The sequence below is a fragment of the Streptomyces sp. NPDC044984 genome (assembly GCF_040646935.1).
Lineage (GTDB): Bacteria > Actinomycetota > Actinomycetes > Streptomycetales > Streptomycetaceae > Streptomyces.
Window position 1 is genome coordinate 1 of record NZ_JBEZBE010000020.1, and the last position, 57,467, is coordinate 57,467.

A 57,467-nucleotide genomic window follows, 5' to 3' on the forward strand; every position below is an offset into this window, starting at 1 on the left:
GGTTCCCGCTTCCGCGTTTCCCTTTCCGGCGGTTCCGACTCTATCAGATCCTTTCGGGCCTGATTCCCGGTCAGAGCGGGTTGTCTTCGCGGCCGCTGGGCCGTTCCGACGTCTCAAACCTTAGCGGACTCTCTCCGCGTTTCTCAAATCGAGAGATGGAATTGAATTCGGGCACGCCGAAATCATTCCCACCGGGAGGTTGTGCTGAGGTTTTGAGTGCCGCAGTCGCGGCGGAAGACGCTGCCGAAGAACCGTTACGGCCCCGTGGCAACCCGAAGAACCTTACGGACCGGCAAGGGGGCTGTCAAGCCTCCCTGGTCGAGATCTTTCAGTCCAGATCGCTGAGGCGTCCGCCGGCGTCCGGCTGGGCGTGTTCCACCCGGCGCAGGAGGCGGGTGAGGACCTCACCCAGCGTCGCCCGCTCGTCCGGGTCGAGGTCCTGGAGGAGGTCCTCCTCGAAGACGGTGGCGAGGCGCATCGCCTCGAGCCACTTCTCCCGGCCGGCGGAGGTCAGCTCCACGATCACGCGGACCCGGTTGGTCTCGTCCCGCTCCCGGTCGACCAGCCCTTCGGCGACCATGCGGTCGATCCGGTGGGTCATGGCGGCCGGGGTCAGGCCGAGGCGCTTGGCGAGGTCGCTGGGACCCATGCGGTAGGGGGCGCCGGAGAGGACGAGGGCCTTGAGGACCTCCCAGTCGGCGTTGGTGATGCCGAGCTCGGCGGTCTGGCGGCCGTAGGCGACGTTCATGCGGCGGTTCAGGCGGGACAGCGCGTTGACGATCTTCTCGACCTGGGGGTCGAGGTCCTGGAACTCGCGCTGGTAGGCGGCGATCTGCTCTTCGAGTGTCGGCTCGCCGAGGCCGCCGGAGGTGTCGCCCATGGCCGCAGTATGGCACGCCCCTCCTTTGCCTCGAAGTCCTTCTCTATGTACTCTTCAGCATCGAACTTTAGCTTCTAAGTCTTCACTCCTAACTACTTGAGAGAGGTGAACGTGACCAGGGCGATGGGCGCGGCGATGCGCCGGATCCACGTGGGCAACGCACTCAGCGCGTTCGGGCTGGGCTTCACGGTCCCGTACCTGTACGTCTATGTGGCGCAGGTGCGAGGGCTGGGAGCCATGACGGCGGGTCTCGTACTCGCCGTCTTCGCCGTGGCCGCGCTGATCGTGCTGCCGTTCGCCGGACGGGCGATCGTCCGGCGCGGCCCGCTGCCGGTACTGCTCGTCGCCCTGGTCACGGCCGCGATCGGGGCGCTGAGCCTGGGTCTGTCGGGTGGTGCGGCGAGCGTGCTGCTGTCGGCGGCGGCGCTGGGCGCCGGGCAGGCGGTGATGCAGCCGGCGCTCGCGACGATGATCGTGGACTGCTCGACCATGGAGAACCGGTCGCGGGCGTTCGCCATGCAGTTCTTCCTGCAGAACCTCGGGCTCGGCGTCGGCGGTCTCATCGGCGGTCACCTCGTGGATCCCACGGAAGCGAGCTCTTTCGTCCTCCTCTTCGCGCTCGAGGCGGCGATGTTCCTGCTGCTGGTCGTGGTGATGGCGACGGCGCGGATGCCGCACGCGCCGCGAGTCGGGGGCGCTCCGGCGCAGTCGGCCAAGGCCGGCTGGAAGCAGTTGCTGGGCAACCGGGCCATGATGCAGCTGTGTGTGCTGGGCTTCGTGCTGTTCTTCGCCTGCTACGGGCAGTTCGAGTCGGGGCTGAGCGCGTACGGCGTCGAGGCCGCCGGCATCTCCACCTCCGCGCTGGGGACCGCCCTGGCCGCGAACACCCTGGTGATCGTGGTGGCGCAGTTCGCGGTGCTGCGGTTCGTCGAGCGGCGCAAGCGCTCGCGCGTGATCGCGTCCGTGGGGCTGATCTGGGCCGTGGCGTGGGCCGTGGCCGGGTACGCGGGGCTGGGGAACGGGAGCCAGACGATGGCGACCGCCGCGTTCATCTCGACGTACGCGCTGTTCGGGCTCGGTGAGGCGATGCTGTCGCCGACGCTCGCGCCGCTGGTCGCCGATCTCGCGCCGACCGGGATGGCGGGGCAGTACAACTCGGCGTTCGCCCTGGTGAAGCAGCTCGCGCTGGCCGTGGGACCGGCGGTGGGCGGGCCGCTGGGTGCCTCGCTGCACGCTCCGTACGTCGTGATCTTCCTGCTGTTCTCGCTGGGCATCACGGTGCTGGCGGTACGGCTCGGGCGGCAGCTCACGGATGTGCAGAACCAGCCGTCGGTGGCGCGGAGCCGTGTGGTGGTGCAGGGGGGCGCGACAGCGGGGCAGGCTCCGGCGCACGTCTGAGTCACGCGCTCCGGCCTCACTCCCGTAGGCCCCGCCTCGTACGCCCGGCTCGGTTACGAGCCGGGCGTCTTCGGCAGGAGGAACTCGCACCAGACCGCCTTGCCGCCGCCCGGGGTGCGTCTGCTGCCCCAGCCGGAGGCGATCGTCGCGACGATCGCGATGCCCCGGCCGGACTCGTCGCCGGGTTCCGCGCGACGGCGCCTCGGCAGGTGGTCGTCGCCGTCGGTGACCTCGATGATCAGACGGCGGTCGGTGCGGCGCAGCCGCAGCCGCATGGGCGGGGTGCCGTGCTGGAGGGAGTTGGCGACCAGTTCACTGGCGGCCAGGACGCCCAGGTCGTGCAGCTCGACGGGGAAGCGCCAGCTGGTCAGCACGCCGGAGGCGAAGGCACGCGCGCGGGGGGCCGCCTCGACACCGCCGAGGAGCTCCAGCGCGGCGTTGCGGAAGAGCTCGCTCTCCGCGCCCTTGCGGGCGGGGTGCTGGAGGACCAGCACGGCGACGTCGTCGTCGTGGTCCGGGGTCACGCCGGCCGAGCGGACCAGGCGGTCGCAGACGACCTGGGGGCTGCCGGTGGCTCCGGCGAGGGCGCGCTCCAGGGCGGCGATGCCCTCGTCCAGGTCCTCGTTCCTCCGCTCGACCAGGCCGTCCGTGTAGAGGACGGCGGTGGAGCCGGGGCCGAGGGGGACGGAGCCGGACGCGTGCATCCAGCCGCCGGTGCCGAGCGGGGGGCCGGTCGGTTCGTCGGCCCGCCGGACGGTGCCGTTCTCGTCGCGGACCAGGATGGGCAGGTGGCCGGCGGAGGCGTACACCAGGCGGCCCTCGTTGGGGTCGTGGACGGCGTACGCGCAGGTGGCGATCTGGTTGGCGTCGATCTCCATGGCGAGGCCGTCGAGCAGCTGGAGCACCTCGTGCGGGGGGAGGTCGAGCCGCGCGTAGGCCCGTACGGCCGTACGGAGCTGCCCCATGACCGCCGCCGCGCGCACTCCTCGTCCCATGACGTCGCCGATGACGAGGGCGGTGCGACCGCCGCCCAGGGTGATCACGTCGTACCAGTCGCCGCCGACGGCGGCCTCGGTGCCGCCGGGGTGGTAGGTGGCGGCGACGCGCAGGTCGTCGGGCTCCTCCAGTTCCTGGGGGAGGAGGGAGCGCTGGAGGGTGACGGCGGTCTCGCGCTGGCGGCGTTCGCTGGCGCGCAGGCGTTCGGCGGCCTCGGCGTGGTCGGTGACGTCGGTGGCGAAGACCAGCACGCCACGGCCCTCGACCTCGGTGACCGGGGTGCAGGTGAAGGTGTAGGAGCGGCCGTCGGGGGCCTTGCGGGACTTCACCGTGCGGGGTTTTCCGCTGCGCAGGACCTGGTCGAGGAGGGGCAGCAGGCCGAGTGTCTCGAGTTCGGGGAGGGCCCCGCGCGCGGGGGCGCCGATCGGGCGGGCGCCGAAGGCCGCCGTGTAGGCGTCGTTGACGTAGGCGATGCGGTGGTCGGGACCGTGGACCAGGGCGACGAGGGAGGGGACGTGGTCCAGGACCTCGCGCACCTTGAGCTCGTCGACGGCGGGTACGGGCCGTACGTCGTCGGTGAGCTGTTCGGCGCGGGCCCCGGGCACGGAGCCCTCTCCCCGCCGGTCCGGGGAGACCGCCTGCTCGTTCCGCGCTGCGGCGCGGCGCTGCGTTCCGGGGAGCCGGGCGCTCCAGCGCGTGAAGTTCACGAATCCTTGCCTCGTGTAGTTGTCGGCGGCCGGAAACCGGGACCGGCCGGGGCCCCGGGGGCCGCACCGGGGTGGGCGGGGGCCCGCCCGCGGTGGTGGACCAGTCTGGCAGGGTGCCGACCGGGTCGACATCCGTCAGACGCCGGGCCGGCCGGTGGAGTTCCTGGGTCCGGTCAGGACGACCCCTTCGGGTTGTGCGGGGGGTCCTGGGAAGGCTTTCCACCGGCCGCCAGTTCGAACTCCGCTCGGGGGTGTTCGAGTGATCCCAGGGAGACGATCTCCCGTTTGAAGAGCCCGGCGAGCGTCCACTCGGCAGCGACCCGGGCCTTCCGGTTGAAGGTCGGGACGCGGCTGAGGTGGTAGGTCCGGTGCATGAGCCAGGCGGGATAACCCTTGAGCTTGCGCCCGTACACCTGGGCGACGCCCTTGTGCAGGCCGAGGGAGGCGACGGAACCGGCGTACTTGTGGGCGTACGTCTCCAGTGGTTCCCCCCGCAGGGAGTGGACGACGTTGTCCCCGAGGACCCGCGCCTGGCGGAGCGCGTGTTGCGCGTTGGGGGCGCACTCCCGCCCCGGCTCCCGCGCGGTGACGTCGGGGACGGCGGCGGCGTCCCCCGCGGCCCACGCGTGCGCGGCCCCGTCCACGGCCAGCTCGGCGGTGCACTTCAGCCGGCCCCGGCCGTTCAGCGGCAGATCGGTGGCCGCGAGGACGGGGTGCGGTTTGACCCCGGCGGTCCACACGACCGTACGCGTGGGGAAGCGCGACCCGTCGCTGAGCACGGCGATCCGGTCGGCGCAGGACTCCAGACGGGTCTCGAGACGTACGTCGATGTTGCGGCGGCGCAGCTCGGTGACGGTGTACCGCCCCATCTCCTCCCCGACCTCGGGCAGGATCCGCCCGGACGCCTCGACGAGGATCCACTTCATGTCCTCGGGCCGGATGTTGTGGTAGTACCGCGCGGCGTAACGGGCCATGTCCTCCAGCTCACCGAGCGCCTCGACGCCCGCGTAGCCGCCTCCGACGAAGACGAAGGTCAGGGCGGCGTCCCGGAGGGCGGGGTCACGCGTGGAGGAGGCGATGTCCATCTGCTCCAGCACGTGGTTGCGCAGGCCGATGGCCTCTTCGACGGTCTTGAAGCCGATGCCGTGGTCGGCGAGGCCGGGGATCGGGAGGGTGCGCGACACGGAACCGGGCGCGAGCACCAGTTCGTCGTAAGCGACCTGCCGTCCTCCCGTGCCCTCCTCGCCGGTGGCGAGCGTGCTGACGGTGGCGGTGCGTGCGGCGTGGTCGATGCCGGTGACCTCGCCGATGACGACGTGGCACCGGTCGAGGACACGACGCAGCGGTACGACGACGTGCCGAGGGGAGATGGCACCGGCGGCCGCTTCGGGGAGGAAGGGCTGGTACGTCATGTACGGATCCGGGGTGACGACCGTGATCTCGGCCTCGTCCCGCCCGAGTTCCCGTTTCAGTCTCCGCTGGAGGCGCAGGGCCGTGTACATCCCGACGTAGCCGCCGCCGACAACGAGAATGCGCGCACGTTCCTTCACCATCCCATGACGCACCCGTCGCTTGCGTTTGTCCACAGCCCCGACGAATTGTGTGACCGGAAGGCCCGCACACCCCTGGTTGGCCGATTCACCGCCCTTACCGGAATCCTCACAGGTCAGCAGCGGTGAGCCTGCCCCCGCCCAGGGGTACATTCGGGACGTACACGACCCGTACTCCGATCGAGGGGCGCTCCGTGCGGAACCTGCCCCTTCTGAATTGACTCCCTCTCAACTATGTTCGTCTGTCGACGGGGTGTAGGGGAATGCGCTCATCGGGCTCGCGACGGGCGGGACCGACGAGCCGGACCCGTTCCACACGCCCCGGCCATCAATGGCGGGGAGAAGTCTCCGGGGGGAGACGTCATTACCGGGGGAACACATATGCATGTTCAGGACTCTCATTGGTCTTCCGCTCTCGCGGCCGGCGCGACGATGGGCGCGCCCACGGGCGGCGGACGTCCGGACGGAGCGCGCACGACACCGCTGCGCGTGGACGCCCAGCGCAATCTGGAGCACGTACTGCGTGCCGCGCGGGAGGTCTTCGGCGAGCTGGGTTACGGCGCGCCGATGGAGGACGTGGCACGCCGGGCACGGGTCGGCGTGGGCACGGTGTACCGGCGCTTCCCGAGCAAGGACGTCCTGGTGCGGCGGATCGCCGAGGAGGAGACCTCCCGGCTGACCGACCAGGCACGGGCGGCGCTCGGCCAGGAGGACGAGCCGTGGTCGGCGCTGTCCCGTTTCCTGCGCACGTCGGTCGCGTCCGGCGCGGGGCGGCTGCTGCCGCCGCAGGTGCTGCGGGTGGGCGTGGCGGAGGAGCACGGTCTGCCGGACCAGGCGCGGTTGCCGCAGCAGCGGACGCAGGCGGCGGGTGAGCTGCGGCTGGTGCCGGAGGCACCGGTGGCGCCGGTGGCCGTGGCGGGGGCGGACGACGCGGGGGCGGCGCAACTGCTGGACGTCGTGGGGCAGTTGGTGGACCGGGCGCGGGCCTCGGGTGAACTCCGGCCGGATGTGTCGGTGTCGGACGTCCTGCTGGTGATCGCGACGGCGGCGCCGTCCCTGCCGGATGCGGCGCAGCAGGCCGCGGCGTCGGCGCGGCTGCTGGACATCCTGCTGGAGGGGTTGCGCTCACGCCCGGCGTAGGGGGTGGCTCAGGAGCACCGGTGTGTGCGGGCGGCCGCCCGGTGCTTGCAGGGTGCCCCGCGTGAGCGTGTGCCGGGGGTCGGTCTGCGCGGCCGGGGTCTTGCGGGGGGCTCCGCGTCGACTGGTCGCGGGGGCCGCGGTCCCGGTGCTTTGCGGGTGCGCCGCGTTGGAGCGGGCCGGCGTTTTGCGAATGCGCCGCGTTGGGGTGGGCCGGGGGGGTGTTCGCGCGGCCCGGCGCTCGCGGGGTGCCTCCCCCACTCTCGGCTTCACTCGAGCGGGAGGGACCCCCATGAGCGGGAGGTACCCCCACCGCCCACCCTCCCCCACCCTCGGCTGCGCTCGGGCGGGGGGCCCCCCATCGCCCTGGGGACACCTCCCAGGCCCTTCAAGGCACTGGGGGAGGCACGACTGCCCGCGGAAGCGGCGGGAACCGCGTACGGCGGGAAGGGGACCCGGCGCCGCGCCGCAGGCAAGTCTCAGCGTGAGCCGGCCGCGCCGGCGCCGAGTGCGCCGCGCTGGGGGGCGATTCCGCCCGGTACCGCACGCTGGCGGGCCGGGGTGCCCGTCCAGCAGGTCCCCCTGCGGGCCAGCAGACGGCGCAGCCACACCTCCAGGGCGACCAGATCCGCCAGCCCGTCCAGCGGCAGCGGCTCACCCTCCGCCGCGCTCCGCAGCGCCTTGCGCACCACCCGTGCCTCGACCAGCCCCGCCTCCGCCAGCAGCGGCGTGTCGAACAGCGCCACCAGCGAGTCCGCCGCCACCCGCAGCCCCGTCCGTGCCGACGCCGCCGCCGAGCCGACGGCCCCGGGAGCCCCCCACCCCGCCGGTAGCTCCCGCACCCCCGCCCCCTCCAGCACCGACCGCAGGATCGACGCCCGCGCCCCCGGCTGCACCCGCAGCGCCTCCGGCAGCGCCCGGCACGCCCGCACGACCTGGTTGTCGAGGAACGGCGCGTGCAGCCGCTGGGACCGGATCTCGGCCGCCTGCTCCAGTACCCGTAGGTCCGCCGCGTGCCGGGCCAGCGCCGCCCGCGCCCGGAAGTCACCGGGCCGCTGCCCCGGCCCCACCTCGGACCGCCGCGTCGACGCCTGCAGACGAACCGATACTTCAGCCAGCGCCTCACCCGTCAGCCAGCGCGCCGCCGGCCCGGGTCTCCCCCAGGTCAGCGCGGCCAGCGAGGCATCCGCCGCGCCCCCGGGCCCGTCATCGTCCAGCCGCCGCTGCAGCAGCCGCTCCGCGAGCGCCTCCAGCCCCACCCGGTACGGCGTACGCGCCAGTCGCCGAGCGGCGGCGTACACGCGCGCGGGAACCATCACGGAACCGTCCGCCTTGGCCAGTGCGGCGACCGGCCGCACCAGATGCCGCCGCTTGCGGTCCATCAGCAGATCGGCCAGCCGCGCCGGATGCGCGTCCAGCACCTGCTTCGCCCCGTACCCGGTGAAGTGGTCCGCGCTGCCCGCCGCCAGCCGCGCCCGGTGCCGCGCGGCCGACACCAGCGAGGGCCCGGGCTCGTCCGTCAGCGGCCCGTCCAGATCGACGTACGGCAGGGTCGACTCCGCACCGGCCACCACCACGTGGTGCAACCGCGGATTGGCGGCCAGCGCCCCCGCCCGTTCCAGCTCGGCGTCGTCCCGCCCGCCGCCGGACCCGCCCGCGAGGTCGTTGAAGGTGACGGCCAGCAGCCGCTCCCCCGCCCCCGTCCCGTGCCCCAGCACGGTCCCCGGCATCCCGGGCAGCCCCGCGGCCAGCAGCGCCAGCGCCCCGGACGCCGGTCCGCCGGACAGGTCGGCCCCGATGCCCGGCACGGGCGTGCCCCGGGCCGCCCGCCGCTCGGCGGGCCCCATCCCGGGCACGGGCCCGGGATCGATACCGGCGCCGGGAACGTGCCGGGGCGCGGACAGCCGCGTCCGTACCGCCTCGACCAGCGCGTCCCGTACGGCGTCCACCGCGTGGCCGGGGTCGGCCGGCGGCGCGGCGACGGCGAGCGAGGCGACGGGTTCGTACCCGGCGATCTCGCGCGCCCCGGCGCGCAGGATCAGCGCATGCCCCGGCGGAATGCGCTTCACGCCGTCGTACGGGGTGGAGTCGTGGAGCGCGGCCGGCACGTCGGGGGCGGCGAGCAGCGCGGCGAGGTGTCCGAAGTCGAGGTTGGCCTCGATGAGGTCGGCGAGCGGCAGCGCGGCGGTCGCGTACGCCGTACCGCCCGCCCACGGGGTGTGGAAGACCGGCCGGGCGCCGGCGAGGTCACCGCACACCGTGACCCGGCGCCCCACCTGCACCACCGCCGTGTAACTTCCCGGCCAGGCGGTCAGGTGCCGCAGCGCCCCGCCCCGTGCGGCGAACAGGGCGACGCGCAGTTGCTCGTCGGAGGCCCCGCACGTGCCGAGGACGGCGATCCGGGTCTGCTCGTCGGCCTCGACCACCCGTACCTCGTCGGGGCGCCAGTCGCCGACCGCCCAGAGCGGGTCGGGGTCACCCCACAGCAGCTGGGATCCCACGGGGTGCACGGTCTCGCCGTCCACCCCGGTGGCGCCGGCGGATCCTGTGGGGCCGAAACCCACGGCTCCCGCGGCGGTGCTGCTCCATCCCACCAACCACCGCATCGCCGCCTCCACGAACTGTGGACCACCAGTGCACCGTACGAACCGGTCCCCATGCTGCCATGAAGGAGGCGCCCAGGAGGGGTGCCGGAGCCGTATGCGCTCCGTCGAACGCGCCCCGGCGGAGACACACGCCCCGCCCCGGACAGGCGCCCGCCGCAGAGGAGTCACCGCACCGGCGCCACGCGGCCGGCGATGCCGCCACGACGCGAATGCGCCCCCGTCACGCGCCCCCTCGACCCCCAACGCGCCGTCAACTACCAGGGTAGAAGCGGTGATACACCCGAAAGAGCGAGGTCGATTTTCAGCCAAATCGAAGCGGTGAGATCCGTCTCGAACACGCTCCGTACAGGCTCTGCGCACCGCTGGGCGGTCGTGCGGTCCGGGAGACGGAGCACGCCTCCCGGACCGTTCCGCCGCCCGCGGGGATGAAGGCGGCGGTGTCCCCCAGCCCACTGGATCCAGTACAGCGGGCCGACCCACGCACCACCCATGGAACCGCTCCCGCGATGGCCGGAGAAGAGCGCACGTACAGGCGCACGGCCACACACCGGGAGCGCGCCGCAACTGCGCGTATCGGACCCGCACTTCAGTACGGACCACAATCCCGCCATCCGGAAGAATGCCCCTTAACGCTTGGGATGCGGCGAACTACGCTGGGTTTACGAATGCCGCGTGGTTATGCCAGCGCGGCAGCCGTCTGTGTCGAGGGGTGGCTCATGTCCAGGGAGCAACGCGGGCCGAACGAAAAGCTCGGCGCCGTTCTCGCCCTCGCGGGAATCTCCAACGCGGGCCTCGCGCGACGCGTCAACGACCTCGGCGCCCAGCGGGGACTGACGCTTCGCTACGACAAGACGTCGGTGGCGCGCTGGGTGTCGAAGGGCATGGTGCCGCAGGGTGCGGCCCCGCACCTGATCGCCGCCGCCATCGGCCAGAAGCTGGGCCGGCCCGTGCCGCTCCACGAGATCGGCCTGGCGGACGCGGATCCCGCACCCGAGGTGGGCCTCGCCTTCCCCCGTGACGTCGGACAGGCGGTGCGCTCCGCCACGGAGCTGTACCGGCTGGACCTCGCCGGCCGCAGAGCCGGCTCCGGCGGCATCTGGCAGTCGCTCGCCGGATCGTTCGCGGTGAGCGCGTACGCGACGCCCGCTTCACGCTGGCTGATAACCCCGGCCGACAGTTCGGTGGCGCGTGAGGCGAACCCCGCCGACGGCTCCGGCGCACCGGCCAAAGTCGGCCACAGCGATGTGCGCAAACTGCGGGAGGCCGCCGAGGACGCCCGGCGCTGGGACTCCAAGTACGGCGGAGGGGACTGGCGTTCGTCGATGGTCCCCGAATGCCTGAGGGTCGAGGCGGCCCCGCTGCTGCTCGGCTCCTACTCCGACGACGTCGGCCGCTCCCTCTTCGGCGCGGCGGCCGAACTCACCCGCCTGGCCGGCTGGATGGCCTTCGACACCGGCCAGCAGGAGGCCGCCCAGCGCTACTACATCCAGGCCCTGCGCCTGGCTCGCGCGGCGGCCGACGTCCCGCTGGGCGGCTACGTGCTCGCCTCAATGTCGCTGCAGGCGACCTACCGGGGCTTCGGCGACGAGGGCGTCGACCTCGCCCAGGCCGCGCTGGAGCGCAACCGGGGCCTGGCCACCGCCCGCACCCTGAGCTTCTTCCGCCTCGTCGAGGCACGCGCGCACGCCCGCGCGGGGGACGCCCAGGCGGCCGGGGCCGCCCTGAAGTCGGCGGAGAGCTGGCTGGAGCGTTCCCGCCCCGGCGACAGCGACCCGACCTGGCTCGGCTTCTACTCCTACGACCGTTTCGCCGCCGACGCCGCCGAGTGCTACCGCGACCTGAAGGCGCCCCGCCAGGTCCGCCGCTTCACCGAGCAGGCGCTGTCCAGCCCGACGGAGGAGTTCGTGCGCTCGCACGGACTGCGGCTCGTCGTCTCGGCGGTCGCCGAACTGGAGTCGGGCAACCTGGACGCGGCCTGCGAGCAGGGCGTCCGCGCGGTGGAGGTCGCGGGCCGCATCTCGTCCGCCCGCACCACCGAGTACGTCAAGGACCTCCTGCACCGTCTGGAGCCCTACGGCGACGAACCCCGCGTGGTCGAACTGCGCGAACGCGCCCGCCCGCTGCTGATGACGACGGCCTGACCCGCCCCGCACCACGCACCGCGGCCTGTCCCGAATCGCACCACGCACCACGGCCCGACCCGAATCGCATCCCGAGGCGCCTCCCGGGTTTGAAGGCGTCGTCAGTGGCGCAGTGCACTATCGGACGCGGGAGGTGGTGCGGGTGATGACCGGGCGGTCGTACGACTGCGACGTGCTGGTGATCGGCGGCGGGATCGTCGGCCTGTCGACGGCGTACGCGCTCACGCGTGCGGCGCCGGGCACCCGGGTCACGGTGCTGGAGAAGGAGCCCGGCCCCGCCCGGCACCAGACGGGCCGCAACAGCGGCGTCATCCACAGCGGCGTCTACTACCGCCCCGGCTCGCTGAAGGCCCGGTACGCGGTGTCGGGCGCCGCGGAGATGGTCGAGTTCTGCGCGGAGCACGACATCCCGCACGCCGTGACGGGCAAGCTGATCGTCGCCACGGCCCGCGAGGAGCTGCCCCGGCTGCACGCCCTGGTCCAGCGCGGCCGGGAGAACGGCATCGCGGTCCGCGAGCTGTGCGGCGCGCAGATCGCGGAGTACGAGCCGGAGGTCGACGGACTGGCCGCCATCCACGTCGGCACCACCGGCGTCTGCGACTTCACCGCGGTCACCCGCAGGCTCGCTCAGGTCGCGCGGGAGGCGGGTGCGGAGATCCGCTACGGAGCCCGGGTGACACGCGTCGACCGCCGCCCCGACCGGGGAGTCGCCGTCCTGACGGCCGGCGGCGACGTCGTACGCGGCCGGGTGCTGGTGAACTGCGCGGGTCTGCACTGCGACGAGATCGCCCGCCGCACCGGCGACGAGCCCGGCGCCCGCATCGTGCCGTTCCGCGGCGAGTACTACGAGCTGACCCGGCCGGAGCTGGTGCGCGGCCTGGTCTACCCGGTGCCCGACCCGGCGTTCCCCTTCCTCGGCGTCCACCTCACCCGGGGCGTCGACGGCGGCGTCCACGTCGGCCCCAACGCGGTACCGGCGCTGGCCCGCGAGGGCTACGACTGGCGCACGGTGCGTCCGCGCGAGCTGGGGGCGACCCTGTCCTGGCCGGGCTCCTGGCACCTGGCCCGCCGCCACTGGCGGTACGGCACCGGCGAACTGCACCGCTCGCTGTCCAAGGAGGCCTTCACCCGCGCCGTACGCCGCCTCCTGCCCGCCGTGCGGGAGGACGACCTGGTGCCTGCGGCGGCCGGGGTGCGGGCCCAGGCGGTGCTGCGGGACGGCACCCTGGCCGACGACTTCCTGATCCAGGAGACCGCCCGCGCGGTCCATGTGCTGAACGCCCCCTCACCGGCGGCGACGGCGTCCCTGCCGATCGGCCGCGAGGTCGCGCGGCGGGCCCTGGCGGCACTGGAGAGGGCGGGACGCTGAGGGCGCGGCGGCCGTTTTCCGTGCCCCCGTAAAATCGACAGCACTGTGTCTGACTCCGTGAACGTTTCCGAAGCCCCGCACCCGGCGCACACCCCCGGTGTGCCGACCCGCCCCGCCCGGGCCAAGGGGGAGCCCCGGTTCCCGGACGGGCCGAAGGCCGATCCCGCCGGATCGCACTTCGAGCGGCGGATCCGGAGCTTCCAGCCGCGGCGCAGCCGGGTGACCACCGGGCAGGCGGACGCCCTGCAGCGGCTGTGGCCCGCCTGGGGCTTCGACATCGACGGCAGCCGGCGGCTCGACCTCGCGGAGTTCTTCGGCGACGACCACCCCGTCGTCCTGGAGATCGGCTTCGGCATGGGCGAGGCGACCGCGCGGATGGCCGCCGCCGACCCGGCCACCAACATCCTCGCCGTGGACGTCCACACCCCCGGCCAGGGCAATCTGCTCAACCTCGCCGACCGGCTCGGGCTGACCAACGTACGGGTCGGCAACGGCGACGCGATCATCCTGCTGCGCGAGATGCTCGCCCCCGGCTCCCTCGGCGGGCTGCGCGTCTACTTCCCCGACCCCTGGCCGAAGAAGCGGCACCACAAGCGGCGGCTGATCCAGCCGGAGTTCCTCACCCTCGCCGCGAGCCGCCTCGCGCCGGGGGCGGTGCTGCACTGTGCCACCGACTGGGAGCCGTACGCGGAGCAGATGCTCCAGGTGCTCACCGCGCACCCCGGCTTCGAGAACACGCGGCCGGACGGCGGTTTCGCGCCGCGTCCCGCCTTCCGGCCGCTCACCCGTTTCGAGGCGCAGGGACTGGAGAAGGGTCATGTCGTGAACGACGTGCTCTTCCGCCGCGTACCGCAGGACGAGCAGGCAGCAGACCGAGCCTGATACAGCCCCGCCTCGTGAGGGTCGATCCCGTGGCCACCAGTCCCCCGTACCCGACGCCTCCCGGCGCAGCCCCCGGCGGAGCGCCGCGGCACGCGCACTGGTGGCAGCGGCCCTGGGTGCGGTACGGCGCGCTGATCACGCTGCTCGCGCTGTCCGGGCTGGTCATCCTGGCGCTGGTGCGCGAGCAGACCGGGACGCGGGGGTTCCTGGTCGGGCTCGGCCTCGCCGTCCTGCCCGTACCGCTGCTCGTCGCCGCCTTCCGGTGGCTGGACCGGGTCGAGCCGGGCCCCTGGCGGAACCTGCTGTTCTCCTTCGCCTGGGGTGCCTGTGCGGCGGCGCTGATGGCGATCGTCGCGAACAGCTTCGCCACCCGGTGGATAGCGACGGCGACCGCCGACCCGACCGGCGCCGACACCCTGGGCTCGACCGTCATAGCGCCGGTGGTGGAGGAGTCCGCGAAGGCCGCGGCCGTCCTGCTGGTGTTCCTGTTCCGCAGACGCGACTTCACCGGGATCCTCGACGGCGTGGTGATAGCCGGGGTCACCGCCACCGGCTTCGCGTTCACCGAGAACATCCTCTACCTCGGCACCGCCTTCGGCACCGACCAGCTCACCGGCGAGAGCGGCATCGCCTCGGTCACCGCGGCGACCTTCTTCGTCCGCATCGTGATGTCGCCGTTCGCGCACCCCCTGTTCACCGTGCTCACCGGGATCGGCTTCGGCGTCGCCGCGCTGTCCGCGGACCGGCAGCGGGTCCGGCGCGTGCTGCTGCCGCTCGGCGGGCTGCTCCTCGCGATGGGCGTGCACGCGCTGTGGAACGGCTCCTCGACGCTCGGCCAGTACGGCTTCCTCGCGGTGTACGCGGTGTTCATGGTGCCGGTGTTCGGGCTGCTGACCTGGCTGGTGGTGTGGACGCGGCAGCGGGAGCTGCGGACCGTGCGGGAGGAGCTGCCCGCGTACGTGGCCGCCGGGTGGCTCGACGCGGCGGAGCCGTTCGCGCTGGGTTCGATGCGGGCGCGGCGCGTCGCCCTGCGGTACGCGCGCCGCTGCGGCGGGCGGGCGGCGGCGCGGTCGGTCGCCGCGTACGAGGCGTACGCGACGTCGCTGGCGTTCCTGCGGCACCGGGGGCGGCTCGGGCGGGCGGGGCCGGACTTCGTCACCCGGGAACGTGAGCTGCTGCTGGAGCTGTGGCACCGGCGGGCAGCGGCCCGGCCGGCCCTGGAGCACGCGGCCCGCGCCACCGCGCCCCGGGTTCCGGTCACCGCGGCGCCGTGGGCGGTGTACGGCGGGTATAGCGGGTACGGCGGCTACGGGCAGCCGCCGTACGGAGAGCCGCCGTACGGGTACCCGTACGGCGCGTACGACCCGAACGCCCACCGGCCCTGACGGGTCCGCACCGCCCCGGAGAGCACCTGACCGGCGGCCCTGACGTCGAGAGGTCGTCGTCGGGACTGCCGGGGTTCAGGGCGTGGGAAGCCGGGTCGCTCAGACCGTGAGGCCCTTGCTCTGCAGCCAGGCCATCGGGTCGATGCCCGAGGCGGAGCCGCCGGTGTGGACCTCCAGGTGGAGGTGGGCCCCGGTGGAGTTGCCGGTGGAGCCGACACGGCCGATCACATCGCCGGTGTTGACCTTCTGGCCGACGCTGACGCTGATGGAGGACTGGTGTGCGTACCAGATCTCAGTGCCGTCGTCGAGCGTGAGCACGGTCTTGTAGCCGTAGGAGCCGTCCCAGCCGGCGGAGGTGATCGTGCCGGTGTGGACCGCCTTGATCAGCGTGCCCGTGGGGGCGGCGAAGTCGAGGCCGGTGTGCTGACCGGAGGACCAGTAGGCGCCGGCCTGGCCGAAGGTGGAGGTGACGGTGTACGAGGAGGTCGGCAGCGCGTACTGCTTGGCCAGCTTGGCGAGGCGCTCGGCCTCGGCCTTCTTCTCGGCCTCCTCCTCCGCCTTCTTCTTGGCGGCCTCGGCCTTGGCCTCGGCCTCCTTCTCCGCCTTGGCGGCGGCCTCGGCGGCCGCCTTCTCGGCGGCGGCGACGGCCTCCGCCTCGGCCTTGCTCTCGGCCTGCGCCTGCTGCTGCTCGACCTGCGCCATGATCCTGGTGCGCAGCGCCTCACCGGCGTCGGCGGAGCCCTGCTCGGTGTCGGCGGCGGTCATGCCGAGGGTGCTGAGGGGGGTGGCCGATCCCTCGGGGGTTTCCTCGTCGGAGATGAGGGAACCCACGTTGGGGAGGTCGGGCATGGAGATCGAAACCGGCGGCTTGCCGGTCTGGGCGCTGGCCATGCCGCCGGCGCCGACGGCGGCGATGACGCCGACGCCCAGGACGGTGGAGCTGCGGGCGAGTCCTCCGCCGCGCTGCTTGGAGACGCGATGCCGGCCGCGTACGGGGCGAACGGACTCCGCGGTGGGGTTCCACTCCTCGAAGGGCCCCTCGTCGGCGCGGCCGGCGCCGTAGGCGAAGGTGTCGCTCGGCTTGAACGGGGCCTCGGGGGCAGGCGGGTTGGACGCCACGTGGGCGCGCTCCTTTCCTTCCGTCTTCGCCTACCGGGTTAGCTGACGGGTTCGGAGCGGGAAGGTCTCCTACGCGCGTATACGAGCCGTGTCTCCACGGTGGTATCCACGCGATTCACCCCATGGTGGTGGTTCCCCGGTTCCCTCGCGGGATTCGGCGCGTGCGCACGGAGCCGACTTCTGTGACGGCTGGGACGACCGCGCTGCGTTATCGAACGTTAATAGACGCGAGGGCCTGATTCCAAGCCGTTCCTCTTGATCATTAACGATTTCCGGGTGGACTTACTTCCCACGGGCGGTCAAAAACGGGCGAGTTGACCGTGCTTCAGGCCGTCTCGCGCGACGGACGGTTTCTGACCGTACGTCAGTTGTTATGCGCTGCGGGACGGACCGCTCACGCTGAGTGAGAGCGGGAAGCGGAGGAGGAACGGAAAACACCGAGGGCCGGAATCCTTGGATTCCGGCCCTCGGCCTTCAGTAGCGGGGACAGGATTTGAACCTGCGACCTCTGGGTTATGAGCCCAGCGAGCTACCGAGCTGCTCCACCCCGCGTCGGTGAAACCAGTGTACGCCATCCGCAGGACCCGGCGCACATCCATTGCCGGCGGCCCGGTTTCAGCGGTCGAGCAGATGTCCGTTCGGCGCCTTGGCGCGGTCCTCGTGCTCCGGCAGGACGACGACGGTGGCGCCCCCGGCCGCCAGTACCGCGCTGCCGTCGGCGCCCGCCACGAACGTGTCCGGCTCGCGCCAGGCCGTGACCACCCGCCGCACCCCCGCGTCCAGGACCAGCCGGGCACAGGGCGCGGGCCGGGACGCGCGGCGGGCACAGGGCTCCAGGCTGGAGTACACGGTGGCGCCGGCGAGCCGGGGGTCCGCGGGGTCGGTCTTGGCGAGCGCGGCCTCCTCCGCGTGCACCACCGGATCGGCGCCCTCCCGGGAGTGGCCGCGCGCCAGCTCCGTACCGTCGGCGGCCACCACGACCGCGCCCACGCTGAACGCCGTCTCCGAGGGCGGGCACTCGGCGGCCAGCTCGCAGGCGAGGGCCAGCCAGTGGTGGTCGGCGGCGGAGGGCAGCGGGCCGGTGCCGGGGGCGGTGGGCTCGTAGCGCATCAGGACGACGTCGCCGATCGGGCGGCTCTCGACCAGCCGCAGCCGGCCGCCCTGGTAGGAGCCGGGGCCGAAGAGGCGGGGGGCCTCGGGGTCGCCGACGAACAGCGGGGCGAGGACCAGCTGGAGCTCGTCGGCCAGCCCTTCGGTGAGGAGCTGGGTGTGGATCGTGCCGCCGCCCTCGACCATGAGCCGCCGGACCCCGCGCTCGGCGTGCAGGTGCTCAAGGAGCAGCCGCCAGTCGAGCTCGGCGCCGAGCGGGACGACGTCGGCGGCGAGGCCGAGGGCGTGGGCGCGCCCGGCACCCTCGTCGGTCGTGTAGAGGACCTTCTCACCGCCGATGTGCCAGAACCGGGCCGCCGGGTCCAGGTCGCCGGAGCCGCTGACGGTGACCTTGAGCGGGTACTCGGCCCGGCCCCCGGCGACGCGGGCGGCGCGCCGCTCGGGCGAGTTGACCAGCAGCCGGGGGTTGTCGGCGCGGATCGTGCCGGCGCCGACCAGGATGGCGTCCACGGACGCCCGTACCTCGTCGACCCGGTCGAAGTCGGCCGGACCGGACAGCAGCAGCCGCTCGGGGCCGGTGTCGTCCAGGTAGCCGTCGAGGGAGACGGCGGCGGACAGCAGGACGTACGGGTGGGGCATCGGTTCCTACTCCCGGGAGGGCGGGCGGGCCTGTGGGGGTCCAGTCTGACAACAGGCGCGGGCGCTGCTCGTGGCGCGCTCGCCCTCCCGCCGGTCCGGCACGGTGGGGAACGGGGTGATCAGCCGGGCGCTCTCGCCGCGCCCGCCGGCCGCCGGACGGTGTCCGGGGCGGACAGGTCCGGCGTCGTGACCGCGCGCACCGGGTGCCGCGGCGGGGCGGGGCCCGCGCGGAGCAGCAGCGCGCCGGCGACGAGCACGACGGCGTTCAGCAGGAGGATCCCCGCCAGGACGGAGGCGCCTCGTACCGGCTCCCCGCCGTCGGCCGCTCGCCACGGCTCCCGGTGCGGGGGAGCCGACGGCCCGCGGTCCGGGGGCGCGGCGCGGGCCGTCATCCCGGCCTGCGCGCCGGGCGCGCCCCGCGCCATCGGTGACAGCCCCCATTTTCCCCCGCAACCACGGCCGGCCGGGCGACCCGGGTACGCACCGGAACCCGGGCGGGATGGGGCCCTCGACGGATGGCCGCGGCCGGTGGCGGTGGGCGACGCTGGAGTCTGCCGTACCGGGCGGGTGACGGCGTCGGCGGAAGGGCAAACTCCTTTGTACCGAGCCGAGTTCGCGGCAGGCCGAGGGTTCGCCCGCTTACGCCCCGGTGTCACGGGGCGATGGCCGTCGGCGGTGTCGCCGGACGGCCGCCCCCTGGGAAGGAGGAGCCGTGTCCCAGTCCGACGACGAGCGCCTGGTCGACCTCGCGGCCCGTCTCGAACACGAGGACCCCCGTTTCGTCCGCTCGCTCTCCGAAGGCCGCCCGGCCCGCCCCCGCGAGTACCGGCGCACGGGCGCCTGGTGCGCGCTGGCCGTCGGGGTGACCATGCTCGCCGCGGGCATCGTCGTCCCCGACGGCCTCCTCATCGCGGCGGGCCTGGTCCTCACCGGGGTCGCCGTGCAGCTCCTCGACCCGAACCGGGACGGGCGCCCCGTGAAATGACGCGGCGCCCGAGCCGGCCGAAGCCGATCCGAGCGCCGCGCAGCAGGTCAGAGGCGGTGTGCCGCTGCCTGCGAGAGGTAGGCCCTGTGGGACTCGAACCCACAACCAATGGATTAAAAGTCCACTGCTCTGCCAATTGAGCTAAGGGCCCCTGGCGATGTTGCCTACCCGAGCATAGCCGGACGTGGCCGGGACTCCGATCGGGTATCGCCGAGGCGGGTCCGGACGTGTCCCGCGCGGAACGCGGGAGGGCCCGCACGACGGGTGTCGTGCGGGCCCTCCCGGTCGGCCGGATGAGGCCGTGTCAGCCGTTGCGCTTCCAGCGCGGCTTGTCGTCGCGGCGGCCGAAGGAGCCGCCGCCGCGGTGGTCGTCACGACGGCCGTACGGGCGGTCGTGGGAGCCGGAGTGGAAACCGGGGCGGTCGCCCTGGCGGTCGCGGTTGAACGGGCGGTCGCTGCCGCGGTGGCCGCCGCGGTCGTCACGGCGGAAGCCGCCGCGCTCACCGCGGTCACGGTCGCGGTTGAAGCCGCCGCGGTCGTCGCGACGCTCGAAGGGACGCCCGCCACGGTCGTCACGACGCTCGTCACGGCGGAAGCCGCCACGGTCGTCACGGCGGTCACCACGGTCACGGTTGAAGCCGCCGCGGTCGTCACGACGCTCGAAGGGACGCCCGCCACGGTCGTCACGACGCTCGTCACGGCGGAAGCCACCACGGTCGTCACGGCGGTCGTCGCGACGGAAGCCGCCACGGTCGTCACGGCGGTCACCACGGTCACGGTTGAAGCCACCGCGGTCGTCACGACGCTCGAAGGGACGCCCGCCACGGTCGTCACGACGCTCGTCACGGCGGAAGCCACCACGGTCGTCACGGCGGTCGTCCCGGCGCTCGCGCCGCTCGTACGGCGCCGGTGCCTCCGCACGCTCCACGCGCTCGGTCCGCTCGACGTCCCGCGCGGTCGGCTGCTCCGGCAGCGTGACCTCGGCCTCGGCCGCCTCGGCGACCACCGTCTCGACGTCCTCGCCGCGCTCCCGCGCGACCCGGGCCAGCAGCCGGTCGGACTCCTCGCGCAGCTCGGAGGCGCGGCGCTGGGCCCGCTCCAGCTCCTTGGTGAGCTGGGCGACCTCACGCTCGGCCTGCTGCGCCGCGTTGCCCGCCGACTCGGCCTGCACCTCGGTCATCGACCGGGCGCCGGTGATCTCGGCGACCTCCGGCTCGAAGGCCGCGCCGCCCTGGATGATGTGGCGCGTGGCGTCGACGCCCGCGTCCTCCATCAGCCGGAAGATCTGGCGGCGCTGGTGCGGCAGGGACAGGGAGACGACGGTGCCGGTGCGGCCGGCGCGCGCCGTGCGGCCCGCGCGGTGCAGGTAGTCCTTGTGGTCGCCGGCCGGGTCCACGTTGAGGACCAGGTCGATGCCGTCGACGTGGATGCCGCGCGCGGCGACGTCGGTGGCGACCAGGACGTTGACGTAGCCGTCCTTGAAGTCGGCCAGGGTGCGCGTGCGCGCGCCCTGCGTCATGCCGCCGTGCAGCGCGTCCGCCTTCACACCGGCGTCACGCAGCTGCTCGGCGACGCGGTCGGCGCCCAGCTGGGTGCGGACGAAGATGATGGTGCGGCCCTTGCGGGAGGCGATGGCCGCGGTGACCGGCGCCTTGTCCTTCGGCTTCACCACGAGGATGTGGTGCGACATGGTCGTCACCGCGCCCTGCGCCGCGTCGACCTCGTGGCTGACCGGGTCCTTCAGGTACCGGTCGACCAGGGTCTTGATCTCGTTCTCCATGGTCGCGGAGAACAGCATCCGCTGGCCGCCCGGCGGAACCTGGTCCAGCAGCTCGGTGACCTCGGGCATGAAGCCCAGGTCGGACATCTGGTCGGCCTCGTCGAGGACCGCGATCCGCACGTCCTCCAGGGAGCAGGCGCCGCGGTTGATGATGTCGCGGAGACGGCCGGGGGTGGCGACGAGGACGTCGACGCCGCGCTCGAGGGCGTAGATCTGGTTGCCCATCGAGGTGCCGCCGCAGACGACCTTCATCTTCAGCCCGAGGACGTCCCCGTACGGCTGGAGCGCGTCGGCGACCTGCATGGCCAGCTCACGCGTCGGCGTCAGGATGACGGCGCGCGGCTTGTGCTTCTCGGTCCGGCCGCCGGCCAGCGTGGCCAGGGTCGGCAGGCCGAAGGAGAGGGTCTTGCCGGAGCCGGTGCGGCCCCGGCCGAGGATGTCCTTGCCGGCCAGGGCGTCCGGGATGGTCGCGGCCTGGATCGGGAAGGGGGTGGTCACGCCGTTCTGCGCGAGCTTGCGCACGACGCCCTCGGGCAGGCCGAGGTCGGCGAAGGTGATCTCGGGGGCCGCCTCGGGGGCGGGGGTGATGTCGGTGTCCTCGGTGTTCTCGGGCACGACGACGTGATCAGTACTGGCGATGGGCATACGAATGCGAAACCTTCCGGAGTCTCTTCGGCACGCGCCCGTCAACTCCGTGATTCGCAGTTCGCAATTACGACCGCCTCGATGCGGTCCACCACGGCAAGGGAGAGAGTACGCGCCACACGGCGCGCTCTGCAGTGGCGCCGGGCAAATAGGATCAAACGATCTGCCACCATACGCACCCAGGACCCCCGAAAGCAAATCGGCAGGTGAGCGCGGTGTCCGACGGGCGGGGAAGCGCTGGAGAAGGGGCAAGGGACTTAGACCGGCTCCCCCGCTTCCGGCGCCGGCTCCCGCTGCTCCAGCTGCGTCTCGGGCGGCTGGTGCGCCGACGAGGACGGCTCTGCCTGCGTCGGCTGGGGTGTGACCGACGGCTCGGGCTGCGTCGGGGAGGGCTGCGGATCCGGTGTCCGCGAGGGCTCCGGGGGAACGGGCCGGTCGTCCGGGGTCGGTCCCGCGGGCCCGCCCGGCCCGCCGTCGGCCGGCGCGGACCGGCTCGCCCCCGCGGACGGCGAGGCCTCGGCGGACGCCGCCTTCCCCGCCCCGCCCTTCTTCCCCTTGCCCTTGCGCCCCTCGCCCCTGCCCTTGCCGTCGCCGCGCGGCCCGTCGGCCGACGCGGCGCCGTACCCGGCACCGTCGCCCGACACCGCGGCGCCCCCGTCCGGCGCCTCACCGCCCGGCCTCCCCGCGGAGTGCGACGGTCCGGCGTTCCCGCCCGCACCGTCCTCACCCACACTCATGCAGCCGGTGGCGGCGGCGACGGCCACGACCGTGGCGGCCAGGCGGACGGGTACGTACAAGCGGCGCACGGGGCCACCTCCGGTTGGAGTACAGGGTCAACAACCCCAACTCCCACCACCCTCGAGAAGACACGCGTACGGCCTATCCGTAGCCGAGCGCGTGCAGCCGGGCGTCGTCGATCCCGAAGTGGTGCGCGATCTCGTGCACCACGGTGATCTCCGTCTCGGCGACGACGTCCTCCCGGGACTCGCACATCCGCAGCGTCGGCCCCCGGTAGATGGTGATCCGGTCCGGCAGCACCCCCGCGTACCACTCGCCCCGCTCCGTCAGCGGAGTCCCCTCGTACAGCCCGAGCAGCTCCGGATCGTCCGCCGGCGGCTCGTCCTCGACGAACACCGCGACGTTGTCCATCAGCCGCGTCAGCTCCGGCGGAATCCGGTCCAGCGCCTCGGAGACCAGCTCCTCGAACATCTCGCGCGTCATCTCCAGCACGAAGCCATTGTCGGGTACGAGCCGTCCGTACGAGTTGCGCGCGGGCCCGGCATATCCGGCCACCGACTTGGGCATACGGGACCAATGGCCCGCGTCCCCTCCGCCGTCCTGAACGCCCTCCACCGCCTCCCCCGGGCCCCGCGGGCCCTCACCCGCCGCCGGCGTTCCCCCCGGCCCACCACCGCGACGCTCGCCCTCACCCCGCAGCCGCGGCCCTGGGCGCGCGCGGCCGGCCTCGTCGCCGTGGTCGTCCTCGGCGCCTGGCTCGGCCTGCTGATCGTCGGCAACGTCCGGGTCCCCGTGGGCCCCATGAACACCACCATGACCCTGCGCCCCTCCGTCACCGGCGGCACGAAGATCAACATCTCTCCCCTGGGCGCCCTCCAGCTCGACAGCCACATCGCCCCCGTCCGCCTGGACGTCAACGTCGACCAGCTCGACCCCGAGCGCTCCCAGGCCCTCGTCGACCACCCCGAACGCCTCTCCGGCCTCCAGGACGAGGTCACCCGGGACATCACCCACGGCACCGCCGACCTCGCCGTACGCTCCTGCGTCGCCGTCGTCACCGGCGCCACCGCCCTCGGCCTCGCCGTCTACCGCCGCCCCCGCCGCGCCCTCGCCGCCGGCGGCCTCGCCCTCGGCCTGCTGGCCGCGTCCGGCGGCACCGCGTACGCCACCTGGAACCCCGACTCCGTCCTGGAACCCAGGTTCTCCGGCCTGCTCTCCTCCGCCCCGTCCCTGGTCGGCGACGCGCGCAGCATCGTCACGGAGTTCGACGTCTACCAGAAGGAGCTGGCGCGCCTGGTCACCAACGTGACCAAGCTCTACGACGCCACCTCCACCCTCCCCGCCTACCAGCCGGACCCGACCACCCTGCGCGTCCTGCACGTCTCCGACATCCACCTCAACCCGGCCAGCTGGAAGATCATCGCCTCGCTGGTGGAGCAGTACCGGGTGGACGTGATCGTCGACTCGGGCGACACGATGGACCACGGCACCGCCGCCGAGAACGGCTTCCTGGACCCCGTCGAGGACCTGGGCGCCCCCTACGTCTGGGTCCGCGGCAACCACGACTCGCTGGTCACCCAGCGCTATCTCGAAGGCCTGAAGAACGTCCACGTCCTCGACGACGGCAGGGCGAAGACCGTCGCCGGGCTGCGCTTCGCCGGCATCGGGGACCCGCAGTTCACCCCCGACCGCTCGCAGCGGACCGGGGCCGAGCAGTCCCAGGAACTGGCGGGCGCCCGGCTCGCCTCCGCCCTGCGCGACCAGCGGACCGCCGGCACCCCGGTGGACGTGGCGGTCGTCCACGAGCCGTCGGCGGCACGCGAGGTCGACGGCACCGTGCCGCTGGTGCTGTCCGGCCACATCCACCGCGAGGAGACGGAGGTCATGCGGTACGGCACCCGGCTGCGCGTCGAGGGCTCCACCGGCGGCAGCGGCCTGCGCGCCATCGAGGGGAAGTACCCGGACCCGATCGAGACGTCGATCCTCTACTTCGACCGCGACACCCGCCGCCTCCAGGCCTGGGACTCCATCGAACTGGGCGGCCTCGGCCTCACCACGGCGGAGGTCAGCCGCCACCTCCCGAAGGAGAACCAGCCGGGCGCGACCACCTCGCCGTCCCCCTCCTCCGGGACCTCCTCGGCCACCCCCTCGACGCCCGCTCCATAAACCGTTTTGGCGATCCCTCCCGCCATCCCATATGCTTCTCACGTCCCCGACGCGCTGAGAAGCGCCCAGGCGGGCCGATAGCCCTCATCGTCTAGCGGCCTAGGACGCCGCCCTTTCAAGGCGGTAGCACGGGTTCGAATCCCGTTGGGGGCACGCACCACCCTGTGCGACACTGTCGTACGACACGCTTGGTCCTGTGGAGCAGTTTGGAGTGCTCGCCACCCTGTCAAGGTGGAGGCCGCGGGTTCAAATCCCGTCAGGACCGCTGGTGTTTCACGTGAAACACCTCGGCTGGGTAGCTCAGTTGGTACGAGCGATCGCCTGAAAAGCGATAGGTCGCCGGTTCGACCCCGGCCCCAGCCACAGCAAAGGCCCCGATCATTGATCGGGGCCTTGTTGTGTGCCCCCGCACATGTGCCCCGGCAAAATCATTGGCCGCGAATTTTCGCGGGATGAGACCCTGGAGTCCGTATGTCTACGCACTCTGCCCCCGCTCTCGGTTCCCTCGCCTCCCGCCTCACCGAGCTGTCGCTGCGCGACGCGCACCGGCTCGGGCGCAGGCTCGAGGGCGCACGCAAGATCCGCAAGCCGGAGGCCCGTGCCGCCGTGCTCGCCGAGATCGAGGCGGAGGTCGCCGCGTCCGAGGAGCGGATGGCGGGGCGGCGCGCCCGGGTGCCGGCGGTCACGTATCCCGAGCAGCTGCCCGTCAGCCAGAAGAAGGACGCGATCGCCGAGGCGATCCGTGATCACCAGGTGGTGATCGTCGCGGGTGAGACCGGGTCCGGCAAGACCACGCAGATCCCGAAGATCTGCGTGGAGCTGGGCCGGGGTGTCCGGGGCATGATCGGGCACACGCAGCCCCGCCGGATCGCCGCGCGTACGGTCGCGGAGCGGGTGGCGGAGGAGCTGGACACGCCGCTGGGCGAGGCCGTCGGCTGGAAGGTCCGCTTCACCGACCAGGTGAACCCGGACGCCACGTTCATCAAGCTGATGACCGACGGCATCCTGCTCGCGGAGATCCAGACCGACCGTGAGCTGCGCGCCTACGACACGATCATCATCGACGAGGCGCACGAGCGGTCGCTCAACATCGACTTCCTGCTCGGTTACCTCGCCCAGCTGCTGCCGAAGCGCCCGGACCTCAAGGTCGTCATCACGTCGGCGACCATCGACCCGGAGCGTTTCTCCCGGCACTTCGGGGACGCGCCGATCATCGAGGTCAGCGGGCGCACGTATCCGGTGGAGGTGCGGTACCGGCCGCTCCTTGAGGAGGACTCGGAGGACGCCGACCGGGACCAGATCACCGCGATCACGGACGCCGTCGAGGAGCTGATGGCGGAGGGACCCGGCGACATCCTGGTGTTCCTCTCCGGTGAGCGGGAGATCCGGGACACGGCGGACGCGCTCACGAAGAAGCGGTACCGGTCGACCGAGGTGCTGCCGCTGTACGCCCGGCTGTCCCACGCCGAGCAGCACCGGGTGTTCCAGCAGCACAGCGGCCGCCGGATCGTCCTGGCGACGAACGTGGCCGAGACGTCCCTGACCGTGCCGGGCATCAAGTACGTCATCGACCCCGGGTTCGCCCGCATCTCCCGCTACAGCCACCGCACCAAGGTGCAGCGGCTGCCGATCGAGCCGGTCTCGCAGGCCAGCGCCAACCAGCGCAAGGGCCGCTGCGGCCGTACGTCGGACGGTGTCTGCATCCGGCTGTACAGCGAGGACGACTTCCTGGCCCGTCCGGAGTTCACGGACGCGGAGATCCTGCGCACCAACCTCGCCTCGGTCATCCTGCAGATGACGGCGGCCGGCCTGGGCGAGATCGAGAAGTTCCCGTTCATCGACCCGCCGGACCACCGCAACATCCGCGACGGCGTGCAGCTGCTCCAGGAGCTGGGCGCGCTGGACGCGGCGCAGAAGGATCCCCGCAAGCGGCTGACGCAGACGGGGCGGAAGCTGGCGCAGCTGCCGGTGGACCCGCGGCTGGCCCGCATGGTGCTGGAGGCGGACAAGAACGGCTGTGTCCGCGAGGTGATGGTCATCGCCGCCGCGCTGTCCATCCAGGATCCGCGGGAGCGGCCCGCCGACAAGCAGACGCAGGCCGATCAGCAGCACGCCCGGTTCCGGGACGAGTCCAGCGACTTCCTCGCCTACCTCAACCTGTGGCGGTACGTCCGCGAGCAGCAGAAGGAGCGCGGTTCGTCGTCGTTCCGCCGGATGTGCAAGCAGGAGTACCTGAACTTCCTGCGGATCCGCGAGTGGCAGGACATCTACACGCAGCTGCGCACGGTCGCCAAGCAGATGGGCATCCACCTCAACGAGGAGGACGCCCCCGACGACCGCGTCCACGTCTCCCTGCTGGCCGGTCTGCTGTCGCACATCGGCATGAAGGACGTGAAGGAGTCCAAGGACTCCGGTCCGGGCACCGGCCGCAAGGACGGCGGGCGCAACGAGTACCTGGGCGCGCGGAACGCCAAGTTCGCGATCTTCCCGGGCTCGGCGCTGTTCAAGAAGCCGCCGCGGTTCGTGATGTCGGCCGAACTGGTGGAGACGTCCCGGCTGTGGGCGCGGGTCAACGCGAAGATCGAGCCGGAGTGGGTGGAGCCGCTCGCGGAGCACCTGCTCAAGCGCACGTACAGCGAGCCGCACTGGGAGAAGGACCATGCGGCCGTGATGGCGTACGAGAAGGTGACGCTGTACGGCGTGCCGATCGTGGCGCAGCGCAAGGTGAACTACGGCCGGATCGACCCGGAGGTCTCCCGGGAGCTGTTCATCCGCAACGCGCTGGTCGAGGGCGACTGGCGGACGCACCACAAGTTCTACGCCGACAACCGGAAGCTGCTGACCGAGGTCGAGGAGCTGGAGCACCGCGCCCGGCGCCGGGACATCATGGTCGACGACGAGACCCTGTTCGACTTCTACGACCAGCGGATCCCCGAACACGTGGTGTCGGGGGCGCACTTCGACTCGTGGTGGAAGCACAAGCGGCACGAGCAGCCGGACTTCCTCGACTTCGAGCGGGAGATGCTGATCCGTGAGTCGGCGGAGGCGGTCACCAAGGCGGACTACCCCGACTCGTGGCGGCAGGGCCCGCTCAAGTTCCGGGTCACGTACCAGTTCGAGCCGGGTGCGGACGCCGACGGTGTGACGGTCCACGTACCGCTCCAGGTCCTGAACCAGGTGACGGACGAGGGGTTCGACTGGCAGATCCCGGGGCTGCGCGAGGAGGTCGTCACGGAGCTGATCCGTTCGCTCCCCAAGCCGATCCGGCGGAACTACGTGCCGGCGCCGAACTACGCGAAGGCGTTCCTGGAGCGTGCGGTCCCCCTGCAGGAGCCGCTGACCGTGACGATGGCCCGTGAGCTGAAGCGGATGGTCGGGGTGCCCTTCGAGGCGGAGGACTTCGACTGGTCCCGCGTTCCGGACCACTTGAAGGTGACGTTCCGGATCGTTGACGAGCGGCGTCGCAAGATCGCCGAGGACAAGGACCTGGAGGCGCTCAGGCTCAGGCTGCGGCCGAAGGCCCGCCAGGCGCTGTCGCAGGCGGCCGCCGCCACGGCGCAGCGTGAGGGCGGCGAGTCCCTGGAGCGCAAGGGGCTGACGGACTGGACGATCGGTTCGCTCACCCGCGTGTTCGAGACCCGGCGGGCCGGTCAGCCGGTGAAGGCGTACCCGGCGCTGGTCGACGACGGTGACACGGTGTCGGTCCGGCTGTTCGACACGGAGGCCGAGCAGGCGGAGGCGATGTGGAAGGGCACGCGCCGGCTGATCCTGCTGGGGATCCCGGTGAACCCCGCGAAGTTCGCGTCCGAGAAGCTGACGAACGCGCAGAAGCTGGCGCTGTCCGCCAATCCGCACGGTTCGGTGCAGGCCCTGTTCGACGACTGCGCGACGGCCGCGGCGGACAAGCTGATCGCCGACTTCGGCGGGCCGGTGTGGGACGAGGAGTCCTACCGGAAGCTGTACGACAAGGTCCGCGCGGAGATCGTCGACACGACGGTCCGCGCGGTGGGCCAGGTGCAGCAGGTGCTGGCGGCGTGGCAGGCCTGCGAGCGCCGTCTGAAGGGCGTACGGAGCCCCGCGCTGCTGCCGAACCTCCAGGACGTACGGGGGCAGCTGGACGGGCTCGTGCGGCCCGGTTTCGTGACGGAGGCAGGGCTGCGGCGGCTGCCGGACCTGATGCGCTATCTGGTGGCCGCGGACCGGCGCCTGCAGCAGATGCCGGCGAACGTGCAGCGGGACACCACGCGCATGGAGAAGGTCCATGAGATGCGGGACGAGTACGCGTGGCTGCTGGAGCAGCTGCCGCAGGGGCGGCCGGTGCCGCAGCAGGTGCGGGACATCCGCTGGATGATCGAGGAGCTGCGGGTCAGCTACTTCGCCCACGCGCTCGGTACGGCGTACCCCGTGTCGGACAAGCGGATCGTGAAGGCGATCGACGCGGCGGTGCCGTGACGGAACCCGCACACAGGGTGAGTTCGACCAGGAGGCTCCACCTCCTGTACAGTCCTTCTCGCAGCGCAACGAAGGCGGAATCCAATATGCGACTCCGTCGCGTGAGCGCCGCGAAACCTGGTCCTGTGGAGCAGTTTGGAGTGCTCGCCACCCTGTCAAGGTGGAGGCCGCGGGTTCAAATCCCGTCAGGACCGCAGTTACCGGAAGGCCCGTATCCCGCGAGGGGTGCGGGCCTTCCGCATGAGATCCCGCCCCGCGAGAGACCGCGGGCCGTTCTCATGACAGGGGCCCGGGTCCTCGGACCCGGGCCCCTGCGCTCGTGCGGGGCGCTGTGCGGCCCTCTGCCGTCTTGACGGGCCCGCCGTCCCTCGGTACTCCAGGAAGCAGGGCACCGCTCCGTGTGCCCACCTGGAGGTGGCGTATGGCGGCATCGGCTGGGCACGAGACACGGGCGCTGCTCCGTGCGCACCTGTCGGCCGCGTCGTCGTACCGGCACCTCACCCGCCACTGCCCGATCTGCCACCGCCTCCTGCGGCTGGCGATGGACTCCGCGCCCCGCCCCTCGGACACCTCCCGGGACGCCTCCCGACCCGCCGGGGAACAACCCGGCCCCAACGCCCGTTCCCTTTAGCGCATATGCCACGGACTCAACAAGCCGACTGGTATGTGACGGGTGTCACCGCATGAGTTTTGGGAAGTGCTGTACTTACACCTCTCCTACAACAGGTCAATTTAATATGTGCAATTGCACCACTCGGAGAGGTGCTCGCCGGCCGGCGCACAGGTGATCCCCCAGCCGTCCCCAGAGTCCGACAAGCCCGCGCACAGGGCGTCCTCCGGACCCCCGCCCGAGCCGGCCCGACCCCCATGAGCGCACAAAAAAGATCGCGCTGGACCCGGCGGGGTCCAGCGCGATCGACGACGCACCCTTGTTCAGTTGCCTGGAAAGCTCTGATCAGCTTGGGCGAGGGGCCTGTTGGGGCAGTCCCCGCGTCGCTTGGAGCCAGGGTTCCCGGGCGTCTCGGCCGGTGGGGGACCAGCCGGTTGTGCCCGGTTCATACGGTTGTTCAGGCTTCGCTGCGCTGCTGCGGAATGCCCGCGAGCAGTGCGCGGACCTCGGCTTCGCGGTAGCGGCGGTGCCCGCCGAGCGTGCGGATCGACGTGAGCTTGCCTGCCTTCGCCCAGCGCGTGACCGTCTTCGGGTCGACGCGGAACATGGTGGCGACCTCAGCCGGGGTCAGCAGCGGCTCGGCATCAGGGGTGCGAGCGGTCATGAGCGGCCTCCTCGGGAGAACCGAACCTTCTCGGTTCTTTCCTCTAAATTCTGCACCTTGACCCGCGTTGCCCGAAATGGCGGACGCGAGTCGAGTCGGTTATAGGACGAACGGCTTGTCCTCGGCACTACAACTACACCATCTGTCCAGCCACGTCGGCCAAACCGATGGAATTGCCCTCCCAGGTGTTCATCAGCCGCGGAAGCCGATGGACCGTGCCATAGCGGACAGTCACGCCACTGTGACGATCAGTCACAGCAGCGATCAGGAGTCACCAGACCCCCCAAAGCATGCATTGCCGAGATTCCGCCCATAGTCGAGCACATCAGGACGGAGGAGCCCTCGCCGGACTCCTTGTCCTATTTTGGCATGAGGGCGGGCAAGGGGCGCAAGGGCCACGTAAGTGCGGTCCGTCACGCTTGGCGCGCTTGGGACATACGCCCGGATCGACGCCTACGTCCGTTCTCGGGCCCGCGCTGACGGAACCTCAGACACCCCAGGGCGAAGACGAAACCCCAAGAACGGCGTTTGGTCAAACGTCAGTTCGCCGAACGCAGGTCGCGAACCGAACGCCAGCGCTCCACGAGGCGCCCGTAGGCCTCCCCCGCGCCCTCCTCGTCGCCCCGGCGCAGCGCGGCGATCCCCTCGGCCACGTCCGCCGCCGAGTGGTCGCCCTCGAGCGTGCCGGCCGGCAGGGCGTGCACCAGTCCGCCGTAGTCGAGTTCGACCAGTGAGCGCGGATGGAACTCCTCCAGCCACCGCCCGACGTCCACGAGACCGTCGATCAGCAGGCTCTCGTCCACGGCGTCCCGCAGCGCCCGCAGCCCCCGCGCCACCCGTCGGCGGGCCTGGACCATCGGGGTCCGGTAGCGCAGGATGGGCGCCTCGTCGGCGGAGCCCTTGCCGTACTCCCGCTCGTCGTCCGCGAACAGCACGAACCAGTTGATCGGCACCTGCCAGGTCGCGGTGCGGATCCACGGCCGGGCGTCGGGGTGGTCGGCCAGCCAGCGCTCGTAGTCCCGGGTCGCCTGGTGGCGCACGACCGGGGGCAGGAGGGCGTCCAGGACCGGCGGCGGGAAGTCCTCGGCGAGCTCGCCCAGGGCCTGCCAGCCGCGCAACCGGGTGCGCCAGGGGCAGACGCAGACCACGCCGCCGACCTCGAGGACGAACGCGTCGTCGCTCTCGTGCACCGGCACCGGCACCGGCGGGGTGGGCGCGAGGTCGGCCAGCGCCCGGCGGAGTTCCTCCTGGTAGGAGGGGCGGTCGGGGCGGCGGGCGTAACGGGCCCAGTGGCCGCGTTCCGGTTCCGGGAAGGCGGCCAGCGGTTCGTACACGCGCAAGTAGGTCGCGTAGGGGACGATCACCGAGGACACCTTGGGCACGCCTGCTCCCTCCCCCGAGGACCGTCGCGAAAACCTGTCCGGCCCCCGCCCGGACGGGTGGGAAACCGCGCAAATCGACGCACGGCGGTACTCCGGACGGAGGTGATCCGGGACACGGTGCCGCCGGTGGGCGCACGAGGATCTAATCTCGTGCCACGGTCCCCGCCACCTCTACGGGGGCCGACCCCACCCGCCGCTACTTACTCAGGAGTCACCACAGTGACCGACGTATCTGACGGCGTCCTGCACACCCTGTTCCGCTCGGACCAGGGGGGCCACGAGCAAGTCGTGCTCTGTCAGGACCGCGCCACCGGCCTCAAGGCCGTCATCGCCATCCACTCCACCGCGCTGGGCCCCGCCCTCGGCGGTACGCGCTTCTACCCGTACGCCTCCGAGGAGGAGGCCGTCGCCGACGCGCTGAACCTCGCGCGCGGGATGTCGTACAAGAACGCCATGGCCGGGCTCGACCACGGCGGCGGCAAGGCCGTGATCATCGGCGACCCGGAGCGGATCAAGTCCGAGGAGCTGCTGCTGGCCTACGGCCGGTTCGTCGCCTCGCTCGGCGGCCGGTACGTCACCGCCTGCGACGTCGGCACCTACGTCGCCGACATGGACATCGTGGCCCGCGAGTGCCGCTGGACCACCGGCCGCTCCCCGGAGAACGGCGGCGCGGGCGACTCGTCCGTGCTCACCTCCTTCGGCGTCTACCAGGGCATGCGGGCCGCCGCCCAGCACCTGTGGGGCGACCCCTCGCTGCGCGACCGCAAGGTCGGTGTCGCGGGCGTCGGCAAGGTCGGCCACCACCTGGTGGAGCACCTGCGCGCCGAGGGCGCCGAGGTCGTGATCACCGACGTGCGCGAGGACGCCGTGCGGCGGATCCTCGACCGGCACCCCCAGGGCGTGTCCGCCGTCGCCGACACCGAGGCGCTGATCCGCACCGAGGGCCTGGACATCTACGCCCCGTGCGCGCTCGGCGGGGCGCTGAACGACGACAGCGTGCCGGTGCTGACCGCCAAGGTGGTCTGCGGCGCCGCCAACAACCAGCTCGCCCACCCGGGCGTGGAGAAGGACCTCGCCGACCGCGGGATCCTCTACGCGCCGGACTACGTGGTGAACGCCGGCGGTGTCATCCAGGTCGCCGACGAGCTGCACGGGTTCGACTTCGACCGGTGCAAGGCGAAGGCGTCCAAGATCTTCGACACCACGCTCGCCATATTCGCACGTGCGAAGGAAGACGGGATTCCGCCGGCCGCCGCGGCCGACCGGATCGCCGAGCAGCGGATGGCGGAGGCGCGCCCGGCGCGATGAGGCGTGCGCGAGCGGCCCGGCCCGGGGCGTCTTTCGCACAGGTGAGCGGTACCCGCCGGAGGGCACTTGGAGAGAACTCTCACTTCTCCCGGCGGGTCGACCGTCGATAAGTGGTTAAAATCGCGGTTGACCAGCGAGGACGGGGCGCCTCGAAGGTTCTGGGCGCGGGCACGTCATGCGGGCGACGTACCGTATGGGCGCGGGCTCAGGTACCGTGGAAGCCCTACGGACCGGACTCTCCGCGGAGAGTCCGTTCTGGACCATGAACGCGTGTCAAGACTCTGGGGCCGTCGAGCCCCGTCGTTGAGGGGGTCGAGCCATGGGGCGCGGCCGGGCCAAGGCCAAGCAGACGAAGGTCGCCCGCCAGCTGAAGTACAACAGCGGTGGGACTGATCTCTCCCGCCTGGCCGAGGAGCTGGGCGCATCGCCTTCGAACCAGCCACCGAATGGTGAGCATTTCGAGGACGATGAGCAAGACGACGACCTGTACGCACGGTACGCCGACCTCTATGAGGACGACGACGAGGACGAGGACGGCCCGTCCTCGCAACAGCGTCGCGGCGCTTGACCTTGCGCTGAACACCAGCCCGGTCGGCGACTCCGGTCACCGACCGGGTTTAGTGCTGCCTCGGCAGCCCTCACGGTTCGGTGTGCCGTCCGCGCGTCCACCGCGCGGACGGCACACCGTCGCTCACTTCGCGTAGTCACCGACGAGGGCCGCGCCCGTGGCGTGCTCGCCGCGGTCGGTGATCTCACCGGCCACCCAGGCGTCCACCCCGCGGTCGGCCAGCGTCGCCAGCGCCACGTCGACGGACTCCTGCGGCACGATCGCGATCATGCCCACGCCCATGTTCAGCGTCTTCTCCAGCTCCAGCCGCTCGACCGAACCGGTCCGGCCGACCAGGTCGAACACCGGCGCGGGGGTCCAGGTGGAGCGGTCGACGACCGCGTGCAGCCCGTCGGGGATCACACGGGCCAGGTTGGCCGCGAGGCCGCCGCCGGTGACGTGGCTGAACGCGTGCACCTCGGTGGTGCGGATCAGCGCCAGGCAGTCCAGCGAGTAGATCTTGGTGGGCTCCAGGAGCTCCTCGCCGAGGGTGCGGCCCAGCTCGTCGATCCGGGCGTCCAGGGCGAGCCCGGCGCGCTCCAGCAGGACGTGCCGGACGAGGGAGTAGCCGTTGGAGTGAAGCCCGGAGGACGCCATGGCGATCACCGCGTCACCCGTACGGATGCGGTCCGCGCCGAGCAGCCGGTCGGCCTCCACGACGCCCGTACCGGCCCCGGCGACGTCGAAGTCGTCCGGACCCAGCAGACCGGGGTGTTCGGCCGTCTCACCGCCGACCAGGGCGCATCCGGCCAGCACACAGCCCTCCGCGATGCCCTTGACGATCGCGGCGACCCGCTCGGGGTGGACCTTGCCGACGCAGATGTAGTCGGTCATGAACAGCGGCTCGGCGCCGCACACCACGATGTCGTCCATGACCATGGCGACCAGGTCGTGGCCGATGGTGTCGTACACGCCCAGCTGCCGCGCGATGTCGACCTTGGTGCCGACGCCGTCCGTGGCGGAGGCGAGCAGGGGCCGCTCGTAGTTCTTCAGGGCGGAGGCGTCGAAGAGGCCGGCGAAGCCGCCGAGGCCGCCGAGGACCTCGGGGCGCCGCGTCTTCCTCACCCACTCCTTCATGAGCTCGACGGCGCGGTCGCCCGCCTCGATGTCGACGCCCGCCGCTGCGTAGCTGGCACCAGTGTTCTGGGACATGACTGTGAGAGCTTTCGTGTCGTCCGTCAGGGCTTACGGGCGGCGGATCGCGTCGACCGCGGCCGGGGCGGCGGTGCCGGCGGCCAGCTCGGTCTCCAGGAGCTGCTTGCCGAGGAGCTCGGGGTCGGGCAGCTCCATCGGGTACTCGCCGTCGAAGCAGGCGCGGCACAGGTTCGGCTTGGCGATGGTGGTCGCCTCGATCATGCCGTCGAGGGAGATGTACGCCAGGGAGTCGGCGCCCAGCGAGGTGCCGATCTCGTCGACGGTCATACCGTTGGCGATGAGCTCGGCGCGGGTGGCGAAGTCGATGCCGAAGAAGCAGGGCCACTTCACGGGCGGCGAGGAGATCCGGATGTGGACCTCGGCGGCGCCCGCCTCACGGAGCATCCGGACCAGGGCCCGCTGGGTGTTGCCGCGCACGATCGAGTCGTCGACGACGACCAGGCGCTTGCCCTTGATGACTTCCTTGAGCGGGTTCAGCTTGAGGCGGATGCCGAGCTGCCGGATGGTCTGCGAGGGCTGGATGAACGTACGTCCGACGTACGCGTTCTTGACCAGGCCGGCACCGAAGGGAATGCCGGACGCCTCCGCGTAGCCGATGGCGGCCGGAGTGCCGGACTCCGGGGTCGCTATGACCAGGTCGGCCTCGGCCGGGGCCTCCTTCGCGAGGCGGCGGCCCATCTCGACCCGTGAGAGGTACACGTTCCGGCCGGCGATGTCGGTGTCCGGGCGGGCCAGGTACACGTACTCGAAGACACAGCCCTTGGGCTTCGCGTCCGCGAACCGGGAGGTGCGCAGCCCGTTCTGGTCGATGGCGATGAACTCGCCCGGCTCGATCTCGCGCACGAAGCTCGCGCCGCAGATGTCGAGGGCGGCGGACTCGGAGGCGACGACCCAGCCGCGCTCCAAGCGGCCGAGGACCAGCGGGCGGATGCCCTGCGGGTCGCGGGCCGCGTACAGGGTGTTCTCGTCCATGAAGACGAGGCTGAAGGCGCCCCTGACCTTGGGGAGGACCACGTGCGCGGCCTGCTCCACGGTCACCGGCTCGCCGTCGACGGCGCGCTGGCCGGCCAGCAGGGCGGTGATCAGGTCGGTGTCGTTGGTGGCCGCCACCTTGGGGGCGCGGCCGTTCTCCTTGGGGAGTTCGGCGACCATCTCGGCGAGCTGCGCCGTGTTGACCAGGTTGCCGTTGTGGCCGAGCGCGATGGATCCGTGCGCGGTGGCGCGGAACGTCGGCTGGGCGTTCTCCCACACCGAGGCACCGGTGGTCGAGTAGCGGGCGTGTCCGACCGCGATATGACCCTGGAGCGAACCGAGAGAGGTCTCGTCGAAGACCTGGGAGACCAGGCCCATGTCCTTGAAGACGAGGATCTGGGAGCCGTTGCTGACCGCGATACCCGCGGATTCCTGGCCCCGATGCTGGAGGGCGTAGAGCCCGAAGTACGTGAGCTTGGCGACCTCTTCACCCGGAGCCCAGACACCGAAGACGCCGCAAGCGTCCTGGGGGCCCTTCTCGCCGGGGAGCAGGTCGTGGTTGAGTCGTCCGTCACCACGTGGCACGTCCCCGAGTGTAGGCGAGATCGACCACTGGTCCGAATGCGGGATGTGCCCCCGGCTGTGGATCAGCGCTGTGCGACGGCCCGGACACGGGTTCCGTCTTCGCTGGTCAGCGTGAGGGTGTGGCCTTCGATCCGGTAATCCGCGGTGCCGTCGAACAGCTTCGTCAGCGTCTTCTCGGCGTCCATGAGTGAGTCTTCGCACACCATTCGGGTCGTGGCGGGCGCGCCGAGGGTGATATGGCCGTCGCGCACCGTGGCGTCGGCGCTCACCTGGTTGCAGCCGAGGCGGCCGGCGACGGTGCCCTTCTCCTCGTCGAAGGTGAGGTGGGCGCGGCCGTCGGCGGCGGGGGTGGTGACGGTCCACTTGGTGCCGTGCAGCGGGGTGTCCTTCATCTTGCTGAGGCGGACGGTGTCGCCGGTGTCGGTGGTGAGGGTGAGGCGGTCGTCGTCCACGTCGGCCTTCAGGGCGTTCTCGTTGAGGCTGCGGACGAAGGCGGTCTCGAGTTCCATGAGCTCCTCGGAGCAGGCGATCAGGGTGCTCTCCACGCGGTCGCCGTCGCCGATCCTGATCCGGTCGCCGTCGAAGGAGACCGGGCCCCTGAACCGGTTGCACCCGTAGCTGCCCTCTGCCCGGCCGCTGTCGTCGAAGGTGAGGTGCGCGCCGTCGGAAGCGCGGTGGGTGGTGCCGTCGGCGGTGAAACTGTCGACGCTCCAGCTGGTCCCGGCGAGGGACCGTGCCGCGTCGGCGGAACCGCTGCCCGCACCGGCCTTCTCGTTGCCACAGGCCGCCAGGAACGGGACGAGCACGGCGGCGGCGGTCAGAATCGTCATGCGCTGCTTGTGCTTCTGCCTGTACATGCCGATCCGACGAAGGCGGGAGGCGAACGGTTCCCCTTCCGCCTCAGGTTCCTCTCATCCCAGCAGCGGCAGATACGGTCCGAGGTCCGCCCGTTCCCCGCTCGCGCTCACCTTCGCGCCGGCCACCGCGTCCTGCCAGGCCGTCCGTCCGCCGGCCAGCCGGATCCAGGTCAGCGGGTCGGTCTCGACCACGTTCGGCGGGGTGCCCCGGGTGTGCCGCGGCCCCTCCACGCACTGCACGACCGCGTACGGCGGGATCCGCACCTCCGTGGAGCCGCCGGGGGCCTTCGCGGCGAGCGCGTCGGCCAGCAGCCGGGTGCAGGCGGCGAGGGCCTGACGGTCGTACGGGACGTCGAGGCCGGGGACGGCGGCGTTCAGGTCGTCGGTGTGGACGACGAGTTCGACGGTGCGCGTGACGACGTAGTCGGCCAGTGTCAGGGCGCCCGCGCTGGTGGGGAGCAACCGTCCGCCGGGGTGCGCGTCGAGGCGGGCGGTGAAGCGCCGCTCGACCTCGTCGAGGTGGGCGTCGAGGTCGGGGTGGTCCGCCGCGAGCCGGCGCGCGGTGCCGGCGATGGCGTCCGCGTCGGCGGCGATGGCGGACGGCCAGTCGAGCAGCCGCCCGTCCTGCCGCGCGGGCACGGGCTCGTCGAGCAGCCGGTCCACGGCGGTCAACGCCATCCCGACGTGCGCCACCAGCTCCCGTACGGTCCAGTCGCCGAGCCGCGTCGGCAGCGCGAGCTGCTCGGGGGTGAGGGTGCGCACGGCCGCCCGCACGTTCCCGAACTGCGCCAGCACGGCGGCGCGGGTCTTGACGGGGTCGTAGGAACGGGCGCGCTTCTTGGCCGGGGGCATGGTGGAAGCCTATGCGGGGGCGACCGGCGCCGGACCGGATATGTCGAACACCTCGCCGTTGCGGGGGACGCCCGTGCCGCGCCAGGTGAACGGGATGCCGCGCGCGGTGTCCGGGTCGGGGCCGTCCATCAGCTGGAAGTGCAGGTGGGGCTCGGTGGAGTTGCCGGAGTTGCCCACCTGGGCGAGTGTCTGCCCGGCGCGCACCCGGTCCCCCTCGCGGACGGTGAGCGAGCCGCGCCGCAGATGGGCGTAGGCCGCGTAGGTGCCGTCGCCGAGGTCCAGCACGACGTGGTTGCCGAGGATCCGACGGACTCCGGACATCTCGCGCACCGAGCCCTCGATCAGCATCAGGTAGAGCAGCGCGGGCAGCGAGGTGCGGCTGCGGTGGTCGCGCTGCCGGTCGTCGGCACGCACGACCGTGGCGTCGGCGACCGCGTGCATCGAGGCGCCGTACGCCGGGAAGCCGGAGCAGCGGCGGGCGAGCGGCCATATGAGGGAGAACCCGGGGCGGGCACCCGGCTCGGGCTCGGCGACGAGGTCGATGGCGTACGTCTGTCCGTACGCGTGGACGCCGTGGCTCGGGGTGCGGTCGGCCGGGCTGTTCAGCGCGGACCAGCGTCCGGTGACGGGCGGGTCGACCTCGACCGGCTCACGGCCCGGGCGAGGTGCGTCCGGTGCGCCGCCCCACCTGTTCACCGCGATGACCAGGACGTACGCCAGGACCAGGGGCAGGAGGTCCCACCACCAGGCGTAGCCCCAGTCGAAGGTGATGTGGGCGATCACCAGCCCGATGAAGCCGAGCTGCAGACCGCGGAAGGCGGTCATGGCGAGTTTGCGTGCGGACATGCTTCCCCCTCGTGCTCTGTGCCGGGCAGTGGTCAGGGACGCGCCGCCGAGAGCGTCACCAGCAGCGGTACGACCCGGCCGGGCGGCACTTCGTAGCGGCCGCGGCCGGTGGTGTGCAGCCAGCCGGTGCCGGTGAGCTGACGCAAGTGGTGGTAGATCTGGCCGGTCGTGCCGATCTCCTCCAGTTCCGCCAGCTCGGCCGCGGTGCGCCGGCCGCCGACGATCTCACGGAGCAGCCGGAGCCGTACCGGGTGACCGAGTGCGGCGAGCGCCTCGGCGGCGTCCGGCCATTCGTAGGCCAGCAGCCCTTCGGTGAGCGCGCCGTGCTGCCACTCGTACTGCTCGCCGGTCGGCATCCGGACCGCCCCGGTGAACAGCACCCCTCCGTCGGCCGCCTTCAACTCGGCGAGCTGGGCCTTCAGGCCCTCCATGGCCCAGAAGTCGCCCTCACCGAAGCGGGGTGCGGTGCGGTCGGCCGCTTCCAGCGCCGCCAGTCGGCGTTCGAGGTCGGTCATGCGCTCTTCGAGTTCCACGACTTCGAGATTACGTAACTACGTAATCTCGCGCAAGCGCTTTTCGGTGGGGACCGCGGTACGCCGAAGCCCCCGTCCGGCGGACCGGGCGAGGGCTTCGTTCCCGCGCGGGAAGGGCGGAGGGGTCAGGCCAGCAGGGCCGGGATCGTGGCCTCGTGGGTCTCGCGCAGTTCGGCGAGGGTGAGCGCGAACTCGCCCTGGAGCTCCACCGTGTCGCCGTCGACGACGCCGACGCGGGTGGCCGGGAGGCCGCGCGCGCCGCACATGTCGTTGAAGCGGACCTCCTCCGAACGCGGCACCGCGACGATCGCGCGGCCCGCCGACTCGGAGAACAGGAAGGTGAAGGCGTCGAGCCCGTCGGGGACGACCAGACGCGCGCCCTTCTGCCCCAGCAGCGCCGACTCGACCACGGCCTGGATCAGACCGCCGTCCGACAGGTCGTGCGCGGAGTCGATCATGCCGTCGCGGGAGGCGGAGATCAGGATCTCGGCGAGCAGGCGCTCGCGCTCCAGGTCGACCTTCGGGGGCAGGCCGCCGAGGTGGTCGTGGACGACCTGGGACCAGGCCGAGCCGCCGAACTCCTCACGCGTGTCGCCGAGGAGGTACAGCAGCTGGCCGTCCTCCTGGAAGGCGACCGGCGTGCGGCGGGCCACGTCGTCGATGACGCCCAGCACGGCCACCACGGGCGTGGGGTGGATGGCCGCCTCACCCGTCTGGTTGTAGAGCGAGACGTTGCCGCCGGTCACCGGGGTGCCGAGCTGCCGGCAACCGTCCGCCAGACCGCGCACGGCCTCCGCGAACTGCCACATGACGGCCGGGTCCTCGGGCGAGCCGAAGTTCAGGCAGTCGGAGACCGCGAGGGGCTTGGCGCCGGTCGTGGCGACGTTGCGGTACGCCTCCGCGAGGGCCAGCTGCGCGCCCACGTACGGGTCGAGCTTGGCGTACCGGCCGTTGCCGTCGGTCGCGATCGCCACGCCGAGGCCGGACGCCTCGTCGATGCGGATCATGCCGGAGTCCTCGGGCTGGGCGAGGACGGTGTTGCCCTGCACGAAGTGGTCGTACTGCTGGGTGATCCACTGCTTGGAGGCCTGGTTGGGCGAGCCCACCAGCTTCAGGACCTGGTCCTTCAACTCCTCGGACGTCCCCGGGCGCGGCAGCTTGTTCGCGTCGTCCGCCTGCAGCTCGTCCTGCCAGGACGGGCGGGCGTACGGGCGCTCGTACGTCGGGCCCTCGTGGGCGACCGTGCGCGGGTCGACGTCGACGATCTTGCCGCCGTGCCAGAAGATCTCCAGGCGGTCGCCGTCGGTCACCTCGCCGATGACGGTGGCGATGACGTCCCACTTGTCGCAGATCTCGAGGAAGCGGTCGACCTTGTCGGGCTCGACGACCGCGCACATGCGTTCCTGCGACTCGCTCATGAGGATCTCCTCGGGGGAGAGCGTCGAGTCGCGGAGCGGCACGTCGTCCAGGGTGACGCGCATGCCGCCGGAGCCGTTGGAGGCCAGCTCGGACGTGGCGCAGGACAGGCCGGCCGCGCCGAGGTCCTGGATGCCGACGACCAGCTTCTCGGCGAACGCCTCCAGGGTGCACTCGATGAGGAGCTTCTCCTGGAAGGGGTCGCCGACCTGGACGGCGGGGCGCTTCGACGGCTTGGCGTCGTCGAAGGTCTCGGAGGCCAGGATGGAGGCGCCGCCGATGCCGTCGCCGCCGGTCCGGGCGCCGTACAGGATGACCTTGTTGCCCGCCCCGGACGCCTTCGCGAGGTGGATGTCCTCGTGCCGCATGACGCCGATGGCACCGGCGTTGACCAGCGGGTTGCCCTGGTAGCAGGCGTCGAAGACGACCTCGCCGCCGATGTTGGGCAGGCCCAGGCAGTTGCCGTAGCCGCCGATGCCGGCGACGACGCCCGGGAGGACGCGCTTGGTGTCGGGGTGGTCCGCGGCGCCGAAGCGCAGCGGGTCCACGACCGCGACCGGGCGGGCGCCCATGGCGATGATGTCGCGGACGATGCCGCCCACGCCGGTGGCCGCGCCCTGGTAGGGCTCGACGTACGAGGGGTGGTTGTGCGACTCGACCTTGAAGGTGACCGCGTAGCCCTGGCCGACGTCGACGACACCGGCGTTCTCGCCGATGCCGACGAGGAGGGCGTCGGACTCGGGGGCCTTCTCGCCGAACTGGCGGAGGTGGACCTTGGAGGACTTGTACGAGCAGTGCTCGGACCACATGACGGAGTACATGGCGAGCTCGGCGCCGGTCGGGCGGCGGCCGAGGATCTCCACCACCCGCTCGTACTCGTCCTTCTTCAGGCCCAGCTCGGCCCAGGGCAGCTCGACGTCGGGGGTCGCGGCCGCGTGCTCGACCGTGTCCAGAGGCGTCCGGCTCATGCGTTGACCAGCTTCTTGAGGATCGAGGTGAAGAACGGGAGGCCGTCGGTGCGGCCGGTGCCGATCAGCGGCTCGACGGCGTGCTCGGGGTGCGGCATCAGACCGACGACGTTGCCCGCCGCGTTGGTGATGCCGGCGATGTCGTTGAGCGAGCCGTTGGGGTTGACGTCCAGGTAGCGGAAGGCGACGCGGCCCTCCGCCTCCAGCTCGTCCAGCGTCCGCCGGTCGGCGACGTAGCGGCCGTCCATGTTCTTCAGCGGGATGTGGATCTCCTGGCCGGCCGTGTAGTCGGTGGTCCAGGCGGTGTCCGTGTTCTCCACCCGCAGCTTCTGGTCGCGGCAGATGAAGTGCAGGTGGTCGTTGCCCAGCATGCCGCCGGGGAGCAGGTGCGCCTCGGTGAGGATCTGGAAGCCGTTGCAGATGCCGAGCACCGGCAGGCCCGCCTTGGCCTGGTCGATGACGGTGTCCATCACCGGCGAGAAGCGCGCGATGGCGCCGGCGCGCAGATAGTCGCCGTACGAGAAACCGCCGCAGAGCACCACGGCGTCGACCTGCTTGAGGTCCTTGTCCTTGTGCCAGAGGGCGACGGGTTCGGCACCGGCGACGCGGATCGCGCGCTGGGTGTCCCGGTCGTCCAGGCTGCCCGGGAAAGTGACGACGCCAATACGAGCGGTCACTTCGCGGCCTCCGCGACTTCCTCGACCCGTACGGTGAAGTCCTCGATCACGGTGTTGGCGAGGAAGGATTCCGCAAGATCGTGGATACGGGCGAGCGCGGCCTCGTCGACCGGCCCGTCAACTTCCAGTTCGAATCGCTTTCCCTGGCGGACGTCCGAGATCCCTTCGAAACCCAGTCGCGGCAGTGCGCGCTGCACCGCCTGGCCCTGGGGGTCGAGGATCTCCGGCTTGAGCATGACGTCGACTACGACGCGTGCCACTGGCACTCCCGGTGTGTGGTGCTGAGCAGGTTCCTTCAGACTACCCGCACAAAATTTCTACGCGAGTAGAGTTGGAGGAATCTACGTGACCGCCATCACGATTCGGCATCACGAAGAGGCGTCAGGGAAAAGATCCGGGAAAGATCTCCGTTTGCCCGCACATCCCTATTGCGCCCCGGACACGCGGGCAGATTTAGTCGGGCTTCACATTGCATTGCCGGGCACTGTACAAATGAATTGTCATTAGCAGATACTTTGCCCGATTACAGGCGGACAGCCGACATCTCGGCGATGTCCCGGCACGTCATCACGGACGTCCGGACGAGAGGTGTCGCATGAAGGGACCGATATTCGTGGCGCAGAAGGTCGTGGTCACGCTCTTTGACGACATCGACGGCTCGGAAGCGGCGGAAACGATCGCCTTCGGACTGGACGGCAAGTCGTACGAGATCGACCTCAATGAAACCAATGCCAGGAAACTGCGTGCGGCCCTCGAGCCCTACGTGGACGCCGGCCGCAAGCGGTCGCGCTCCGGCAAGGCGTACCGGCAGACGGAGGTCGCCCCGGACCCGGCTGCCGTGCGCGCCTGGGCACAGGCGAACCGGATGGACGTCCCCGCGCGCGGGCGGATCCCCAAGAAGGTCTACGAGGCGTTCACCGCGGCGCAGTGAGCCGGCCGGGTGACCCGCCTCGACGGCCGGTCACCCGTCCCTCGCGGCAACCGACTTGCGCAGCACCCCTGCTGATCAGCTAGAGTCTGGAGCACGCCGAGGGGCAAGGCCGAAAGGCCCGGCCCACGGAGTACTTGCGGGTGTAGTTCAGTAGTAGAACATCCTCCTTCCAGGAGGAAGGCGCAGTGTGCAATTCCTGTCACCCGCTCTGCACCGCCGTACCGAGCATCCTTGTGGATCAGGTAGGCTGGTGCCCGCGCCGATCGGTGAGAGCCGGTCGGAGGCAATGCGGACGTAGCTCAGTTGGTAGAGCGCAACCTTGCCAAGGTTGAGGTCGCGAGTTCGAGCCTCGTCGTCCGCTCTTCGATCAAAGGCCCCGGTCATCGACCGGGGCCTTTGTCATGCGTCCCCCTGGTAGCCCGTCTGACATTTGTCATGTTCAGTAATGACAGCCCGCACTGCCGGGTCCTCCCGGCCGCCGGGATGATCGGAGCATGGAAGCGAACGAACACGAACACGTGATTGAGGTCACCGGCCTGCGACGTGTCTACGGGGGCGGGTTCGAAGCGGTACGCGGGATCGACTTCTCGGTGCGGCGCGGAGAGGTCTTCGCCCTGCTGGGCACCAACGGCGCCGGCAAGACCTCCACCGTCGAACTGCTGGAAGGGCTCGCCGCCCCGGCCGGCGGGCGGGTCCGGGTGCTCGGCCACGACCCGTACACCGAGCGTGCCGCCGTACGGCCCCGCACCGGCGTGATGCTCCAGGAAGGGGGCTTCCCCTCCGAGTTGACCGTCGCCGAGACCGCCCGGATGTGGGCGGGGTGCGTCAGCGGGGCCCGCCCCGAGCGGGAGGTCCTGGCGCTGGTCGGGCTGGAGGCGAAGACCGGCGTCCGGGTGAAGCAGCTGTCCGGGGGCCAGCGGCGCCGCCTGGACCTGGCGCTCGCGCTGCTCGGCGACCCCGAGGTGCTCTTCCTCGACGAACCCACCACCGGGCTCGACGCCGAGGGCCGCCGGGACACCTGGGAGCTGGTGGGCGCGCTGCGCGACGGCGGCACGACCGTACTGCTCACCACGCACTACCTGGAGGAGGCCGAGCACCTCGCCGACCGGCTCGCGATCATGCACGACGGGCGCATCGCCGCCACCGGCAGCCCGGCCGAGGTGACCGCGAGCGAGCCGTCCCGGATCACCTTCGAACTGCCCGAGGGGTACTTCGTGGGCGACCTGCCGCCGCTGGCCGAACTGGGCGTGAGCGACCACACCGTCGACGGCCGGACCGTCCGGCTGCGCACCCGCGAACTGCAGCGGGCGGCCACCCAACTGCTGATGTGGGCGCACGGCGCCGGGGTGGAACTGCGCCGGCTGGACGTGCGGTCGGCATCGCTGGAGGAGGCGTTCCTCGGGATCGCCAAGGACGCGTCGGCGGGGACGACGGCGCCGAAGGAGTACGCAGCATGAGCACGACCACGACACCGAACACGAGCACGCGCACGACCACACCGGTGAGCCGGATGACCTCCCTCGCCCGCGCCGAACTGACGCTGCTGGGGCGGAGCAAGGGCACGCTCGTCGCCGCGCTGTTCGTGCCCCTGGTACTGCCGCTGAGCGTGCGGTCGGCGGCCGAGGAGATGGACCTCGCCGAGGCGGGACTGACCCCCGGCACCGTCGTGCTGCCCGCCGCCGTCGGCTTCTCCCTGCTGTTCGCCGTGTACACCGCCCTCGCCGGCGTCTTCGTCGTCCGCCGCGAGGAACTCGTCCTCAAGCGGCTGCGCACGGGCGAGCTGCGGGACGCCGAGATCCTCGGCGGGTCCGCGCTGCCGTCCGTCCTCACCGGGCTGACGCAGTGCCTGGTGCTGATCGCGGCCTGTGCGGTGCTGCTGGACATGTCCGCGCCGTCCGCACCGCACCTGGCCGTCCTCGGCCTGCTGTTGGGGCTCGTGATGTGCGCCGCGCTCGCGGCCGTCACCGCGGCCTTCACCCGGACCGCCGAGAGCGCGCAGGTCACGCCGATGCCGCTGACGATCGTCTCGATGCTCGGCTCCGGCATGTTCGTCCCGCTGGAACTGCTCCCCGACCGGCTGGCCTCCTTCTGCGAACTGCTGCCGCTGACCCCCGTCGTCACCCTGGTGCGCGGCGGCTGGACCGGCGACCTGTCGGCCTACGAAGCCCTGGGCGCCCTCGCGACGGCGGTGGCCTGGACCCTGCTGGCGGTGTTTGCTGTACGACGGTGGTTCCGCTGGGAGCCGCGGCGCTGAGGTACACGAGGGCGGGGGGACACGGGACATGAGCGGGCCGGGCGGCTGGTGGGGGCGCAAGAGCACACCGGCGAAGGTCGAGACGTACACGCGGTGGTCGTTCCACTCGTTCGCGCTGATCGAGTTCGTGTGTGCCGGCGGTCCGGTGATCGGGCAGGTGGGGCCCCGGCTGGGGACGCTGCTGATGTCCCTGGCGGCCGTGCACAGCGTGTTCTGCGCCGTGACCGTCTCCCGCGCCCTGGACTGGCTGCGCGGCGGACGCGCACAGCCCGTCCGCACCCTGTGGGCGCTCGGTGCCACCACCGCGGCGATGGGCGTCACCGCCCTCCTCGTCGCCGAACACGGGCCCGCCGGTGAGAACGTCGACGGAGCGGCCGGCGGGGTCTTCGTGATCGTGATGCTCTTCGGCGCCGGCGCGATCGCCATCGGCGTCCGCGGCCGGCGGCGGGTGTCCGCCTGTGTGACCGGCTTCGCGGTGGCCACGGCGGTACTGTCCTTCGCCCTCGGCATGCCCCTTGCCGTCGCCCTGTTCACCGCCCTGGTCGTCCTGGCCGGCGGCGGATTCTTCGCCTTCACCTATCTCTTCTCCGTCTGGCTGCTCAACGCCGTCTACGAACTCGACGAGGCCCGCGAGACCCGCGCCCGGCTCGCCGTCGCCGAGGAACGGCTGCGTTTCGGGCGGGACCTGCACGACGTGATGGGACGCAACCTCGCCGTGATCGCGCTGAAGAGCGAGCTGGCCGTGCAACTGGCCCAGCGGGAACGGCCGGAGGCCGTGCCCCAGATGGTCGAGGTGCAGCGCCTCGCACACGAGACGCAGCGGGAGCTGCGGGAGGTCGTACGCGGCTACCGCGAGGCCGACCTGGCCGGTGAGCTCGGCGGCGCCCAGGGCGTGCTGACGGCGGCCGGCATCGACTGCACGGTCACCGGGCCGACGGCCGGACTGCCGGCCCCGGTGCAGTCCGCGCTCGGCTGGGTCGTACGGGAGGCGGCGACGAACGTCCTGCGGCACGGGGACGCGCGGCGGTGCACGGTGGGGGTACGGGTGCTGCAGGGGCGTGTGGTGCTGACGGTGGAGAACGACGGCGTGCCGGACGACGCGGGCCCGGGACGGGGGTCCGGGCTCGTCGGACTGCGGGAGCGGCTGGCGGAGATCGGCGGGACCCTGCGGGCCGGGCCCGCGGGGGACGGCCTGTTCCGGCTGACGGCCGAGGTCCCGCTGCCGTCGGACGCCGGGCGGGTCACCGTCGTGTCAGCTCCCCGCTTCGTGAACGAGGTCACCTCATGACGTCACCAAGGCCCCTGCGTCTGCTGCTCGCCGACGACGAGCACCTGATCCGGGGCGCGCTCGTCGCGCTGCTGTCGCTCGAGGACGACCTGACGGTCGTCGCCGAGGCCGCCTCCGGGCCGGAGGCGCTGGCGATGGCGCGGGCGCACGCCCCCGATGTCGCCGTACTGGATCTGCAGATGCCCGGCGCGGACGGTGTGAAGGTCGCCACATCGCTGCGGACGGAGCTGCCCGGCTGCCGGGTGCTGATCGTGACCGGTCACGGGCGGCCCGGGCATCTGAAGCGGGCGCTCGCGGCGGGTGTGCGCGGGTTCGTCCCCAAGACCGTCAGCGCCCAGCGGCTCGCGGAGATCATCCGCACGGTGCACGCGGGAAACCGTTACGTCGACCCCGAGTTGGCGGCCGACGCGATCGCCGCCGGCGACTCCCCGCTGACCGCGCGCGAGGCCGAGGTGCTGGAGCTCGCGGCGGACGGGGCACCCGTGGCGGAGATCGCGGAGCGGGCCGCGCTGTCCCAGGGGACCGTGCGGAACTACCTCTCCTCGGCCGTCTCGAAGCTCGGGGCGGAGAATCGTCATGCGGCGGTCCGTCTCGCACGCGAGCGGGGTTGGGTATAGTTGTTCTCGCGCCACGGCGCAACGCGGACGTAGCTCAGTTGGTAGAGCGCAACCTTGCCAAGGTTGAGGTCGCGAGTTCGAGCCTCGTCGTCCGCTCAGGATCAAGGCCCCGGTCATCGACCGGGGCCTTTGTCGTGCGCTCAGCTCCAGGTGGTGCCGGTCAGACGCTCGTACGCCTCCACGTACTTGGTGCGGGTCGCGTCCACGATGTACTCCGGCAGCGGCGGCGGGGGCTGCTCGCTCCTCCGGTCCCAGCCCGACTCGGCCGAGGTCAGCCAGTCCCGCACGAACTGCTTGTCGTACGACGGCTGCGCGCGGCCCGGCTCCCACTGCTCGGCCGGCCAGAAGCGGGAGGAGTCCGGGGTGAGCACCTCGTCCGCGATGACCAGGCTCTCGCCGTCGAAGCCGAACTCGAACTTGGTGTCCGCGAGGATGATCCCCCGGTCGCGGGCGACGTCCCGGGCGCGGGAGTACGCGGCGAGGGTCGCCTGGCGCAGCTGGGCGGCGGTCTCCGCGCCGACCTGGCGGGCGACCTCCTCGTAGGAGACGTTCTCGTCGTGCTCGCCGACGGCGGCCTTGGTGGCCGGGGTGAAGATCGGGGCGGGCAGCTCCGAGCCGTCCACCAGGCCCTCGGGGAGGGCGAGGCCGCAGACCGTGCGGGACGCGTCGTACTCGGCCAGGCCCGAGCCGGTGAGGTAGCCGCGGGCCACGCACTCCACCGGGACCATGTTCAGGGACTTGCAGACCAGGGTGCGGCCCGCCCAGTCGTCGGGGGCGCCGGCCGGCAGGTCGGTGCCCAGGACGTGGTTGGGGAGCAGGTCGGCGAGCTGGTCGAACCACCACAGGGAGAGCTGGGTGAGGACCCGGCCCTTGTCGGGGATCTCGGTCGGCAGCACCCAGTCGTAGGCGGAGATGCGGTCGCTGGCGACCATCACGAGGTCGCCCGCCTCGCTCCGGTACAGCTCGCGCACCTTGCCGGTGTGCAGGTGCACCAGACCCGGGACCTGGATGGGCTCGGGCTTTTCTACGAATCCGGACACGGTTCCTCCGCGTGGTTCTGTACAGGTACGTCGATTCTCCCGTATGCGCGGGCCGGTATCCGTACGGGGTGGCGGCGGAGGGGTCAGTCGCGTTTGCAGATGCGGTCCAGGAGGTTGGCGGTGGCGCGCTGGACGCGGGGGTCGGTGTGGCCCGGGCGGTCCAGGGCCGGTGACCAGGCGAAGGTGCCGGAGGCGAAGACCCAGGCGCCGGAGGGGGCCCGGTAGAGGGACGTCTCCTGGTGGCGGCGGACGCCCCGGCGGTCGGTGTACGGGGAGTGGGCGAGCAGGACGCGCTCCTCGTGCGCGGGCAGCGGGGTGCGCGGGTAGTAGCGGTCGGCCTCGGCCGCGACCAGGCCCTCGATGCCGTCGCCCTCGTGCGCGCCGGTCGCCTCCCACATCCAGTGGCCGGCGTTGCGGACGATCAGCGGATGCGGTTCCGGGACGGGACCGGCGTACTGGATGCCGAGCAGCTGCTGCTCGGCGCGGTCGTGTTCCCGCCACAGCGTGGGTTTGCCCGGGCCCTGGCGCTTGCGGCAGGTCAGCAGGCGGTCGGGGCCGGACGGGGAGGGGGCGAGCTCCACCTGCCAGTACAGGGTGTTGGCGGAGAGGAAGACGAGGGACGTGCCGTGCTCGCGGGCGCGTTCCACGGCGGTCCGCATGGGCACCGACCAGTACTCGTCGTGGCCGGGGAAGATCAGGCCCCGGTAGCCGGCGGGGTCGATCCGGCCGGCGTGCAGGTCACGGGCGTCGGCGTAGGCGAGGTCGTAGCCGTAGTGCTCGGCCCAGCGGATGACGTCGTAGGCGTGGCCGACGTGCAGCGGAAGGCCGGCGCCCGCGTACGGGCGGTCGAAGGAGACGGTGGTGGCGGCGTCGGCCTCACCGAGCAGCCGGCCCTGCTCGTCCCAGGCGTGGTAGAGGCTCGCGCCGGTGCGGCCGTCCTCCGGGTAGAGGTTGTACGCCTGCCAGGTGACGTCGGGCAGGACCAGGAGGAGGTCGGCGGGACGGCTGTCGCGGACGGTGAACGGGATGTGCGAGCGGTAGCCGTCGGCGGTGGTGAGGACGGCGACGTACGCGCCGACGCTCCAGTACGACGGGACCGGTAACCGCCAGGAGAGCCACCAGTGGTGGCAGGAGACGGTGCGGTCGGCGGTGAGCGGCGCCGGCTGCACGATGCCGGAGAGCCGGGGACTGGAGGTGATCTTGGTGGCGCCGTGGCCGCCGTAGTGGCCGATGCGGTAGACGTCGACGTCGAACGGCTGGGGCGGGTCGACGGTGATGTGGAAGTCGATGGACTCGCCGGGGGCGACCGCGCCGGTGGAGGCGAAGCCCTTGATCTGGCGGTGCACGTCGTCGGCGGCCCGGGGCCCGACCGAGCCGGAGGAGCGGGGGGCGGGGATGGTGGGCCCGCCCTGCTTCGGGATACGGGCGGCGGTCCGTTCCGGGGCCGCGTACGGCTCCGGGTCCACGTACCAGGGGACGACCTGGCCGCTGTCGCCGAAGTACGTCTCGCTGCCGCGCAGCCACGGGAGGGGGCCCTGCCCGAAGGGATCGTTCACGGCGTGCGCCAGTGCTCCTGACTCCCAGCGGCGGACCTGCTCCGAACCCATGATCGCTCCCCTCCCTCGTGCCCCCGTCGCGGTGCGGTGCGGTGCGTGGTGCTGTCCGGCAGTCGTCGGGCGGATGGTGCCTGCTGCCAGTTATGTGCTTGTCGTATGTCGCGCGCTCTTGCCAGCGAACGCGAACGGTCCAAGCACATCACATTACGCACGCGCTCCGTCACCGTTCGTCTTGAATTGACCGAAAACGGAAGGGCGAGCTCCGGGGTGGGGCGGAGGCGGGTCGTCGGCTCAGACGAGCCGTACGGGCTTCTCGGGGCGTATGCCCTGCCGGGCCAGCCACAGCCGGAGGGCCGCGGGGTCGCCGTCCTCGATGAGGGTGAGGATCTGGGGGGACGGATCCGTGGCCCGTGCGCCGCCGAGGAGGAGCGTGGGCCCGTCGAGCCAGTCGAGTCCGGGGGTGGCGCCCGCGGTGTCCATCGCCGCGCAGCAGACCATCGCCGTGATGTGATCGGCGAGCAGCTCCCGGCCGGTGCGCGGGGGCTGGAGGGGGAAGAGGGGGAGCGCCTGGTCGTCCCGGAGGGGGAGGGGGTCCGGGGCGCCGTCCGCGTCGACGCCGGAGACGGAGGGTGCCAGCGCCGCCGTCCCCTCCCGGGCCAGCTCAGCACTGAGCCGGGCGGCGAGAGCGGCACTGCGGGGGGTAGTGGCGGCCAGGTCCTCGTCGTCGGGGGCCGGAGTCGAGGACGGGGCGGGGTCCGTGGGCCGGGCGGAGGGCGTGGGCGGGGTGGGCTCAACGGGCCGGGCGGAAGGCGTGGGCGGGATGGGCTCAGCGGGTGAGCCTGGCTCCCTGGACGGAGCACGGTCCGTGGGCGGGGCGGGGTCTGTGGGCGGGGCCGGTTCCGGGGACGAACCGCGGTCCGCGGGTGAGGCGGGCGCCGTGAGGAGGCCGGAAGCCGCGGGTCGGGCGGGGTCCGTGGACGGAGCGGGCGCGTGGAGTTCCCCGTGCGGGGGCGGGGTGGCCAGGTGGGCCAGGACCCGGGAGAGGGTGGGGGCGTCGGAGGTGGGGGGCTCACCGGGAGTGGGCGGGACGTGCAGGGCGTCCAGGACGCGGTGGAGGCGGGCGGCGTCGGTGCGCCACTTGCGGTCGACGACCTCCTCCGGATAGTCGCCCCAGTGGACCGGGGACCAGTCCGGACCGGTTTCCGCGGGCCCGCCGTGGAAGAGGCGGGCGGCGAGGAGCGAGGCGGCCTCGTCCACCGTGCCGGGCTCTTCCAGCAGGTCGCAGGCGGGACGCTCGCCGAGGCGGGAGGCGAAGCCCTCCGCCAGCCGGTCCCGGCGGGACAGCTCGGTCAGCGCCGCCACCACCCCGGCATTGAGCCGCGAGGGCCAGCGGCCCATCCGCCAGGCCGGCAGCGCGACCCGGGTGAGCAGCCGGTCCCAGCCCGCGTACGCCAGGCCCACCTGCTCCTGGGCGACGATCCGCAGCCCGTAGTCCACGGCCTGCGCACGCTCGGCCGCCGCCGCGGCGACCCCGCGCTCCATCTCGGCGGCGTGTCCCCGGCAGCCGCGCAGCAGCAGGCGGGTGACCCGGCCGACGCCCACGAGCACCCCGCGGACCACCGGCCCCCGGCGGGGCGCCGAGGTCACGGCCACCGCGGCGTCCAGCCCCCGCACGAAGCGCCGGGCGGCGGCTATGTCCGGGTGCGCCGACGGTCCCGTACCGGCGACGACCGGGGCGAGGACCGCGCGCAGTTCGCCCACGCGCATCCACCACAGGAACGGGGAGCCGATCACCAGCACGGGCGCGGCGGCGGACCTGACCCGGGCGGACCGCCCCGCACCGGCTATGTCGCCGTGCTCCTCGGCGGGCGGGGGGCCGTGCGCCGGGTGGGTGCGGTCCTCCAGCCAGCTGTCGCAGTCCGGGGTGAGCGCTATCGCGGAGGGGGCGGGAACGTCGAGCCGGTCGGCGAGGTCGCGCACCATCCGGTACAGGTCCGGGGCCGCGCCCTCGGCGATCGGGACCGTGGGGCTCATGGCGGGCCGGGCCCGCGCGACGACCAGGGCGACACCGGCGGCGACGAGCAGGACCAGCACCGCGACCGGTGTGAGGAGCCGGCGGGCGAGGTCCCAGCCGCCGCCCGGCAGGTGGCCGGTGGACCCGCCGACGAGCAGGATCACCGCGACGGCGGCCGGCAGCAGTGCGACGGCCAGCGCCCGGCTCCGGACGCGCAGCACGGCCAGCGCGTGCGACCTCGCGGTCTGCGCGCCCGCCTCCGCTCCCGTTCCGCTTCCGCTCATGACCCGTCCTCACCCCCTCCCGGCGGTCCCGATGCTGTCCCGGCGTTGTCCACTCCCCCACTGTGGCACCCGGCACTGACATCGCAATGCCGATGGGCCAAGTGCCGGAACGCTTGCGCGGCACCATAGTTGGGGCCCCGGCCGTCGTCAGCCGGATGGCGCATCGCTCACTCGATGGAATGGCTTTGGGGAAAGGTGGATGACGGACGGCAAGGGTCAGGCCCCGGATCCTGAGACGGATCCGGGGCCTGCGGGGTTCATCTGCGCCGGGGAGCGGACCGGCCCGTCCGGCTTACGCGTCCTACGCGTCCTGCGCCTCCCGCGCCGCCTTCGCCGCGATGTCCGTGCGGTGCTGGGAGCCGTCGAGGCCGATGCGGGACACCGCCCGGTAGGCGCGATCACGGGCCTCGGTGAGGTCCTTGCCGGTCGCCGTGACGGACAGCACGCGCCCGCCCGCGCTGACGACCGCGTCGCCGTCCCGCTTCGTCCCCGCGTGCAGCACGTACGCGTGCGGGGCGTCCTGGGCGGCGACCTCGTCCAGGCCGGTGATCGGGTCACCGGTGCGCGGGGTGCCGGGGTAGTTGTGCGAGGCGACGACCACGGTGACCGCGGCCTCGTCGCTCCAGCGCGTCGGCTCCAGGTGGGCGAGGTTGCCGGTGGCGGCGGCCATCAGCACGCCGCCCAGCGGGGTCTTCAGCCGGGCCAGGACCACCTGGGTCTCGGGGTCGCCGAAGCGGGCGTTGAACTCGATCACGCGGACACCGCGCGAGGTGATCGCCAGACCGGCGTAGAGCAGCCCGGAGAACGGGGTGCCACGGCGCCGCATCTCGTCCACGGTCGGCTGGAGGACCGTCTCCACGACCTCGTCGACCAGCTTGGGGTCGGCCCACGGCAGCGGGGAGTACGCCCCCATGCCGCCGGTGTTCGGCCCCTCGTCGCCGTCCAGCGCGCGCTTGAAGTCCTGGGCGGGCTGGAGCGGTACGACCGTCTCGCCGTCGGTGATCGCGAAGAGGGAGACCTCGGGGCCGTCGAGGAACTCCTCGATGACCACCCGCTCGCAGCCGCCGGCGTGCGCCCGGGCCGCCTCGACATCGTCGGTGACGACGACGCCCTTGCCGGCCGCGAGCCCGTCGTCCTTGACGACGTACGGGGCGCCGAACGCGCTGAGGGCCGCGTCGACCTCCTCGGGCGTCGTGCAGACGTAGCTGCGGGCGGTGGGCACACCGGCCCCCGCCATGACGTCCTTCGCGAAGGCCTTGGAGCCCTCGAGGCGCGCGGCCTCCTTGGACGGGCCGAAGACCGGGATGCCCGCGGCGCGCACGGCGTCGGCGACACCGGCGACGAGGGGCGCCTCCGGGCCGACCACCACGAGGTCCGCGCCGAGCCGGGTGGCCAGCGCGGACACGGCCGCGCCGTCGAGGGCGTCGACCTGGTGCAGCTCGGCGACCTCGGCGATGCCGGCGTTGCCGGGGGCGCAGTGCAGCGCGGTGACGTCGGGGTCGAGGGACAGGGAGCGGCACAGGGCGTGTTCGCGGGCGCCGCTGCCGATGACGAGGACCTTCACGGGGGTCAGCCTAACGGGAGTCGGCGGGTTCGCTTTGTGCGGGCTTCCGAAGGAGTGGCAGGAGACCGTTCGTACGTTCCTCCAGGCCCCTAGTCGTTCGTGAGCTCCTCGACGACCGTCGCGCCCAGCTCGCGGACGAGCAGTTCCTGCCCGGAGAGGGCGGACTCGTCCAGGTCGGGGTCGTCGTCCTCGGGGACGTCGTCCTCGGGCGAGACGGGGGGCGGCGGCTCCGGGGCGGACGGGCGGGGGGCCGGGGCGGGAGCGGCGCTGGGGACGGGCACGGGCGCTGCCGGGGCGGTGCTCGCCGGCGGCACGGGCGGGGCGCTCGCCTGGGGAGCGGGCGGGCGCTGGCCGCTTCCGGCACCGGTGCCGCCACCGCCGTACCCGCTGCCGTACCCGCCGTCGTTACGGCCGCCGGGCGGTGCGGCCGGGGCCGCCATGCCCCCGCCACCGGACGCGTCGACGATCGCCTCGATCTTCCACTGCACGTTGAACTGCTCGGCCAGCGCCTGGCGCAGTACGTCCTCGCTGCCGCTGCTGAGGAAGTTGTCCCGCGCGCCGGCGTTCACGAAGCCGATCTGCAGCGTCGTGCCGTCGAAGCCGGTCACCTGGGCGTTCTGGCTGAGCAGGATCCAGGTGAAGCGACGACGGTTCTTGACCGTCTCCAGGATGTTCGGCCAGAGCATGCGGGGGTCGAGACCGCCACCGCCACCCGAGGGCGCGGGGGCCGACTGGGGAGCGGGCGCGGGCGTGGGCGCGGACATCGGCGCAGGTGCCGGCGCGGGTGCGCCGGGTGCGGCCGGGGGCTGCCCCCCGCCCGCAGCCGCAGCCGTGGGCCAGCCGCCGGGCCGACGGCCACCGCTGCCGGCGGAGGCGGCGGTGGGCCAGGCACCGGGGGCCGCAGGGGCCGGTGCCGGGGCCGGGACGGCCGCCGGAGGCTGAGCCTGCGGGGCGGGAGGAACAGGCGCGGGAGCAGGAGCGGGAGCGGGAGCAGGAGCAGGAGCAGGCGCGGCCGGGGCCGGAGCGGGGGCCGGACCTGCCCCCCGTACCGCCGCCCGGGCGGCCGCGGGACCCCCACCCGGCGCGACCGGCGCCTGAGCCGCCTGGCCCGCCGGCGCTCCTCCGTGGACCTCCGGCCCGGGTACGTACCCCGCGGCGGGCACACCGGCGCCGGTGCCGCCCGCGGAGAAGTTCACCCCGCGCTCGATCCGGTCCAGCCGGGCCATGACCGAGCGCTCGTCGCCGTAGGCGGCGGGCAGCAGCACGCGCGCGCAGATCAGCTCGAGCTGGAGGCGCGGCGAGTTGGCGCCGCGCATCTCGGTGAGCCCCTCGTTGACGAGGTCGGCGGCGCGGCTCAGCTCGGCGGCCCCGAAGGTGCCGGCCTGTGCCTGCATCCGCTCGATCACGTCGGCGGGGGCGTCGATGAGCCCCTTCTCGGCGGCATCGGGAACGGCGGCGAGGATGACGAGGTCCCGCAGCCGCTCCAGCAGATCGGCGACGAACCGCCGCGGATCGTTACCCCCCTCGATCACCCGGTCGACGACCTCGAAAGCGGCGGCGCCGTCACCGGTCGCGAAGGCCTCGACGACGGAGTCGAGCAGCGAGCCGTCCGTGTACCCCAGCAGGGAGGTGGCCATGGCGTACGTCACACCGTCCGCACCCGCGCCGGCGAGGAGCTGGTCCATGACGGACATCGAGTCACGCACGGACCCGGCGCCGGCCCGCACGACGAGCGGCAGCACGCCCTCCTCGACGGGGATGTCCTCCTTGCCGCACACCTCGCCGAGGTAATCCCGCAGCGTGCCGGGCGGCACCAGCCGGAACGGGTAGTGGTGCGTACGCGACCGGATGGTTCCGATGACCTTCTCGGGCTCGGTGGTCGCGAAGATGAACTTCAGATGCTCCGGGGGCTCCTCGACGACCTTGAGCAGCGCGTTGAAACCGGCCGACGTGACCATGTGGGCCTCGTCGATGATGTAGATCTTGTACCGGCTGCCCGCGGGCCCGAAGAACGCCTTCTCGCGCAGGTCACGGGCGTCGTCCACACCACCGTGGGAAGCGGCGTCGATCTCGATGACGTCGATCGAACCGGGCCCGTTGCGCGCGAGGTCCCGGCAGGACTGGCACTCCCCGCACGGCGTCGGGGTCGGGCCCTGCTCGCAGTTCAGGCACCGCGCCAGGATCCGCGCGCTGGTCGTCTTGCCGCATCCGCGCGGACCGCTGAACAGGTACGCGTGATTGACCCGGTTGTTCCGCAGCGCCTGTTGCAACGGGTCGGTGACATGCTCCTGCCCGATGACCTCGGCGAAGGACTCCGGGCGGTAACGGCGGTAGAGCGCGAGAGACGACACGCATACGAGGTTATAGGCGCCCACCGACAACCGGCCCCGGCGCCGGAAACGCAAGCGCCCCCCACGCACCCGCCAGAGCCGACCTACCCTTGCTGCCTTCCGGCCCTGGGGGAGTTCAGTCAGATAGCGCCGCGTGAGGGGCTACGGCAGAGGCTACCCCATGTCGCGGGTGAGGAACGAGTTCGCGAGCACTCCTCTCGGTCATGTAATGTTCCCACCGGAGGATTCGCCTAGAGGCCTAGGGCGCACGCTTGGAAAGCGTGTTGGGGGCAACCCCTCACGAGTTCGAATCTCGTATCCTCCGCCAGTGCCTCACCGGGCACGATGTCGAAGGGCCCCCTGGAAACAGGGGGCCCTTCGACGTTGTCGGGCGCGGACCGGCGCCTCCGTGTCGCCCCGCGCGAAGCACGGTGTGCGCCGGGGAGACTCCCGGCACCGGGCGTACGGGAGACGACCGGGCTCGTCCGCAGCGTCGGGCGCAAGCCGAGGATCCGGTTCAGACCCCGGCGGCGCCGGTCAATGGGCCGCCCCGGGAAGCCGGAGCGTCCGCGCGAAGTCGTCCAGGGGCTCCAGTGCCGCGGCGATCACTTCCGGATCGTCGTGGTGCCCGCGCAGCAGGACGTCGGGGAGGCCGGGCGGGGTGTGCCAGTGGTACGTCACCGAGGTCATCGCGATGGTGCTGTCCGCGGGGTGGGAGCGGGTGACCCGGACCCCGTCCGCGCCCAGGTGCGGAGAGGGGAACGGAATGCTGCCGGTTCGCTGCCGCCACCCGGGGGTCTCCGGGTGCGGCACCGTGGCCGCGGTGATCCCCTCGCAGGAGGACGCGTCACGGGCCTCGCAGTGGATGCGGGTGGCGTGCGTCACCAGCGGCATGCAGGTCAGCGGGACGGGGTGGTAGACGAACGCCTCGTCGGCCTGGAGCTTGTCCCGGAGCGTGACGATCGTCCGTTCGTAGAAGCTCTTGTGGAATCGCCGGAGTCCGCGGGTGAGCTCCACGCCGTGGACGGCGGCCAGGCCGGTCAGGTGCAGGTCCAGCCATTCCTTGAAGGTCTTCCTGTCGATCCGGAGGTGGAGGTAGCCCCAGAGGTCCGGGTTGGCGTCCGTGTCGATGTGGAGCGGGGCGCCGAGGTCGGTGCTCCACAGGGGGCCTTCGGACATGAGCGGTCTCCTTCTTCGGGTTCTTCGGGGGACACGGCGGCAGGGAGCCTTCAGGCACGGCTCCGGCGGAAGGTGCCCGTCACGGCGTCGGACGACTCCACGGGGGGTGTCGTAGCAGACGGGATCCGAGCCGGGCGCGATCAGGGTGCCGAATCCGAGCCCTCGGCTCAGGCCGGCGGCCCGGGCGGCGGCCTGAACGGCGCCCACGGTGGCCTTGGCGCCACCGGCGCGCTTCGCGGCGACCCCGGTGCCACCCGCGACGAGCTGCCCGCCCACGACGCCGGGAAGTCGTT

Annotated in this window: 44 protein-coding genes, 10 tRNA genes, 1 other RNA gene and 1 riboswitch; of the genes, 25 read left to right on the forward strand and 30 right to left on the reverse strand. The window is 72.2% G+C overall.

Annotation, left to right across the window (positions count from 1 at the left end; translation table 11 throughout):
* Positions 1-328: 328 nt before the first annotated feature.
* Positions 329-880: a MarR family transcriptional regulator gene (locus AB0A94_RS21890; RefSeq protein WP_361746677.1), complete on the reverse strand. Its 552-nt coding sequence runs from the start codon at positions 878-880 to the stop codon at positions 329-331.
* A 123-nt stretch (positions 881-1,003) separates the two neighbouring features.
* Between AB0A94_RS21890 and AB0A94_RS21895 the strand changes: the two genes are divergently transcribed.
* Positions 1,004-2,278, forward strand: coding sequence for an MFS transporter (locus AB0A94_RS21895; RefSeq protein WP_361746914.1), 1,275 nt, complete (start codon positions 1,004-1,006; stop codon positions 2,276-2,278).
* A 53-nt stretch (positions 2,279-2,331) separates the two neighbouring features.
* Here AB0A94_RS21895 and AB0A94_RS21900 read toward each other — a convergent pair whose 3' ends face one another.
* Entirely contained in the window at positions 2,332-3,981 is a 1,650-nt protein-coding gene (locus AB0A94_RS21900; RefSeq protein WP_361746679.1) for a SpoIIE family protein phosphatase, read from the reverse strand.
* Positions 3,982-4,154: 173 nt separating this feature from the next.
* The gene (locus AB0A94_RS21905; protein WP_361746681.1) at positions 4,155-5,534 is read right to left on the reverse strand and encodes an NAD(P)/FAD-dependent oxidoreductase; all 1,380 of its coding nucleotides are present in this window, start codon (positions 5,532-5,534) and stop codon (positions 4,155-4,157) included.
* Positions 5,535-5,912: 378 nt separating this feature from the next.
* Between AB0A94_RS21905 and AB0A94_RS21910 the strand changes: the two genes are divergently transcribed.
* Positions 5,913-6,671: a helix-turn-helix domain-containing protein gene (locus AB0A94_RS21910; RefSeq protein WP_361746682.1), complete on the forward strand. Its 759-nt coding sequence runs from the start codon at positions 5,913-5,915 to the stop codon at positions 6,669-6,671.
* A 476-nt stretch (positions 6,672-7,147) separates the two neighbouring features.
* Here AB0A94_RS21910 and AB0A94_RS21915 read toward each other — a convergent pair whose 3' ends face one another.
* Positions 7,148-9,274: an asparagine synthase-related protein gene (locus tag AB0A94_RS21915; protein ID WP_361746684.1), complete on the reverse strand. Its 2,127-nt coding sequence runs from the start codon at positions 9,272-9,274 to the stop codon at positions 7,148-7,150.
* A 716-nt stretch (positions 9,275-9,990) separates the two neighbouring features.
* On the opposite strand from AB0A94_RS21915, the gene AB0A94_RS21920 reads away from it, so the two are divergent.
* The 4 genes from AB0A94_RS21920 (at position 9,991) to AB0A94_RS21935 (ending at position 15,051) form a co-directional block, all read left to right on the forward strand.
* Complete coding sequence (locus tag AB0A94_RS21920; RefSeq protein ID WP_217136912.1) at positions 9,991-11,415, forward strand: MFS transporter; 1,425 nt, start codon at positions 9,991-9,993, stop codon at positions 11,413-11,415.
* 145 nt (positions 11,416-11,560) lie between these two features.
* Positions 11,561-12,784 (forward strand): L-2-hydroxyglutarate oxidase, encoded by a 1,224-nt coding sequence (gene lhgO / locus AB0A94_RS21925; RefSeq protein ID WP_361746686.1) that lies wholly within the window; start codon positions 11,561-11,563, stop codon positions 12,782-12,784.
* A gap of 57 nt (positions 12,785-12,841) precedes the next feature.
* Positions 12,842-13,666 (forward strand): tRNA (guanosine(46)-N7)-methyltransferase TrmB, encoded by an 825-nt coding sequence (gene trmB / locus AB0A94_RS21930; RefSeq protein WP_361746688.1) that lies wholly within the window; start codon positions 12,842-12,844, stop codon positions 13,664-13,666.
* A gap of 29 nt (positions 13,667-13,695) precedes the next feature.
* The gene (locus AB0A94_RS21935; RefSeq protein ID WP_361746690.1) at positions 13,696-15,051 is read left to right on the forward strand and encodes a PrsW family intramembrane metalloprotease; all 1,356 of its coding nucleotides are present in this window, start codon (positions 13,696-13,698) and stop codon (positions 15,049-15,051) included.
* A 99-nt stretch (positions 15,052-15,150) separates the two neighbouring features.
* On the opposite strand, the gene AB0A94_RS21940 is transcribed toward AB0A94_RS21935, so the two are convergent.
* The 4 genes from AB0A94_RS21940 to AB0A94_RS21955 form a co-directional block, all read right to left on the reverse strand.
* Positions 15,151-16,170, reverse strand: coding sequence for a M23 family metallopeptidase (locus AB0A94_RS21940; protein WP_361746692.1), 1,020 nt, complete (start codon positions 16,168-16,170; stop codon positions 15,151-15,153).
* Between the two features lie 12 nt (positions 16,171-16,182).
* Positions 16,183-16,340, reverse strand: a riboswitch (cyclic di-AMP (ydaO/yuaA leader).
* A 308-nt stretch (positions 16,341-16,648) separates the two neighbouring features.
* A tRNA-Met gene (locus AB0A94_RS21945) sits at positions 16,649-16,722 on the reverse strand.
* A 63-nt stretch (positions 16,723-16,785) separates the two neighbouring features.
* On the reverse strand, positions 16,786-17,919 hold the full coding sequence (locus tag AB0A94_RS21950; protein WP_361746694.1) for a dihydrofolate reductase family protein: 1,134 nt from the start codon (positions 17,917-17,919) through the stop codon (positions 16,786-16,788).
* Between the two features lie 119 nt (positions 17,920-18,038).
* A complete protein-coding gene (locus AB0A94_RS21955; RefSeq protein WP_361746696.1) occupies positions 18,039-18,344 on the reverse strand; it encodes a hypothetical protein in 306 nt (101 codons plus the stop codon).
* Positions 18,345-18,631: 287 nt separating this feature from the next.
* On the opposite strand from AB0A94_RS21955, the gene AB0A94_RS21960 reads away from it, so the two are divergent.
* A complete protein-coding gene (locus AB0A94_RS21960) occupies positions 18,632-18,904 on the forward strand; it encodes a DUF3040 domain-containing protein (protein ID WP_361746697.1) in 273 nt (90 codons plus the stop codon).
* A gap of 78 nt (positions 18,905-18,982) precedes the next feature.
* On the opposite strand, the gene AB0A94_RS21965 is transcribed toward AB0A94_RS21960, so the two are convergent.
* The 4 genes from AB0A94_RS21965 to AB0A94_RS21980 form a co-directional block, all read right to left on the reverse strand.
* Positions 18,983-19,055, reverse strand: a tRNA-Lys gene (locus AB0A94_RS21965).
* Positions 19,056-19,208: 153 nt separating this feature from the next.
* On the reverse strand, positions 19,209-21,329 hold the full coding sequence (locus tag AB0A94_RS21970) for a DEAD/DEAH box helicase (RefSeq protein WP_361746699.1): 2,121 nt from the start codon (positions 21,327-21,329) through the stop codon (positions 19,209-19,211).
* Positions 21,330-21,586: 257 nt separating this feature from the next.
* Positions 21,587-22,135, reverse strand: coding sequence for a hypothetical protein (locus AB0A94_RS21975; protein WP_361746701.1), 549 nt, complete (start codon positions 22,133-22,135; stop codon positions 21,587-21,589).
* A 73-nt stretch (positions 22,136-22,208) separates the two neighbouring features.
* Complete coding sequence (locus AB0A94_RS21980; protein ID WP_037940201.1) at positions 22,209-22,559, reverse strand: metallopeptidase family protein; 351 nt, start codon at positions 22,557-22,559, stop codon at positions 22,209-22,211.
* An 84-nt stretch (positions 22,560-22,643) separates the two neighbouring features.
* Between AB0A94_RS21980 and AB0A94_RS21985 the strand changes: the two genes are divergently transcribed.
* The 7 genes from AB0A94_RS21985 to AB0A94_RS22015 all read left to right on the forward strand — a co-directional run bounded on the left by AB0A94_RS21985 (position 22,644) and on the right by AB0A94_RS22015 (position 29,316).
* Complete coding sequence (locus AB0A94_RS21985) at positions 22,644-24,233, forward strand: metallophosphoesterase (RefSeq protein ID WP_361746703.1); 1,590 nt, start codon at positions 22,644-22,646, stop codon at positions 24,231-24,233.
* Between the two features lie 80 nt (positions 24,234-24,313).
* Positions 24,314-24,386 (forward strand) — tRNA-Glu (locus tag AB0A94_RS21990).
* 37 nt (positions 24,387-24,423) lie between these two features.
* A tRNA-Asp gene (locus tag AB0A94_RS21995) sits at positions 24,424-24,498 on the forward strand.
* Between the two features lie 24 nt (positions 24,499-24,522).
* Positions 24,523-24,596, forward strand: a tRNA-Phe gene (locus AB0A94_RS22000).
* 108 nt (positions 24,597-24,704) lie between these two features.
* Positions 24,705-28,685, forward strand: coding sequence for an ATP-dependent RNA helicase HrpA (gene hrpA, locus AB0A94_RS22005; protein WP_361746705.1), 3,981 nt, complete (start codon positions 24,705-24,707; stop codon positions 28,683-28,685).
* A 119-nt stretch (positions 28,686-28,804) separates the two neighbouring features.
* Positions 28,805-28,879: transfer RNA gene (locus AB0A94_RS22010), tRNA-Asp, on the forward strand.
* Positions 28,880-29,106: 227 nt separating this feature from the next.
* A complete protein-coding gene (locus tag AB0A94_RS22015; RefSeq protein WP_361746707.1) occupies positions 29,107-29,316 on the forward strand; it encodes a DUF6274 family protein in 210 nt (69 codons plus the stop codon).
* Positions 29,317-29,752: 436 nt separating this feature from the next.
* Here the strand turns inward: AB0A94_RS22015 and bldC are convergent, their stop codons facing one another.
* Positions 29,753-29,959 carry a developmental transcriptional regulator BldC gene (gene bldC, locus AB0A94_RS22020; RefSeq protein ID WP_003949541.1) on the reverse strand — a complete coding sequence of 69 codons (207 nt, stop codon included), beginning with the start codon at positions 29,957-29,959 and terminating at the stop codon, positions 29,753-29,755.
* A 539-nt stretch (positions 29,960-30,498) separates the two neighbouring features.
* Positions 30,499-31,341, reverse strand: coding sequence for a hypothetical protein (locus AB0A94_RS22025; protein WP_361746709.1), 843 nt, complete (start codon positions 31,339-31,341; stop codon positions 30,499-30,501).
* 219 nt (positions 31,342-31,560) lie between these two features.
* Between AB0A94_RS22025 and AB0A94_RS22030 the strand changes: the two genes are divergently transcribed.
* Together AB0A94_RS22030 and AB0A94_RS22035 are read left to right on the forward strand one after the other, a co-directional pair.
* Positions 31,561-32,649 carry a Glu/Leu/Phe/Val dehydrogenase dimerization domain-containing protein gene (locus tag AB0A94_RS22030; RefSeq protein WP_361746711.1) on the forward strand — a complete coding sequence of 363 codons (1,089 nt, stop codon included), beginning with the start codon at positions 31,561-31,563 and terminating at the stop codon, positions 32,647-32,649.
* Between the two features lie 319 nt (positions 32,650-32,968).
* The gene (locus AB0A94_RS22035) at positions 32,969-33,217 is read left to right on the forward strand and encodes a DUF3073 domain-containing protein (RefSeq protein WP_073933448.1); all 249 of its coding nucleotides are present in this window, start codon (positions 32,969-32,971) and stop codon (positions 33,215-33,217) included.
* Positions 33,218-33,340: 123 nt separating this feature from the next.
* On the opposite strand, the gene purM is transcribed toward AB0A94_RS22035, so the two are convergent.
* The 9 genes from purM to purS form a co-directional block, all read right to left on the reverse strand.
* Positions 33,341-34,408: a phosphoribosylformylglycinamidine cyclo-ligase gene (gene purM / locus AB0A94_RS22040; protein ID WP_361746713.1), complete on the reverse strand. Its 1,068-nt coding sequence runs from the start codon at positions 34,406-34,408 to the stop codon at positions 33,341-33,343.
* A gap of 33 nt (positions 34,409-34,441) precedes the next feature.
* Positions 34,442-35,968: an amidophosphoribosyltransferase gene (gene purF, locus AB0A94_RS22045; protein WP_361746715.1), complete on the reverse strand. Its 1,527-nt coding sequence runs from the start codon at positions 35,966-35,968 to the stop codon at positions 34,442-34,444.
* 62 nt (positions 35,969-36,030) lie between these two features.
* A complete protein-coding gene (locus AB0A94_RS22050; protein WP_361746717.1) occupies positions 36,031-36,825 on the reverse strand; it encodes an META domain-containing protein in 795 nt (264 codons plus the stop codon).
* A 54-nt stretch (positions 36,826-36,879) separates the two neighbouring features.
* Positions 36,880-37,677 carry a sterol carrier family protein gene (locus AB0A94_RS22055; protein ID WP_361746719.1) on the reverse strand — a complete coding sequence of 266 codons (798 nt, stop codon included), beginning with the start codon at positions 37,675-37,677 and terminating at the stop codon, positions 36,880-36,882.
* Positions 37,678-37,686: 9 nt separating this feature from the next.
* Entirely contained in the window at positions 37,687-38,523 is an 837-nt protein-coding gene (locus AB0A94_RS22060) for a M23 family metallopeptidase (protein ID WP_361746721.1), read from the reverse strand.
* A 32-nt stretch (positions 38,524-38,555) separates the two neighbouring features.
* A complete protein-coding gene (locus AB0A94_RS22065) occupies positions 38,556-39,056 on the reverse strand; it encodes a helix-turn-helix domain-containing protein (protein ID WP_361746724.1) in 501 nt (166 codons plus the stop codon).
* Between the two features lie 125 nt (positions 39,057-39,181).
* Positions 39,182-41,440, reverse strand: a complete 2,259-nt coding sequence (gene purL / locus AB0A94_RS22070) for a phosphoribosylformylglycinamidine synthase subunit PurL (RefSeq protein ID WP_361746726.1) — start codon at positions 41,438-41,440, stop codon at positions 39,182-39,184.
* On the reverse strand, positions 41,437-42,117 hold the full coding sequence (purQ, locus tag AB0A94_RS22075; protein WP_217136893.1) for a phosphoribosylformylglycinamidine synthase subunit PurQ: 681 nt from the start codon (positions 42,115-42,117) through the stop codon (positions 41,437-41,439). The genes purL and purQ overlap by 4 nt, the downstream gene beginning before the upstream one ends.
* Entirely contained in the window at positions 42,114-42,377 is a 264-nt protein-coding gene (purS, locus tag AB0A94_RS22080) for a phosphoribosylformylglycinamidine synthase subunit PurS (protein WP_006133353.1), read from the reverse strand. Before purS ends, purQ begins: the two co-directional genes overlap by 4 nt.
* 353 nt (positions 42,378-42,730) lie before the next feature.
* Here purS and AB0A94_RS22085 point away from each other — a divergent pair, with 353 nt between their 5' ends.
* The 8 genes from AB0A94_RS22085 (at position 42,731) to AB0A94_RS22120 (ending at position 47,303) form a co-directional block, all read left to right on the forward strand.
* Positions 42,731-43,048, forward strand: a complete 318-nt coding sequence (locus AB0A94_RS22085) for an Lsr2 family protein (RefSeq protein ID WP_217136914.1) — start codon at positions 42,731-42,733, stop codon at positions 43,046-43,048.
* Between the two features lie 136 nt (positions 43,049-43,184).
* Positions 43,185-43,256, forward strand: a tRNA-Gly gene (locus tag AB0A94_RS22090).
* An 80-nt stretch (positions 43,257-43,336) separates the two neighbouring features.
* A tRNA-Gly gene (locus AB0A94_RS22095) sits at positions 43,337-43,409 on the forward strand.
* A 133-nt stretch (positions 43,410-43,542) separates the two neighbouring features.
* A complete protein-coding gene (locus tag AB0A94_RS22100; RefSeq protein ID WP_361746730.1) occupies positions 43,543-44,505 on the forward strand; it encodes an ABC transporter ATP-binding protein in 963 nt (320 codons plus the stop codon).
* Positions 44,502-45,302: an ABC transporter permease gene (locus AB0A94_RS22105; RefSeq protein ID WP_361746732.1), complete on the forward strand. Its 801-nt coding sequence runs from the start codon at positions 44,502-44,504 to the stop codon at positions 45,300-45,302. The genes AB0A94_RS22100 and AB0A94_RS22105 overlap by 4 nt, the downstream gene beginning before the upstream one ends.
* Before the next feature lie 28 nt (positions 45,303-45,330).
* Positions 45,331-46,590 (forward strand): sensor histidine kinase, encoded by a 1,260-nt coding sequence (locus AB0A94_RS22110; protein ID WP_361746734.1) that lies wholly within the window; start codon positions 45,331-45,333, stop codon positions 46,588-46,590.
* Complete coding sequence (locus AB0A94_RS22115; RefSeq protein WP_361746736.1) at positions 46,587-47,207, forward strand: response regulator transcription factor; 621 nt, start codon at positions 46,587-46,589, stop codon at positions 47,205-47,207. The genes AB0A94_RS22110 and AB0A94_RS22115 overlap by 4 nt, the downstream gene beginning before the upstream one ends.
* 23 nt (positions 47,208-47,230) lie before the next feature.
* Positions 47,231-47,303: transfer RNA gene (locus AB0A94_RS22120), tRNA-Gly, on the forward strand.
* Positions 47,304-47,347: 44 nt separating this feature from the next.
* Here AB0A94_RS22120 and AB0A94_RS22125 read toward each other — a convergent pair.
* From AB0A94_RS22125 to ffs, 6 genes are all read right to left on the reverse strand, one after another.
* Entirely contained in the window at positions 47,348-48,247 is a 900-nt protein-coding gene (locus tag AB0A94_RS22125; RefSeq protein ID WP_361746738.1) for a phosphoribosylaminoimidazolesuccinocarboxamide synthase, read from the reverse strand.
* An 83-nt stretch (positions 48,248-48,330) separates the two neighbouring features.
* Positions 48,331-49,854 (reverse strand): N,N-dimethylformamidase beta subunit family domain-containing protein, encoded by a 1,524-nt coding sequence (locus AB0A94_RS22130; protein ID WP_361746740.1) that lies wholly within the window; start codon positions 49,852-49,854, stop codon positions 48,331-48,333.
* Positions 49,855-50,094: 240 nt separating this feature from the next.
* The gene (locus AB0A94_RS22135) at positions 50,095-52,101 is read right to left on the reverse strand and encodes a hypothetical protein (RefSeq protein ID WP_361746742.1); all 2,007 of its coding nucleotides are present in this window, start codon (positions 52,099-52,101) and stop codon (positions 50,095-50,097) included.
* A gap of 301 nt (positions 52,102-52,402) precedes the next feature.
* Complete coding sequence (gene purD / locus AB0A94_RS22140) at positions 52,403-53,665, reverse strand: phosphoribosylamine--glycine ligase (RefSeq protein ID WP_361746744.1); 1,263 nt, start codon at positions 53,663-53,665, stop codon at positions 52,403-52,405.
* 89 nt (positions 53,666-53,754) lie between these two features.
* On the reverse strand, positions 53,755-56,016 hold the full coding sequence (locus AB0A94_RS22145; protein WP_361746746.1) for a DNA polymerase III subunit gamma and tau: 2,262 nt from the start codon (positions 56,014-56,016) through the stop codon (positions 53,755-53,757).
* Between the two features lie 47 nt (positions 56,017-56,063).
* Positions 56,064-56,162: signal recognition particle sRNA small type (gene ffs, locus AB0A94_RS22150), an RNA gene on the reverse strand.
* Between the two features lie 73 nt (positions 56,163-56,235).
* Between ffs and AB0A94_RS22155 the strand changes: the two genes are divergently transcribed.
* Positions 56,236-56,323, forward strand: a tRNA-Ser gene (locus AB0A94_RS22155).
* A 209-nt stretch (positions 56,324-56,532) separates the two neighbouring features.
* Here the strand turns inward: AB0A94_RS22155 and AB0A94_RS22160 are convergent.
* Positions 56,533-57,174 carry a hypothetical protein gene (locus AB0A94_RS22160; RefSeq protein ID WP_361746747.1) on the reverse strand — a complete coding sequence of 214 codons (642 nt, stop codon included), beginning with the start codon at positions 57,172-57,174 and terminating at the stop codon, positions 56,533-56,535.
* Between the last annotated feature and the right edge of the window lie 293 nt (positions 57,175-57,467).

Coding starts and splice junctions, on each gene's coding strand:
- bldC (WP_003949541.1), bottom strand. CDS start 29,959: ATGACCGCTCGCACCCCTGATGCCGAGCCGCTGCTGACCCCGGCTGAG.
- AB0A94_RS22135 (WP_361746742.1), bottom strand. CDS start 52,101: ATGAGCGGAAGCGGAACGGGAGCGGAGGCGGGCGCGCAGACCGCGAGG.
- AB0A94_RS22035 (WP_073933448.1), top strand. CDS start 32,969: ATGGGGCGCGGCCGGGCCAAGGCCAAGCAGACGAAGGTCGCCCGCCAG.
- AB0A94_RS22015 (WP_361746707.1), top strand. CDS start 29,107: ATGGCGGCATCGGCTGGGCACGAGACACGGGCGCTGCTCCGTGCGCAC.
- AB0A94_RS21955 (WP_361746696.1), bottom strand. CDS start 18,344: ATGGCGCGGGGCGCGCCCGGCGCGCAGGCCGGGATGACGGCCCGCGCC.
- hrpA (WP_361746705.1), top strand. CDS start 24,705: ATGTCTACGCACTCTGCCCCCGCTCTCGGTTCCCTCGCCTCCCGCCTC.
- AB0A94_RS21910 (WP_361746682.1), top strand. CDS start 5,913: ATGCATGTTCAGGACTCTCATTGGTCTTCCGCTCTCGCGGCCGGCGCG.
- AB0A94_RS21905 (WP_361746681.1), bottom strand. CDS start 5,534: ATGGTGAAGGAACGTGCGCGCATTCTCGTTGTCGGCGGCGGCTACGTC.
- AB0A94_RS21890 (WP_361746677.1), bottom strand. CDS start 880: ATGGGCGACACCTCCGGCGGCCTCGGCGAGCCGACACTCGAAGAGCAG.
- AB0A94_RS21915 (WP_361746684.1), bottom strand. CDS start 9,274: ATGCGGTGGTTGGTGGGATGGAGCAGCACCGCCGCGGGAGCCGTGGGT.
- AB0A94_RS22100 (WP_361746730.1), top strand. CDS start 43,543: ATGGAAGCGAACGAACACGAACACGTGATTGAGGTCACCGGCCTGCGA.
- AB0A94_RS22115 (WP_361746736.1), top strand. CDS start 46,587: ATGACGTCACCAAGGCCCCTGCGTCTGCTGCTCGCCGACGACGAGCAC.
- AB0A94_RS21950 (WP_361746694.1), bottom strand. CDS start 17,919: ATGCCCCACCCGTACGTCCTGCTGTCCGCCGCCGTCTCCCTCGACGGC.
- AB0A94_RS22055 (WP_361746719.1), bottom strand. CDS start 37,677: ATGCCCCCGGCCAAGAAGCGCGCCCGTTCCTACGACCCCGTCAAGACC.
- AB0A94_RS21920 (WP_217136912.1), top strand. CDS start 9,991: ATGTCCAGGGAGCAACGCGGGCCGAACGAAAAGCTCGGCGCCGTTCTC.
- AB0A94_RS22060 (WP_361746721.1), bottom strand. CDS start 38,523: ATGTCCGCACGCAAACTCGCCATGACCGCCTTCCGCGGTCTGCAGCTC.
- AB0A94_RS22105 (WP_361746732.1), top strand. CDS start 44,502: ATGAGCACGACCACGACACCGAACACGAGCACGCGCACGACCACACCG.
- AB0A94_RS21895 (WP_361746914.1), top strand. CDS start 1,004: ATGGGCGCGGCGATGCGCCGGATCCACGTGGGCAACGCACTCAGCGCG.
- AB0A94_RS22160 (WP_361746747.1), bottom strand. CDS start 57,174: ATGTCCGAAGGCCCCCTGTGGAGCACCGACCTCGGCGCCCCGCTCCAC.
- lhgO (WP_361746686.1), top strand. CDS start 11,561: ATGACCGGGCGGTCGTACGACTGCGACGTGCTGGTGATCGGCGGCGGG.
- AB0A94_RS22110 (WP_361746734.1), top strand. CDS start 45,331: ATGAGCGGGCCGGGCGGCTGGTGGGGGCGCAAGAGCACACCGGCGAAG.
- purM (WP_361746713.1), bottom strand. CDS start 34,408: ATGTCCCAGAACACTGGTGCCAGCTACGCAGCGGCGGGCGTCGACATC.
- AB0A94_RS22130 (WP_361746740.1), bottom strand. CDS start 49,854: ATGGGTTCGGAGCAGGTCCGCCGCTGGGAGTCAGGAGCACTGGCGCAC.
- AB0A94_RS21985 (WP_361746703.1), top strand. CDS start 22,644: ATGGCCCGCGTCCCCTCCGCCGTCCTGAACGCCCTCCACCGCCTCCCC.
- purL (WP_361746726.1), bottom strand. CDS start 41,440: ATGAGCCGGACGCCTCTGGACACGGTCGAGCACGCGGCCGCGACCCCC.
- AB0A94_RS22050 (WP_361746717.1), bottom strand. CDS start 36,825: ATGTACAGGCAGAAGCACAAGCAGCGCATGACGATTCTGACCGCCGCC.
- AB0A94_RS21970 (WP_361746699.1), bottom strand. CDS start 21,329: ATGCCCATCGCCAGTACTGATCACGTCGTCGTGCCCGAGAACACCGAG.